At 66.4% G+C, this 56,344-nt stretch carries 52 protein-coding genes and 1 other RNA gene (2 of these 53 running past the window's edge); 25 read left to right on the top strand and 28 right to left on the bottom strand.

The genetic code is table 11. From position 1 onward, the window contains the following. Together QX041_RS14950 and QX041_RS14945 are read right to left on the bottom strand one after the other, a co-directional pair. Positions 1-1,721, bottom strand: partial view of a cache domain-containing protein gene (locus QX041_RS14950; RefSeq protein WP_316165782.1) — the 5' portion only. It extends 265 nt beyond the left edge of the window; only the first 1,721 of its 1,986 coding nucleotides appear in the window; its start codon is at positions 1,719-1,721; the stop codon falls past the left edge of the window. A 165-nt stretch (positions 1,722-1,886) separates the two neighbouring features. Further along, on the bottom strand, positions 1,887-3,743 hold the full coding sequence (locus QX041_RS14945; RefSeq protein ID WP_315713888.1) for a feruloyl-CoA synthase: 1,857 nt from the start codon (positions 3,741-3,743) through the stop codon (positions 1,887-1,889). Between the two features lie 288 nt (positions 3,744-4,031). Between QX041_RS14945 and QX041_RS14940 the strand changes: the two genes are divergently transcribed. Beyond that, positions 4,032-4,511, top strand: coding sequence for a MarR family winged helix-turn-helix transcriptional regulator (locus QX041_RS14940; RefSeq protein ID WP_315713889.1), 480 nt, complete (start codon positions 4,032-4,034; stop codon positions 4,509-4,511). 163 nt (positions 4,512-4,674) lie between these two features. Here QX041_RS14940 and QX041_RS14935 read toward each other — a convergent pair whose 3' ends face one another. Beyond that, positions 4,675-7,554, bottom strand: a complete 2,880-nt coding sequence (locus QX041_RS14935) for an EAL domain-containing protein (protein WP_315713890.1) — start codon at positions 7,552-7,554, stop codon at positions 4,675-4,677. 169 nt (positions 7,555-7,723) lie between these two features. Beyond that, on the bottom strand, positions 7,724-8,722 hold the full coding sequence (locus tag QX041_RS14930) for an NAD(P)H-quinone oxidoreductase (RefSeq protein ID WP_316165780.1): 999 nt from the start codon (positions 8,720-8,722) through the stop codon (positions 7,724-7,726). A gap of 87 nt (positions 8,723-8,809) precedes the next feature. On the opposite strand from QX041_RS14930, the gene QX041_RS14925 reads away from it, so the two are divergent. Beyond that, positions 8,810-9,001: a DUF1192 domain-containing protein gene (locus tag QX041_RS14925; RefSeq protein ID WP_315713892.1), complete on the top strand. Its 192-nt coding sequence runs from the start codon at positions 8,810-8,812 to the stop codon at positions 8,999-9,001. Positions 9,002-9,614: 613 nt separating this feature from the next. Next, positions 9,615-10,127 carry a DUF1465 family protein gene (locus tag QX041_RS14920; RefSeq protein WP_315713893.1) on the top strand — a complete coding sequence of 171 codons (513 nt, stop codon included), beginning with the start codon at positions 9,615-9,617 and terminating at the stop codon, positions 10,125-10,127. Positions 10,128-10,286: 159 nt separating this feature from the next. Here QX041_RS14920 and rpmE read toward each other — a convergent pair whose 3' ends face one another. Next, complete coding sequence (rpmE, locus tag QX041_RS14915; RefSeq protein WP_012046762.1) at positions 10,287-10,514, bottom strand: 50S ribosomal protein L31; 228 nt, start codon at positions 10,512-10,514, stop codon at positions 10,287-10,289. Positions 10,515-10,737: 223 nt separating this feature from the next. Here rpmE and QX041_RS14910 point away from each other — a divergent pair, with 223 nt between their 5' ends. Together QX041_RS14910 and QX041_RS14905 are read left to right on the top strand one after the other, a co-directional pair. After that, complete coding sequence (locus QX041_RS14910) at positions 10,738-12,594, top strand: ABC transporter ATP-binding protein/permease (protein ID WP_315713894.1); 1,857 nt, start codon at positions 10,738-10,740, stop codon at positions 12,592-12,594. 147 nt (positions 12,595-12,741) lie between these two features. Next, positions 12,742-12,942, top strand: a complete 201-nt coding sequence (locus tag QX041_RS14905) for a hypothetical protein (RefSeq protein WP_006614616.1) — start codon at positions 12,742-12,744, stop codon at positions 12,940-12,942. A 227-nt stretch (positions 12,943-13,169) separates the two neighbouring features. Here the strand turns inward: QX041_RS14905 and QX041_RS14900 are convergent, their stop codons facing one another. Genes QX041_RS14900 through QX041_RS14890 form a run of 3 tightly spaced genes read right to left on the bottom strand, consistent with a single transcriptional unit; the run spans position 13,170 to position 15,709 of the window. After that, positions 13,170-13,652, bottom strand: coding sequence for a GNAT family N-acetyltransferase (locus tag QX041_RS14900; protein ID WP_315713895.1), 483 nt, complete (start codon positions 13,650-13,652; stop codon positions 13,170-13,172). Then, a complete protein-coding gene (locus tag QX041_RS14895; protein ID WP_315734445.1) occupies positions 13,649-14,677 on the bottom strand; it encodes a peptidoglycan -binding protein in 1,029 nt (342 codons plus the stop codon). The genes QX041_RS14900 and QX041_RS14895 overlap by 4 nt, the downstream gene beginning before the upstream one ends. A gap of 42 nt (positions 14,678-14,719) precedes the next feature. Further along, positions 14,720-15,709 carry a flagellar motor protein MotA gene (locus tag QX041_RS14890; protein WP_315713897.1) on the bottom strand — a complete coding sequence of 330 codons (990 nt, stop codon included), beginning with the start codon at positions 15,707-15,709 and terminating at the stop codon, positions 14,720-14,722. Positions 15,710-15,889: 180 nt separating this feature from the next. Between QX041_RS14890 and QX041_RS14885 the strand changes: the two genes are divergently transcribed. From QX041_RS14885 to QX041_RS14865, 5 genes are all read left to right on the top strand, one after another. After that, on the top strand, positions 15,890-16,702 hold the full coding sequence (locus tag QX041_RS14885; RefSeq protein WP_316165779.1) for a DUF1295 domain-containing protein: 813 nt from the start codon (positions 15,890-15,892) through the stop codon (positions 16,700-16,702). 12 nt (positions 16,703-16,714) lie between these two features. Beyond that, positions 16,715-17,743: a cyclopropane-fatty-acyl-phospholipid synthase family protein gene (locus QX041_RS14880; RefSeq protein WP_316165777.1), complete on the top strand. Its 1,029-nt coding sequence runs from the start codon at positions 16,715-16,717 to the stop codon at positions 17,741-17,743. Between the two features lie 284 nt (positions 17,744-18,027). Continuing rightward, entirely contained in the window at positions 18,028-19,224 is a 1,197-nt protein-coding gene (locus QX041_RS14875) for an efflux RND transporter periplasmic adaptor subunit (protein ID WP_315713900.1), read from the top strand. 6 nt (positions 19,225-19,230) lie between these two features. Further along, complete coding sequence (locus QX041_RS14870) at positions 19,231-22,386, top strand: multidrug efflux RND transporter permease subunit (protein WP_316165775.1); 3,156 nt, start codon at positions 19,231-19,233, stop codon at positions 22,384-22,386. Positions 22,387-22,754: 368 nt separating this feature from the next. After that, a complete protein-coding gene (locus QX041_RS14865) occupies positions 22,755-23,345 on the top strand; it encodes a hypothetical protein (protein ID WP_316165774.1) in 591 nt (196 codons plus the stop codon). 250 nt (positions 23,346-23,595) lie between these two features. Here the strand turns inward: QX041_RS14865 and QX041_RS14860 are convergent, their stop codons facing one another. The 10 genes from QX041_RS14860 to tkt all read right to left on the bottom strand — a co-directional run bounded on the left by QX041_RS14860 (position 23,596) and on the right by tkt (position 33,915). Further along, on the bottom strand, positions 23,596-24,387 hold the full coding sequence (locus tag QX041_RS14860) for an inositol monophosphatase family protein (RefSeq protein ID WP_315713903.1): 792 nt from the start codon (positions 24,385-24,387) through the stop codon (positions 23,596-23,598). A 129-nt stretch (positions 24,388-24,516) separates the two neighbouring features. After that, a complete protein-coding gene (locus QX041_RS14855; protein ID WP_316165772.1) occupies positions 24,517-25,599 on the bottom strand; it encodes a tetratricopeptide repeat protein in 1,083 nt (360 codons plus the stop codon). A 10-nt stretch (positions 25,600-25,609) separates the two neighbouring features. Then, a complete protein-coding gene (locus QX041_RS14850; RefSeq protein WP_316165770.1) occupies positions 25,610-26,287 on the bottom strand; it encodes a thiamine phosphate synthase in 678 nt (225 codons plus the stop codon). Next, positions 26,287-27,309 carry a class I fructose-bisphosphate aldolase gene (locus tag QX041_RS14845; RefSeq protein ID WP_315826025.1) on the bottom strand — a complete coding sequence of 341 codons (1,023 nt, stop codon included), beginning with the start codon at positions 27,307-27,309 and terminating at the stop codon, positions 26,287-26,289. Before QX041_RS14845 ends, QX041_RS14850 begins: the two co-directional genes overlap by 1 nt. Before the next feature lie 372 nt (positions 27,310-27,681). Beyond that, complete coding sequence (gene fba / locus QX041_RS14840) at positions 27,682-28,749, bottom strand: class II fructose-bisphosphate aldolase (protein ID WP_316165769.1); 1,068 nt, start codon at positions 28,747-28,749, stop codon at positions 27,682-27,684. 196 nt (positions 28,750-28,945) lie between these two features. Next, positions 28,946-29,197, bottom strand: a complete 252-nt coding sequence (locus QX041_RS14835) for a hypothetical protein (protein ID WP_315713908.1) — start codon at positions 29,195-29,197, stop codon at positions 28,946-28,948. A gap of 46 nt (positions 29,198-29,243) precedes the next feature. Further along, on the bottom strand, positions 29,244-30,434 hold the full coding sequence (locus QX041_RS14830; protein ID WP_315713909.1) for a phosphoglycerate kinase: 1,191 nt from the start codon (positions 30,432-30,434) through the stop codon (positions 29,244-29,246). Positions 30,435-30,460: 26 nt separating this feature from the next. Then, positions 30,461-30,604, bottom strand: a complete 144-nt coding sequence (locus QX041_RS14825) for a hypothetical protein (RefSeq protein WP_315713910.1) — start codon at positions 30,602-30,604, stop codon at positions 30,461-30,463. Positions 30,605-30,708: 104 nt separating this feature from the next. After that, a complete protein-coding gene (gene gap / locus QX041_RS14820; protein WP_315713911.1) occupies positions 30,709-31,716 on the bottom strand; it encodes a type I glyceraldehyde-3-phosphate dehydrogenase in 1,008 nt (335 codons plus the stop codon). A gap of 213 nt (positions 31,717-31,929) precedes the next feature. Continuing rightward, positions 31,930-33,915: a transketolase gene (tkt, locus tag QX041_RS14815; protein WP_315713912.1), complete on the bottom strand. Its 1,986-nt coding sequence runs from the start codon at positions 33,913-33,915 to the stop codon at positions 31,930-31,932. A gap of 268 nt (positions 33,916-34,183) precedes the next feature. On the opposite strand from tkt, the gene QX041_RS14810 reads away from it, so the two are divergent. Then, positions 34,184-34,534 carry a DUF4164 domain-containing protein gene (locus QX041_RS14810; protein ID WP_315713913.1) on the top strand — a complete coding sequence of 117 codons (351 nt, stop codon included), beginning with the start codon at positions 34,184-34,186 and terminating at the stop codon, positions 34,532-34,534. After that, positions 34,531-34,914: a cell division protein ZapA gene (locus QX041_RS14805; protein ID WP_284423241.1), complete on the top strand. Its 384-nt coding sequence runs from the start codon at positions 34,531-34,533 to the stop codon at positions 34,912-34,914. The genes QX041_RS14810 and QX041_RS14805 overlap by 4 nt, the downstream gene beginning before the upstream one ends. Positions 34,915-35,052: 138 nt before the next feature. Here the strand turns inward: QX041_RS14805 and QX041_RS14800 are convergent, their stop codons facing one another. Both QX041_RS14800 and QX041_RS14795 read right to left on the bottom strand, forming a co-directional pair. Further along, positions 35,053-35,439 (bottom strand): ester cyclase, encoded by a 387-nt coding sequence (locus QX041_RS14800; protein WP_315713914.1) that lies wholly within the window; start codon positions 35,437-35,439, stop codon positions 35,053-35,055. A gap of 161 nt (positions 35,440-35,600) precedes the next feature. Beyond that, on the bottom strand, positions 35,601-35,804 hold the full coding sequence (locus QX041_RS14795; RefSeq protein WP_315713915.1) for a hypothetical protein: 204 nt from the start codon (positions 35,802-35,804) through the stop codon (positions 35,601-35,603). 211 nt (positions 35,805-36,015) lie between these two features. On the opposite strand from QX041_RS14795, the gene QX041_RS14790 reads away from it, so the two are divergent. Together QX041_RS14790 and QX041_RS14785 are read left to right on the top strand one after the other, a co-directional pair. Next, the gene (locus QX041_RS14790) at positions 36,016-37,284 is read left to right on the top strand and encodes a serine hydrolase domain-containing protein (RefSeq protein ID WP_316165766.1); all 1,269 of its coding nucleotides are present in this window, start codon (positions 36,016-36,018) and stop codon (positions 37,282-37,284) included. Between the two features lie 3 nt (positions 37,285-37,287). After that, the gene (locus tag QX041_RS14785) at positions 37,288-37,929 is read left to right on the top strand and encodes a glutathione S-transferase family protein (protein ID WP_315713917.1); all 642 of its coding nucleotides are present in this window, start codon (positions 37,288-37,290) and stop codon (positions 37,927-37,929) included. A gap of 318 nt (positions 37,930-38,247) precedes the next feature. Here QX041_RS14785 and QX041_RS14780 read toward each other — a convergent pair whose 3' ends face one another. Together QX041_RS14780 and QX041_RS14775 are read right to left on the bottom strand one after the other, a co-directional pair. Next, a complete protein-coding gene (locus tag QX041_RS14780; RefSeq protein WP_315713918.1) occupies positions 38,248-39,495 on the bottom strand; it encodes a TAXI family TRAP transporter solute-binding subunit in 1,248 nt (415 codons plus the stop codon). Between the two features lie 116 nt (positions 39,496-39,611). Then, positions 39,612-40,067 (bottom strand): DsrE family protein, encoded by a 456-nt coding sequence (locus tag QX041_RS14775; protein ID WP_315713919.1) that lies wholly within the window; start codon positions 40,065-40,067, stop codon positions 39,612-39,614. A 1,058-nt stretch (positions 40,068-41,125) separates the two neighbouring features. Here QX041_RS14775 and ssrS point away from each other — a divergent pair. From ssrS to QX041_RS14760, 3 genes are all read left to right on the top strand, one after another. After that, positions 41,126-41,287, top strand: a non-coding RNA gene (gene ssrS, locus QX041_RS14770) — 6S RNA. Positions 41,288-41,397: 110 nt separating this feature from the next. After that, on the top strand, positions 41,398-41,979 hold the full coding sequence (locus tag QX041_RS14765) for a 5-formyltetrahydrofolate cyclo-ligase (RefSeq protein ID WP_315714372.1): 582 nt from the start codon (positions 41,398-41,400) through the stop codon (positions 41,977-41,979). A 1-nt stretch (position 41,980) separates the two neighbouring features. Then, on the top strand, positions 41,981-42,805 hold the full coding sequence (locus tag QX041_RS14760; RefSeq protein WP_315713920.1) for a TIGR00282 family metallophosphoesterase: 825 nt from the start codon (positions 41,981-41,983) through the stop codon (positions 42,803-42,805). 9 nt (positions 42,806-42,814) lie between these two features. Here QX041_RS14760 and QX041_RS14755 read toward each other — a convergent pair whose 3' ends face one another. Further along, entirely contained in the window at positions 42,815-44,245 is a 1,431-nt protein-coding gene (locus tag QX041_RS14755; RefSeq protein WP_316165765.1) for a methyl-accepting chemotaxis protein, read from the bottom strand. Positions 44,246-44,290: 45 nt separating this feature from the next. Beyond that, positions 44,291-46,039 carry a methyl-accepting chemotaxis protein gene (locus QX041_RS14750; protein WP_315713922.1) on the bottom strand — a complete coding sequence of 583 codons (1,749 nt, stop codon included), beginning with the start codon at positions 46,037-46,039 and terminating at the stop codon, positions 44,291-44,293. 222 nt (positions 46,040-46,261) lie between these two features. On the opposite strand from QX041_RS14750, the gene QX041_RS14745 reads away from it, so the two are divergent. The 7 genes from QX041_RS14745 to ybgC all read left to right on the top strand — a co-directional run bounded on the left by QX041_RS14745 (position 46,262) and on the right by ybgC (position 51,270). Next, a complete protein-coding gene (locus QX041_RS14745) occupies positions 46,262-47,008 on the top strand; it encodes a YebC/PmpR family DNA-binding transcriptional regulator (protein WP_315713923.1) in 747 nt (248 codons plus the stop codon). Between the two features lie 73 nt (positions 47,009-47,081). After that, on the top strand, positions 47,082-47,609 hold the full coding sequence (ruvC, locus tag QX041_RS14740; protein WP_315713924.1) for a crossover junction endodeoxyribonuclease RuvC: 528 nt from the start codon (positions 47,082-47,084) through the stop codon (positions 47,607-47,609). Then, a complete protein-coding gene (gene ruvA, locus QX041_RS14735; protein WP_008961684.1) occupies positions 47,606-48,223 on the top strand; it encodes a Holliday junction branch migration protein RuvA in 618 nt (205 codons plus the stop codon). Before ruvC ends, ruvA begins: the two co-directional genes overlap by 4 nt. Positions 48,224-48,269: 46 nt before the next feature. After that, a complete protein-coding gene (locus tag QX041_RS14730; RefSeq protein ID WP_315713925.1) occupies positions 48,270-48,689 on the top strand; it encodes a cytidine deaminase in 420 nt (139 codons plus the stop codon). Then, positions 48,686-49,735 carry a Holliday junction branch migration DNA helicase RuvB gene (gene ruvB, locus QX041_RS14725; protein ID WP_316165764.1) on the top strand — a complete coding sequence of 350 codons (1,050 nt, stop codon included), beginning with the start codon at positions 48,686-48,688 and terminating at the stop codon, positions 49,733-49,735. The genes QX041_RS14730 and ruvB overlap by 4 nt, the downstream gene beginning before the upstream one ends. 84 nt (positions 49,736-49,819) lie before the next feature. Continuing rightward, positions 49,820-50,740 (top strand): metallophosphoesterase, encoded by a 921-nt coding sequence (locus QX041_RS14720; protein WP_315713927.1) that lies wholly within the window; start codon positions 49,820-49,822, stop codon positions 50,738-50,740. A gap of 80 nt (positions 50,741-50,820) precedes the next feature. Continuing rightward, positions 50,821-51,270: a tol-pal system-associated acyl-CoA thioesterase gene (ybgC, locus tag QX041_RS14715; protein WP_316165763.1), complete on the top strand. Its 450-nt coding sequence runs from the start codon at positions 50,821-50,823 to the stop codon at positions 51,268-51,270. 184 nt (positions 51,271-51,454) lie between these two features. On the opposite strand, the gene QX041_RS14710 is transcribed toward ybgC, so the two are convergent. The 4 genes from QX041_RS14710 to QX041_RS14695 all read right to left on the bottom strand — a co-directional run bounded on the left by QX041_RS14710 (position 51,455) and on the right by QX041_RS14695 (position 55,427). Further along, the gene (locus QX041_RS14710; RefSeq protein ID WP_315713929.1) at positions 51,455-53,329 is read right to left on the bottom strand and encodes a pyrroloquinoline quinone-dependent dehydrogenase; all 1,875 of its coding nucleotides are present in this window, start codon (positions 53,327-53,329) and stop codon (positions 51,455-51,457) included. Positions 53,330-53,586: 257 nt separating this feature from the next. Next, entirely contained in the window at positions 53,587-53,949 is a 363-nt protein-coding gene (locus tag QX041_RS14705; RefSeq protein ID WP_316165761.1) for a hypothetical protein, read from the bottom strand. 258 nt (positions 53,950-54,207) lie between these two features. Further along, the gene (locus QX041_RS14700) at positions 54,208-54,534 is read right to left on the bottom strand and encodes a DUF4396 domain-containing protein (protein WP_316165760.1); all 327 of its coding nucleotides are present in this window, start codon (positions 54,532-54,534) and stop codon (positions 54,208-54,210) included. Between the two features lie 365 nt (positions 54,535-54,899). Then, positions 54,900-55,427 carry a ParB N-terminal domain-containing protein gene (locus tag QX041_RS14695; protein ID WP_315752627.1) on the bottom strand — a complete coding sequence of 176 codons (528 nt, stop codon included), beginning with the start codon at positions 55,425-55,427 and terminating at the stop codon, positions 54,900-54,902. 284 nt (positions 55,428-55,711) lie between these two features. Between QX041_RS14695 and QX041_RS14690 the strand changes: the two genes are divergently transcribed. Further along, positions 55,712-56,344: the 5' portion of a catalase family peroxidase gene (locus QX041_RS14690; RefSeq protein ID WP_315713933.1), read on the top strand. The gene runs 348 nt beyond the window's last position; 633 of the gene's 981 nt are visible here — the first part of the coding sequence; it begins with the start codon at positions 55,712-55,714; its stop codon lies beyond the right edge, outside the window.

Raw genomic sequence — 56,344 nt, 5'->3', positions numbered from 1 at the left:
ATGTTGAGCCGCGTCGACAGCCGGCGATCGACGTCGGCAGTCGACGTCCGGATCACCCGCACCAGTTCGGTGCGCAGCCGCTGCACCTTGTCGGCGACAACAGTCGAGCCGTCGCGGATGTCGGTCGAGCGCCGGCCGGCCTCGCTGGCTTCGCGAGAGACCTCGGCGATCTGGCTGGCGACCTCGCGCGCGGCGGCGGACGTCTCCTCGACCGTGCGCGAAATCTCGATGGTCACGCTGTTCTGCGCCTGGATCGCATCGGCAATGCCGGAGGATACGGCTTCGACGTTGCGGATGACTTCGCCGATCGCCCCGATCGAGGTGACCGAGGCGCGGGTCGAGTCCTGAATCTCGGCAATCTGCTGCGCGATCTCGCTGGTCGCCTTGGCGGTCTGCTCGGCGAGCGATTTCACCTCGGAGGCGACGACCGCAAAGCCGCGGCCTGCATCGCCGGCCCGGGCGGCCTCGATGGTGGCGTTCAGCGCCAGCAGGTTGGTCTGGCCGGCAATCTCGCTGATCAGGCTGGTCACGGCGCCGACCTTGTCGGCGGCTTCCGACAGCTTCGCGATGGTGGCCTGGGCGTCGGACGAGGCGGCGACGGCCTTGCGCGTGAGCTCGCGCGACGAGCTGACCTGGCTGGAGATCTGCGAGATCGAGGCGGCGAGCTGGGCCGACGCCTTGGCGACCGTCTGGGTGGTGGCGAGGGCCTGCTCGGCCGCCGCCGCAACGCTGCTCGAGTTGCGCTCCAGCGTCAGCGCACTGTCGGTCATCGACTTGGCATTGTCGGCCATGTGGCCGGTTCCCTGCGCGACCTCGCCGACCGCGCTGCTGGCGGCCTGCTCGACGGCTTCGGCCATCTCCTGCAGCGCCTTGGTCTTGATGCGCTCTGCGACCTGGCGCTGCTCGTCTTCGAGCATCGCGGTCTGCCGCGCCTTCTCCTCGGTCTTCTGCCTGAACTGCTCGATCGAGCGCGCCATGTCGCCGAGCTCGTCGCTGCGGTTCTGGCCCGGCAGCTTGATGTCGAAGTTTCCATTGCCGAGCTCGGTCAGCGCGCCGCTCATCGCGGCCAGCGCCGACGACATCCGCCGTGCGATGATCAGCGTGATCGACCCGATGATCAGCATCACCAGCATGGCGGCAATGAACACGCTGCGCTTGCTCTCCCACATCTGGGCTTCGAGATCATCGACATAGACACCGGTGCCGATGATCCAGCCCCAGGGCTCGAAGCCGGCGACATAGGACATCTTCGGCTGTGGCGCATCCTTGCCGGGCTTCGGCCACATGTAGTCGACGACGCCGGCGCCCTGGCGCTTGACGACATCGACCATTTCGACGAACAGCCGCTTTCCGGTCGGGTCCTTGTTGTCAGCGAGGTTCTGACCATTCAGCTCCGGCTTGATCGGATGCATGACCATCTTCGGACCCATGTCGTTGATCCAGAAGTAGTCGCCGCTGCCGTAGCGCAGCTTGCCGATCCGCTCGGCCGCCTTCTTCTGCGCGACCTCGGGCGCCACCTTGTCGCGCGCGATCGCGTCATATTCCTCGCGGGCGATGCTGACTGCCGTCTGCGCCAGATGGCTCAGCTCGCTCTGCCGCTGATCCTTGAGAGCGGTCTCGAGGTTTTGGCTCTGCGTTGCGGCGAGCCCGACCAGTCCACAGAACGACAGGCCGATGATCGCGTAGATGCGGAAAGCGAGAGAGAAACGCGGCTGAGCCATGGGGCGGTCCGGGCAAATGAGGGAGCTAGATGCGAGTGATTTTAAGGATTCGCAGTTGATGCCCGGTTAAGTGTGGATGGTAACTAATTGCCGCACTCGTGAGGCGTTCCCGTAGTAGTACGGACGCCATCTTGTGAGTGAGTTGAGTAGTTGCGTAGTTCTGGGTCAGGACATATCGGGCCTGATCAGCTCGGTCGCGTTTTCATCCTTCAGTCGTGCGACCAGATCGGCGCGGCGGGTGAGCACCGCGCGCTGGTTGATATAGCCCTTGTCAGTGATCTCGCCGGCATCGAGCAAGGGCGGCTCCGCCATCAACAGCGCACGGGTCGCATAGCGGGAAGAGCCGACCGCCTCGGTGCGAAGCCTGGCCAATCCTCGCGCGATGGCGGTGCGCACCGATGGATGCGCCAGAACGTCGCCGGCCGGGACGGTCTCGGTCATCCCGGCAGCGCCGCGGCACGCTGCGATGTTGGGCACGATGAGAAAGTGCACCTCGTCGGTGCCGTGGCCGGCGATCACGATATCCTGCGCCAACGGCGCCAGCGCCGCGATGCCGGCGACGCGCAGCGCGCCCACGTTCACCCATGTCCCGGAGCTGAGCTTGAAATCCTCGGTGATGCGGCCGTCGAAGAACAGGCCGCGCTCCGGATGCTCGGGATCTGCAAGCTTCACGGCGTCGCCGATCTTGTAGAAGCCCTCCTCGTCGAAAGCCGCGGCCGTGAGTTCGGGCGCCTTCCAATAGCCCGGCATCACGTTCGGCCCGCGCACGCGGACCTCGAGCTTCTCGCCGGTCGGCACCAGCTTGAGCTCTGTGCCGGGGATGGGCACGCCGATGTTGCCGGCGCGCTCGGCGAAGAAGTGGCAGTCGGTCGCGAGCGGCGATGTCTCGGTGGCGCCCCACGCCGACACCAGCGGTGCAGGGCGGCCGATCGTGGCCCGGCTCATCTCGTTGAGCGCATCCCACAGATTTTGCGGCAAGGCCGCGGCCGCATAGAGGATGCACCTGACGCCGGAGAAAAATCTGCGGCGCAGATCGTCGTCGGACCTGAGTGCCGCGACCAGCATGTCGAAGCCGCGCGGCACGTTGAAATAGATCGTCGGCACCAGGCTGCGCAGATTGGCGAGCGACGTCTCGAACAGGCCCGGCGCAGGCTTGCCGCCGTCGATGTAGATCGACCCGCCGTGGCTCAGCACCAGGTTGAAATTGTGGTTGGCGCCGAAGGTGTGGCTCCATGGCAGCCAGTCGACGATGACGGGGCCGCCCTCGACCTCGCGCAGGAACGTCCACAACTGCGCCTTGGCCTGCTGGCTCATGGTCAGCATCCGGTGCGTGTTGATCACCGCTTTCGGCTGCCCGGTCGAGCCGGAGGTGAACAGCAGCTTGGCCACCGTGTCCGGCGTGACCGCGGCGAAGGCGCGGTCGACCTCCGGCCCGGGCTTTGTCGCGAGCAGGGCCTGCAGCGACAGCGCGCTCGTTGCATCGCCGTCGCCGGCGATGACCGTCGCCCGATGCAGGCCGTCGACAGCGGCGAGCGCGCGCGCGAACGGCTCGCGCTGCGCGACGAAGATGGCGCCCGGATCGAGCAGACGGATCATCGCGCGCAGCTTCTCGTGATCCGTCGACATCAGCGAATAGGCCGGCGAGATCGCGCAGACGGGGATGCCGACATGCTGCGCTGCGAGCGCCAGCACGGCATGGGCGATGCTGTTGTCGGAGAGGATCGCCAGCGGACGCTCGGGACCGAGGCCCTGCGCGAGCATCCAGGCCGCGGCGGCGCGGACCTGCATCAATGTTTCGCCGTAGGTGAGCCAGGTCCAGTTGTCGCCACGACGTTCGGCCAGGAACGTGCGATCCGGGAAATGGCGGCCCCAATGCTCCAGCCATTCGCCGGTGCAGCGCGCGGCCGGCTGCAGCGGCATGCGCGAGCGCAGGATGATCGCGCCGTCGTCGCGCCTGACAGCCTCGATCGACGGCTTGGCGAACATCGCAGGCTCGGAGGCGCGGCGTTCTGCATCAGCCATGGCGTGTCTCCGGGCTGCGGGAGGTGATCGCTGAAGCTGCAGTGCGGGAGGAACACGCAGCGCGGCGGGCGCCGCGATCGGGTGCAATGCGCTGCCGCATTGCGGTTGCAGTGCAGGCAACCGTCGCCATCGATGACGGCATGCGTTTCCCTCCCATGTTGTATTCGTTGACCGCGAGACTAACAGAATGGTTGTACTTTGCAATTATTGTGGATGTGACCGATTGGAGCGGCTTGCCCCTGCGACGGCATCGGTCTAGGCAGGGATGCCTCATGTCAGCGAGCCAGCATGCCGAAGAGCGCGAGCACCGGAGCGCAGCGAGACGCAACCAGCCAGGATTCCGGGATCGGTCTCGGTGAGCTCGAGAACCATCTCGGCTATTTCGTCCGCCGCCTCCAGCACTGGATTTTCCGCGACGTCAACGCCGCGCTCGCGACGATCGACCTCGACGTCATCCTCTATTCGATCCTGGAGACGATCGCGGCCAATCCCGGCGCCGCGCAGATCGCGATCGCCGGCGCGCTGGGCATCGAGCGCGCGCGCATGGTCGCGCTGCTCGACGACCTGCAGCAGGCCGGCCTGATCGTGCGCGAGCGCTCCGAGCACGACCGCAGGGCCCATGCGCTCGGCCTGACGCCGCGTGGCCGCCTGATGCTCAAGAAGGCCAATGCACTGGTCGCCGCGCACGAGAAGCGGGTGGCACGCCGGCTCGGGGGCGACAATTATCGCCGCGCGCTCACGGCGCTGTCGCAGTTCGAGACGGACTAGGCTCGTCGCGAACGGGCCATGTCGCGAGCCTTCTGCCCCGCAAGCACGCATCGGTCATCACTCACACGGCACCCTTTACGCGGTACCGCAGTAAATCTACCTCAAACGAAGCAAAATGAAAGATGCATCCTGAGGCTGTTGCCGTCCTGGATGCATTGCAGCCTCAGCTCGCCGCTTCCAGCCGCTCTTCCGTGAGAAGCCGCATCGCGGCGTCGGCGTCCATCGGCTCGCCGAAGGCGTAGCCCTGGGCGTATTCGCAGCCGAGCTGATAGAGCTCGACGGCATCGGAGTCGGTCTCCGCGCCTTCCGCCACCACGTCCATGCCGAGGTCGTGCGCCAGCGCGATGATCGATTTGAGGATGACGGGACGGGTGCCGCGCGCGGTGGTGCGCACGAACGACTGGTCGATCTTCAAGGTGTCGAACGGGAAGCGCTGCAGATAGGCCAGCGAGGAATGGCCGGTGCCGAAATCGTCGATCGACAGGCCGACGCCGAGCTCGCGGATGCGCGCCAGCATCTGCGCGGCGTGCTCGGGGTTTTCCATCACTAGCGATTCCGTCAGCTCGATCTTGAGCGAGCCGCGCGCCACCGAAGAGCGCGCCAGCACCGAGCGGATGTCGTGGATCAGGTCGTGGCGCAGGAGCTGGCGGGAGGAGACGTTGACGCTGGCGAAGATCGGCTCGCGCAGCCGTGTCGCGCGCTGCCACACCGAGAGCTGCCGCGCCGTCTGGTCGAGCACGAAGGTGCCGAGATCGACGATCAGGCCGATCTCTTCCGCGATGGTGATGAACTCGATCGGCGACATCCGGCCGAGCTTCGGATGGTCCCAGCGTGCCAACGCCTCGAAGCCGGCGATCGAGCGATCCTCCAGCCGCACGATCGGCTGGTAAAGGATGGTGATCTCCTGGCGCTCGATCGAGCGGCGCAGCTCGCTCTCCAGGGTCAGGCGGTCGTTCTTGCGCGCGCGCATCGCCGGCTTGTAGACGTCGATGCGGTCGCCGCCGATGCGCTTGGAATGATACATCGCAAGCTCGGCATCCTTGATGATGTCCTCCGACAGCTGCGTCTGCGGATCGGACAAAGCGAGCCCGATCGAGGCGGTCAGGAAGATCTCGCGCTCGTTGAAGGCGATCGGCGCGCGGATGGTCTTGCGGATGGTCTCGGCGAAGGCGGTGATGCGGGCGGGGTCCTGCTCCGACAGCAGGATCAGGCCGAACTGATCGCCGGCCAGCCGCGCCAGCGTGTCCTGGGGTTTGAGGATGCGCGACAGCCGCCGCGCCAGGGTCAGCAGGATGGAATCGCCGACCGCGATGCCGACGGAGTCGTTGACCTGCTTGAAGCGGTCGAGATCGATCACCATCAGGGTCGGCCGCATGGCCGGCATCGACTTGGCGAAATTGGCGACGGCGGCAAGACGGTCGATGAACAGCTTGCGGTTGGGCAGGCCGGTCAGATTGTCGTGCACGCTGTCGTGGAGCAGGCGCTCCTCGGCATTCTTGAACTCGGTCACGTCCGTCAAGGTGCCGACCACGCGCGAGACCTCGCCGTCGGAGCCGACCACGGGGCGCGCCTTCAGCGCGAACCACATGAAATGACCGTCGGGCGTGCGCAGACGGAAGTCCTGCACCAGGCGACCGCGGCGCTGGTCGAGGACACTGTCGAGCGCGGCGCGGAAGCGGTCCTGATCGAGCGGATGCAGCACCTCGAGCCATTTCGCGGCCGGGCCTTCCAGCGTGCCGCGCTTCAGGCCGAGCAGGCTCTCGGTCTCCGGGCTGGTGAACACCTTGTCGGCGGAGACGTCCCAGTCCCAGATCAGGTCGCCGGAGCCAGCGAGCGCCAGTGCGCGGCGCTCGACGTCGGAGACGATGCCGGTGGTGGCGCCGCCGCCGGCGAAGGCGTGCTGCATCACGGTGAAGCCGATCAGCATCACGATCAGCACGAGGCCGCCGAGCAGCGCCGGGCCGACGATGTCGTTGGTGACCTGGCCCGCGACCGTCATGCCGGCGGCGGCGACCCACACCGTGAGCAGGAACCAGGTCGGGATCAGCAGCACCGCGCGGTCGAAGCCGTGGCTGGAGAGATAGACGATCAGCGCAAAGCCCAGCACGGCGATCAAGAGCAATGACATGCGCGCGATGCCCGAGGCCACCGCCGGGTCGAACAGCGCCACCGCGACCAGCGAGCCCAGGAAGAACAGCCAGCCCAGCGTGATGTGCGAGTAGCGAACGTGCCAGCGCGACAAATTGAGATAGGCGAACAGGAACACCAGCAGGGTCGCGGCGAGGATCGCCTCGCCCGCCGCGCGCCAGACGCGCTCGGCATTGTTCGACATGTCCAGGACCTTGCCCCAGAAGCCGAAATCGACGCCGATATAGACCAGCACCGCCCAGGCCAGCGCCGCGGCCGCCGGAAACATGATACTGCCCTTGACCACGAACAGGATCGTGAGAACGAGGGCGAGAAGACCGGAGATGCCGATCACGATGCCCTGGTACAGCGTGAACGAGTTGACCTTGTCCTTGTAGGCCTCGGGCTCCCACAGATAGAGCTGCGGCAGCTTGTCCGTGCGCAGCTCGGCCACGAAGGTGACGACCGAGCCCGGATCGAGGGTGACGCGGAAGACGTCGGCGGTCGGACTCTCCTGCCGCTCCGGCAGGTCGCCGACCGAGGGCGTGATGGTGGCGATGCGCGACAGGCCGAGATCGGGCCACAACACGCCGGAGCCGACCACGCGGTAGTGCGGTGCCACGATCAGGCGGTCGAGCTGGTCGTCGGTGTTGTTGGCCAGTGCGAACACGATCCAGTTCTGGCCGCCCTCGCGCGCCCGCACCTCGATGCGGCGGACGATGCCGTCGGTGCCGGGCGCGGTCGAGACCTGGATGCGGTCGTTCTCACTGCGCTGATGATCGAGGATGCCCGTGAGGTCGATCGCAGGCGCGTCGCTGCGAACGCTGACGGCGTCAACGGCCTGAGCGGGGGCAGCGGCACCACACATCACGAGGCCCAGCGCCGCCAACGACGCAAGGCACCTGATCAGACGCAATGTCAAATCTCCGCGTTCGACACCAATCCAAAGCGAAACAAGCCAAATCGAAAGAGGTCGTCGCCGGGCTAATTGGAGCCGTTCCAGGCACGGTTCAGCTGTGCGCGATCATTGGCACGAAAGCGAGGAGAATCAAAGAGTTTCCAAACACGCTGTGTTTAGACTGCGCCTAGATTTCCAACACAATTTTGCCAATATGTTGGCTCGTCTCCATGCGTGCATGCGCTTTGGCTGCATCTGCGAGGGGAAAGGTCGAGTCCATCAATGGCTTGATGCGGCCCTCGCGCAGGAACGGCATCACCTTGGCCTCGATCGCCGCCACCATCGTCGCCTTGTCGGCGTTGCTGCGCGGGCGCAGCGTGGATCCGGTATGGGTCAGGCGCTTCACCATCAGCTTGACGAAATTGACTGACGCCTTGGGGCTGGCGAGGAAGGCGATCTGGACGATGCGGCCATCGGTGGCCGCGGCGTCGTAGTTGCGCTCGATGTAGTCGCCGCCGACCATGTCGAGGATGACGTTGGCGCCCTTGCCGCCGGTCGCTTCCTTGACCACGGCGACGAAGTCCTCCGTCTTGTAGTTGATGGCGCGGTCGGCGCCGAGCTTCACGCAGGCGTCGGCCTTGTCCTGCGAGCCGACGGTGACCAGCACCTTGGCGCCGAATGCCTTGCCGAGCTGGATCGCCATGGTGCCGATGCCGGAGGAGCCGCCATGCACCAGCAGGGTCTCGCCCGCCTTCAGGCCGCCGCGCTCGAACACGTTGTGCCAGACCGTCATCAGGGTCTCGGGCAGGGCGCCGGCTTCCAGGAGGGACAGCGCCGGCGGCACCGCCATCGCCTGCGCGTCTTGTGCGATGCAATATTGCGCATAGCCGCCGCCGGCGACCAGGGACATCACGGTGTCGCCGAGCTTGTGCCGGACGGCGCCCTCGCCGAGCGCCACGACCTCCCCGGCCACTTCCAGCCCCGGCAGGTCGCTGGCGCCGGGCGGCGGCGGATAGCTGCCGGAGCGCTGGGCGACATCGGGACGGTTAACGCCGGCGGCCTTCACCTTGATCAGGATCTCGCCGGGGCCGGGCTTGGGCACGGGCCGGGTTTCCGGCTTGAGCACCTCGGGTCCGCCCGGCTGGCTGATGGCGACCACGGTCATTTGCGCGGGCAGCTGTTCCATGAGAAATCCTTCGGCGAGGGCTGAAAGCGGGTGCTGCCGCGTGCTTAAGCCAGCCGGGGCATGGCTGGCAACCGGGAGGAGGGTGAGATGGCGAACGAGGACGACGATCGGCCGCGCAAGGCCGTTTCGCACGAGATCGGGCAGGATCTGTCGATGCTGTCGGTCGAGGAGCTGACCAGCCGGGTGGCGCTGCTCCGGGCCGAGATCGAGCGCATCGAGCAGGCGGTGGCGAAAAAGCGCGCCTCGCGTGATGCCGCCGCCAGCATCTTCAAGTCGTGAACCTCGCGGCCGTAGAAACGCGGTCGGCCAGTGGCCGACATGGCTAACGAAGATTGAAAAATTTTCGCCATTTACGGTTGATTAAGCTTTCGCGTTTACAACCGGAACCGTCCTCGTTTGGACACCGAGTGGCTCCTGTCCACTCTGTTTGACGCCTCCCTGTTATCAACTTCAAAGCCGCCGGAAACGGCGGCTCTTTTTTTGCGCCCGCGCCGAGCCGGGCGAACCGGGCGGTCGCCCGTGGCGCGCTCCCCCATGCGCAGGCGGCGATCGTGGAACGAACGTCGTGCCGGCTCATTGCGCCCGTGCCGGTCTTCGGTCGCCAGCAGGTCAGGCGCGAAAATCCTGTGCGCCGCGGCAGGCGTGACGATCCTCGTTCGACGACTGCAAACTATTGCCGTGATCATGGTTGCTAGTTGAGCTGATCGTGCGACTCGGCCGCGATCGGCCGTGTTGCAGTCGCAAATGGTACGAGGGCACGGCATGGCCCACGCCGTGGAAACCATAAAAGGCGTTGCTGCTGGACTCTCGAAACCGGCCGCGCAATGATTTGTTCATCATACCGGCGACGTTGCCGGGTTGCGTAAACAGTCGCGTTTAAGAGGCGTTAACCATGTCGGACCGTTTGCTGGGCGATGGCGCTCTGGTTCAGTTCAACGAGCGGCTCACCAATTCTGCTGCATTCGGCGCGCTGTTCCGGGAAGGCATGGATCTGGTCGAGGAGACCGCCGCCTATCTCGATGGCGACGGCCGCAACGAGGCCAAGGCGCTCGACCGCGCCGTCAGCCTGACCTACGCGACCGAGAGCATGCGTCTCACCACCCGCCTGATGCAACTGGCGTCCTGGCTGCTCCTGCACCGCGCGGTGAAGGAGGGCGAGATGACCCTGAGCCAGGCCAACCGCGAGAAGACCAAGGTCAAGCTCACCGCCGCAGATCCCGGGCCGGATGATCTGCTGGAGAAGCTGCCGCAGCAGCTGCAGAGCCTGATCTCGCGCTCGATGAGCCTGCAGGTGCGGGTCCGCCGGCTCGACTCGACCATTCATTCCCCGCCGCCGGACCAGAGCGCGATCGGCAATCCGCTGGTGCCGCATCTCAACCGGCTGAAGGCCGCGTTCGAGCAGTAGGCCCCGGCATCGGGCGGCCCCCGCCGGGGCCGCTCCCCCAGCCGAAGGTCTCGTTGCGACCAGCTCAGAAACAAAAACGCCCCCGTTTCCGGGGGCGTTTTGCTGTGAGCTCTCGATCAGGCGCAGGCCAGGAAGGCCGGTGCCGAGGGCAAGAAGGCATCAATCCTTCTTGAGGAAGCCCTGGAACTTCTTCTGGAAGCGCGAGACACGGCCGCCGCGATCCATGATCTGCTGGGTGCCGCCGGTCCAGGCCGGGTGCGACTTGGGGTCGATGTCGAGGTTGAGCTTGTCGCCCTCTTTGCCCCAGGTCGAGCGGGTCTGGTACTCGGTGCCATCGGTCATCACGACCGTAATCGTATGATAATTCGGGTGAATGTCGGCTTTCATGGCTGATCCTACGGCACGATGCGAAGACATGATGCGACGCGGCCGCGCCTGATCCTGTCGTCACTGAAGGGGGACAATTGGCGCGCTCTATAGCCCAAGGTTCTGCCCAAAACAAGCCAAGGTCGCGGATGAACACCTTGGTACGTTTCCGGATTTGCCAAGCCCGGCCCGGCGGGCCTATCAGGACGGCAGATCGGTATTTGGAAGAATTCTCAGGTGGCCCATGAGCGCAGTGGAACGGCTTGACGAGCGGCAGGGCGCTGCCCCAGGGCAGGATCCGGTTGGAGATGCCGTTGCGGCCGTCGAGGCATTGGCCGAGCCGGCAAGCCCTGTGCGGCGCTCGAAGCTGCGCCCGCTGCTGGCGCTGTCTCCCTATGTCCTGCGCTATCGCGGCCGCGCCCTGCTGGCGCTGATCGCGCTCACGGTCGCGGCCCTGACCACGCTTCTGGTGCCGATCGCGGTCCGCCGCATGATCGATTTCGGCTTCACGCCGAAAGGGATCGAGCTGATCAACAGCTATTTCAGCGTCATGATCGCCGTCGTGGCGGTGCTCGCGCTGGCAAGCGCGGCCCGCTACTACCTCGTCATGACGATCGGCGAGCGCATCGTCGCCGATCTCCGGCGCGACGTGTTCGCGCATCTGATGTCGCTGTCGCCGTCCTTCTTCGATTCCGCGCGCTCCGGCGAGCTGGTGTCGCGGCTCACCGCCGACACCACCCAGATCAAATCGGCGGCGGGCGCCTCCGTGTCCATCGCGCTGCGCAATCTGCTGCTGTTCATCGGCGCCACCGCGATGATGGTGATCACGAGCCCGAAGCTGTCCGGCTTCGTGCTGCTGGCGATCCCGCTGATCGTGCTGCCGCTGGTGGCGTTCGGGCGCTGGGTCCGGCGGCTGTCGCGCAACGCCCAGGACACGCTCGCCGACGCCTCGGCCTATGCGTCCGAGCTGATCGGCTCGATCAGGACGGTGCAGGCCTATACCAGCGAGAGGCTCGCGGCGGCGCGTTTCGGCGGCGAGGTCGAGCAGGCCTACGAGGCGGCGCGGATCTCGACCCAGGCGCGCGGCGTGCTCACCGCGATCATCATCTTCATCGTGTTCTCCAGCGTCGTCGCGATCCTCTGGGTCGGCTCCCACGACGTGCTGACCGGTGCGATCAGCGCCGGACGGCTCGGTCAGTTCGTGCTCTACGCGGCCTTCGCGGCCGCCGGGCTCGGCCAGCTCTCGGAGGTCTGGGGCGAAGTGTCGGCGGCGTCCGGCGCCGCCGAGCGGCTGTTCGAGCTGTTGCACGTGCAGCCGGAAATCACGGCGCCGGCGCAGCCGCGCCCGATGCCGGAGCCGGCGCGTGGCGACCTCGGCTTCGAGCGGGTCAGCTTCGCCTATCCGGGTCGCCCCGATGTCCGCGTCCTCGATGACGTCTCGTTTGCGATCCGCGCCGGTGAGAAGGTCGCGATCGTCGGCCCCTCCGGCGCCGGCAAGAGCACGCTGTTCCATCTTCTGCTGCGCTTCTACGATCCCGCCTCCGGCTCGATCTCGTTCGACGGTGTGCCGGTGCGCGCGGCCGACCCGCGCAGGATGCGCGAGCGCATCGCGCTGGTGCCGCAGGAATCCGTGGTGTTCGCCGCCAGTGCGCGCGAGAACATCCGCTTCGGCCGGCCGGAGGCGACCGACGCCGAGGTCGAGCGCGCCGCCGATCTCGCTCATGCCAGCGAATTCATCCGCCGCTTGCCGGACGGCTTCGACACCTCGCTCGGCGAGCGCGGCGTCACGCTCTCGGGCGGCCAGCGCCAGCGAATCGCCATCGCGCGCGCCATCCTGCGCGATGCGCCGCTGCTGCTGCTCGACGAGGCGACCTCGGCGCTCGACGCCGAGAGCGAGACGCTGGTGCAGACCGCGCTCGAGGGGCTGATGAAGGACCGTACCACGCTGGTGATCGCGCATCGCCTCGCGACGGTGCTGTCCTGCGACCGCATCCTGGTCATGGATCGCGGCCGCATCGTCGAGCAGGGCACCCACACGTCGCTGGTTGCGGCCAACGGCCTCTATGCGCGGCTGGCCCGGCTGCAGTTCGAGGGCGTGTAGTTCCTGCAACACCGTGGACGGCCGGCAACACCCTCGGAATTCTCGTTCCCGACCCTGCAACCTTTCTCCCGCCTTGTACGTTCCCTGCCGGAACAGATGGCGCGCCGCTCGTAGCAGGCGTGCCGGGTCCCAACAGGAGCAACGGACATGCCTTATCGTCGTGGCAGTTTTGCCCTCACGCCGCCCTCGTTCGTCATCTTCGCAATTGCGCTGGTGCTCGCCCTCGTCGCGATGCTCGCGCACTACATGCACGCCTCGGTGCCGCTGCTGTCGGCCGCCCACGCCTTCGACGCGCTGGCGATCGCGTTCGTGGTGCTGACGATCGGTGTGCTGTTTCGCGGCGTTTGAGGACAATACGAAACGGGTCGAGCAGAGAAGTCGTTAGCTCCCTGCGCCAGCAATTGTGTGAATAGAAATCGCGGCGCGCTCGGTGCACCTCGCCCCGCGTGCGGGGAGAGGTCGGATTGCATCGTCAGATGCAATCCGGGTGAGGGGGGCTCTCCGCACGGTCGGTGCGCGTGGCTGCCCCTCACCCCAACACTCTCCCCGTAAGAACGGGGAGAGGGAGCGCAGCGTCATTGCGGCACCATCTCGGATTCAACAGATTGTGTTGGCATCCACACCATCCGCAGCACGGGACGGCCCGAGGTCGGGTTGACGTCCTCGCCGGCTTCAATGAAGCCGTTGCGCTTGTAGAAGCGGATCGCGCGCGCGTTGTCTTTGTTCACAAGCAGCGTGATGCCGTGAGGTGATCGCTCCTTCGCTGCATCGACCAACTGAGTAGCGAGCGGCGAGCCCCAATGCTCGGGCGAGACGACCAGCTGATCGAGATAGCCCGTCGCATCGATCGTGACGAACCCGGCGAGCACGCCCTCCGCCTCGGCCACGATCACATCGGCCTTCGGCACCAGCTCGCTGCGCCAGCGTTCGCGCCACCACGGAACGCGCGCGGCAAAATCGATGGCGGGATAGGCGAGCTGCCAGGTCTCCTGCCACAGCGCGATTGCCGCGTCCTCGTCGTCGGCGCGATAGGGGCGCAGGGTGGAGCTCGACGTCACCGCTCCGTCAGCTTCAGCTCGATACGCCGGTTGCGGCGGAAGGCGTCCTCTGTGTTCGCGGGGTCGAGCGGCTGGAATTCGGCGAAGCCCGCCGCGACCAGGCGCTGCGCAGGGACGCCGAGCGAGATCAGATACTGCACCACCGAGATGGCGCGCGCCGAGGACAACTCCCAGTTCGACTTGAACACCGGGCTGTTGATCGGACGAACGTCGGTGTGGCCGTCGACCCGCAGCACCCAGGAGATCTCAGCGGGGATCTGCTTGTCGAGATCGACCAGCGCCGTCGCCACCGAGTTCAGCTCCTGCTGGCCCTCGGGCAGCAGGGTGGCTTGCCCCGTGTCGAAGAACACCTCGGACTGGAACACGAAGCGGTCGCCGACGACGCGAATGTCGGGACGGTTGCCGAGGATGGCGCGCAGCCGGCCGAAGAACTCCGAGCGGTACCGGGTCAGCTCCTGGACCCGCTGCGCCAGCGCGACGTTGAGGCGCGAGCCGAGATCGGCGATGCGGCTCTGCGATTCCTTGTCGCGCTTCTCCGAGGCATCGAGCGCATCCTCGAGCGCGGCGAGCTGGCGGCGCAGTGCGCTGATCTGCTGGTTGAGCACCTCGATCTGGGCCAGCGCCCGCGCCGTGACCTGCTTCTCGGAGTCGAGTGCCCGGTTGAGTTCGTTGGCGCGGCCGGCGGCATTGCTGCCGGCATTGGCGAGCCCGTCATAGAGGCCCTTGACGCGGTCGCGCTCAGCTTCGGCGCTTGCGAGCCCGGCGCGCAGTTGCGCAACCTGGTCGTCCAGCGAGAGCTTGCCGAGCTTCTCCAGGGACAGCATCTCGTTGAGCTGCGCGATCTTGGCGTTGAGTTGCTCCAGCGCCTTGTCCTTGCCGGTGACCTCCTGCGACAGGAAGAACTGCACCACCAGGAACACGGTCAGCAGGAACACGATCGACAGCACCAGCGTCGACAGCGCATCGACGAAGCCCGGCCAGTAGTTGAGGCCGGAATCTCCACGGCGGGTACGGGCAAGCGCCATTCAGCGTCTCCTAGTTCGTCTTCGGCCGGCCGGCGGAGCAGCTCAACTCTTCTCGGTCTGCCGCGCCAGCCGCTCCAGCAGCCGCTTGATCTCGCGGTTCTGCTCGCCCTGGCCATCGGCCCATTCGCGGATCATCTGCTGCTCGGTGCGCATGTGCCCGACCAGGCCCTGGATCGCCTCGGCGAGGTTGGCCATCGCCGCGGTGGCGCCGCGGTTGGAGCCGTCCTCCAAGGCGGTGCGCAGCCGCTCGATGGCAACCGAGAGGTCGGCACCGGTGTCGCCGCTGCCGCCATATTCCCGCACGGTGCCAGCGAGCCAGTCCTCCAGATCGGTATAGAAGCGGTTCTGCGCCTGGCTCGATTGCAGGTCGAGGAAACCGAGGATCAGCGAGCCGGCGAGGCCGAACAGCGAGGACGAGAACGAGATGCCCATGCCGCCCAGCGGCGCGGCAAGGCCGCCCTTCAGCGTATCGAACAGCGCGCCGGCGTCGCCACCGACCTTGAGCCCCTCGATCACCTTGCCGACCGAGCCGACCGTTTCGATCAGGCCCCAGAACGTGCCGAGCAGGCCCAGGAACACCAGGAGGCCGGTCATGTAGCGCGAGATGTCGCGGGCCTCGTCGAGCCGGGTGGCGATCGAGTCGAGCAGGTGCCGCATGGTCTGCTGCGAGATCGACATTCGCCCCGAGCGCTCGCGGCCGAGGATCGCGGCCATCGGCGCCAGCAGGACCGGGTGGCGAGGCACCGCCAGGCCGGGATCGGCGATGCGGAAATTGTTGACCCAGGACACTTCCGGATAGAGCCGGACCACCTGGCGGAACGCCAGGATGACGCCGATCAACAGTACCGCCCCGATCAGCGCGTTCAGGCCGGGATTGGCGAAGAACGCCAGGATGATCTGCTTGTACAGCACGACACCGACCAGGGCGCACAGCACCAGGAAGACCAGCATCCGCACCAGGAAGATCCGGGGCGTGGACAGCTTGGTCGGTTCGAGATCCATCGCGGAGCGGGAAGGGGAGCCTTGAGGCATTGTCGATGACATCCGTTGCGGGGACCGGTCCCTGAAATCCACTATGGCACAGCAGCAGCGGGAAAAAAGCCGCGATCAGCGCAATCCCGTCCCTGCGCGGAACTATGGCTGAAACCGGCGGGCATCCGCGGCGTAGTTAGTCCCGTGGCTCATATCTAACGGGAACGCCCTGGCTTTGTCATGACCGTCGTTGAATATCTGCAGGCGCTGCTGGCGATGGCCGTGGCGATGTCGGTGCTGATGGGGCTCGCCTGGGTCGTGCAGCAGCGCACCGGCAACTCCGGCTGGGTCGACACGATCTGGACATTTTCCGTCGGGCTGGTCGGCGCCGCCGGCGCGATCTGGCCCGCCGGCGGCGCCGCCCCCAACGCGCCGCAGTGGCTGGTCGCGGTGCTGGTGGCGGTCTGGTCGCTGCGGCTCGGCGGCCATGTCGCAGCGCGCAGCCGCGGCATCTCCGACGATCCGCGCTACGCGGAGTTTGCCCGGCAATGGGGTGCGGCCGCACCGCGAAAGATGTTCCTGTTCCTGCAGCAGCAGGCCTGGGGCTCGATCCCGCTGGTGTTCGCGATGTTCGTCGCCGCCCATGCGCCGGCCGCCGAGCTTCGGCTGCAGGACTATCTCGGCATCCTCGTGCTGTTCGCAGGCATCGCCGGCGAGGGCGTCGCCGACGCTCAGCTCAAGGCGTTCCGCGCCGATCCTGCCAACAAGGGCAAGGTGTGCGACGTCGGCCTGTGGCGCTGGTCGCGCCATCCCAACTATTTCTTCGAGTGGGTGTGCTGGCTGTCCTATCCGGTCATCGCGCTGTCGTTCGACCATCCGTGGGGCCTCGCCAGCCTGCTCGCGCCATTGTTCATGTACTGGATCCTGGTCCACGTCACCGGCATCCCGCCGCTGGAACAGCAGATGCTGCGCTCGCGCGGCGATCGCTACCGGGCCTATCAGGCGCGCACCAGCGCGTTCTTTCCCCTGCCGCCAAATCCTTTTACGAAGTAACGGAGCCACCGCATGAGCTTCATCTCGACCATCATCGGCGCCGCCGAGCGCGTGCCGCTGCCCGATGCCGTCATCCGCTCCGCGATCTCCGAATTGTGCTCGCGCACGGCGGCGCGGCTCGGCGGGGCCGATGCGATGGGTGACCCAGAGTTCGCCCGCCTGCTGACGACGCGGCCGATCGCCGAGCATACCGACGCGGCGAACAGCCAGCACTATGAGGTGCCGGCGGCGTTCTTCGCCCGCGTGCTCGGGCCGAACCGCAAATACTCCTGCTGCTTCTACAAGGAGCCGGTCTCGACCCTGCGGGAGGCGGAGGAGGAGGCGCTGCGCCAGACCGTCGCCAATGCCGATCTCCAGGATGGCCAGACCATTCTGGAGCTCGGCTGCGGCTGGGGCTCGCTGTCGCTGTTCATGGCCCGGCAGTTCCCGCGTGCGAAGATCACGGCGGTCTCCAACTCGCACTCGCAGCGCCGCGCGATCGAGGAGATGGCGGCCGCGCGCGGCCTGCTCAACCTGCGGGTCGTCACCGCCGACATGAACGGGTTCGCTCCCGACGCGCGCTTTGATCGCATCGTCTCGGTCGAGATGTTCGAGCACATGATGAACTGGCGCGAGCTGCTGTCGCGGGTCAGATCATGGCTCGCGCCGGACGGCCGCCTGTTCATGCACATCTTCACCCACCGCACCGGATCCTACCTGTTCGACCGCAACGATCGCGAGGACTGGATCGCGCAGCACTTCTTCACCGGCGGCATCATGCCGAGCCACGGCCTGATCCGGCAGTACGCGGATCTGTTCGCGGTCGAGAAGGAATGGCGCTGGAGCGGCACGCATTATCAGCACACGGCACGGGACTGGCTCGCCAATTTCGATGCCGATTACAACCGCATCCTGCAGGTGCTGCAGCCGGTCTATGGCGACGACACGGCGCTGTGGATGCGCCGCTGGCGCTGGTTCTTCCTCGCCACCGCGGGTCTGTTCGGGCACGACGAAGGCCGTGAATGGGGCGTCAGTCACTACCGCCTGCGGCCGGCGAACTAATTTGTTCGCTGCGGCGGGATGCCGCAGTGCTGGAGGGGGATTCGCGTTTCGCTCCGCGGAACCTGCTGGGAACCTGCTGCCACAAAGCACTCACAATTAGGTGAGTCCCGAAAAAGCTTGATCTATCAGTTATGTAGTTCGTGTGACATCAAGCCGCCCGGGTTTCGCGTTGCGTCGCAGCAGCTCTTTTCTATGTTGCAGCAAGGCGAGCGCCAGAATGGCGCCATGACTGGGCCATCCGGTCGACTGTTTTCATCATCATCATCGAGGGGGCTCCTCCACGCATGTCACGTTTTCGCGCGTCGCTGGTCAGCAGTGCATTGATGCTCGCGGCCGCCGCGCCGCTGCTGGCCGGCTGTAACGACCCCATCCAGGCTCAGGCCTCCGCCAATGAGCAGATCGTCATTCCGGACGTCGGCATCGTGACCGTCGAGCAGAAGGCGCGAGCGATCGTGCGCGAGCTGCCCGGCCGCATCGCGCCGACCCGCGTCTCCGACGTCCGTCCGCGCGTCTCGGGCATCATCGTCGAGCGGCTGTTCCGCCAGGGCAGCGAGGTCAAGGCGGGCGATCCGCTCTATCGCATCGATCCGAAGCCGTTCGAGGTGGAGATCCTGTCGAGCCGGGCGGCGCTGGCCAAGGCCGAGGCGGTGCATGAGCGCGCGGTGCAGCAGGCCCACCGCATCAGCCTGCTGTTCAAGGAGCGCGCAGCCCCGGCGGTCGAGAACGAGAAGGCGATCTCGACCGAGCGCGAGGCAGCGGCCGACATCGAGGCCCGCAAGGCCGATCTTGCGCGTGCCCAGCTCAATCTCGACTATGCGACCGTGCGCGCGCCGATCGACGGCATCGTCGGCGCGGCCCAGGTCAGCGAGGGCGCCATCGCGGTCCAGAACGAGACCTCGCTGGTCACGATCCAGCAGCTCGATCCGATCTATGCCGACTTCACCCAGTCGGTGAGCGAGCTCAACCGCCTGCGCCGGGCGTTCGAGTCCGGCGACCTCGACCAGATCGCGCCCGACGCGATCAAGGTCCGTCTCGTGCTCGACGACGGCACGCCGTATTCGATTCCGGGCAAGCTCCTGTTCTCCGACGCCAAGGTCGATGCCGCCACCGGTCAGGTCACCTTGCGCGGCGAGTTCGCCAATCCGAAGCGCGAGCTCCTGCCGGGCATGTATGTCCGCGTCCGCATCGAGCAGGGCATCGACAGCGACTCCGTCGGCGTGCCGCAGCAGGCGGTGCAGCGCAACGCGGCCGGCGGGTCCGAGGTCTACGTCATCCGCGACGACAACCGCGCGATCGCCAGGCCGGTGCGCACCGGCCCGACCCAGGATGGCCTGGTGCTGATCACCGACGGTCTGCGCGCCGGCGACAAGGTCGTGGTGGACGGCTTCCAGAAGTTCGCCGCCGGCGACAGGGTCGCGCCGCAGGTCTGGACCGAGGTCAGCGCCGCGACGCAGCTCGAATCGAAGTCGGCGACGCGGTAAGTCGCCATGCCGAGCTTCTTCATCGACAGGCCGATCTTCGCCTGGGTGGTCGCGCTGTTCATCTGCCTGATCGGCGCGATCGCGATTCCGCTGCTGGCGGTGGCGCAATATCCGATCATCGCGCCGCCCTCGATCTCGATCTCGACCAGCTACCCCGGCGCGTCGCCGGAGAATCTCTACAACAGCGTGACGCGGCTGATCGAGGAGGAGCTCAACGGCGCCTCCGGCATTCTCAACTTCGAATCCACCAGCGATTCGCTCGGCCAGGTCGAGATCACGGCGAACTTCGTGCCGGGCACGTCGACCAATGACGCCTCGGTCGAGGTGCAGAACCGCCTCAAGCGTGTCGAGGCGCGGCTGCCGCGCGCCGTCATCCAGCAGGGCATCCTGGTCGAGGAAGCCTCCGCCGCCGTGCTGCAGATCATCACGCTGCAGTCGACCGACGGCAGCCTCGACGAGGTCGGGCTCGGCGACTTCATGATCCGCAACGTGCTCGGCGAAATCCGGCGCATTCCCGGCGTCGGCCGCGCCACGCTGTATTCGACCGAGCGCTCGCTGCGCGTCTGGCTCGATCCCGCCAAGCTGATCGGCTACGGCCTCACTGCCGACGACGTCACCAAGGCGATCGGCGCGCAGAACGCGCAGGTCGCCTCGGGCAGCATCGGCGCCGAGCCCGCGACGACCTCGCAGCGCACCTCGGCGCTGGTGCTGGTCAAGGGCCAGCTCGATTCGCCCGACGAGTTCGGATCGATCATCCTGCGTGCCAATCCCGATGGCTCGACGGTGCGGCTGCGCGATGTCGCGCGCGTCGAAATCGGCGGCCTCAGCTATCAGTTCAACACCCGCCTCAACGGCAGGCCGACCGCGGGTCTCTCGGTGCTGCTGTCGCCGACCGGCAATGCGCTGGCGACCGCGAGCGCGGTCGAGGCCAAGATGAAGGAGCTGTCGCGCTTCTTCCCCTCCAACATCAGCTATGAGATCCCCTACGACATCACGCCGGTGGTGAAGGCGTCGATCAAGCGGGTGCTGATGACCCTGGTCGAAGCCGTGGTGCTGGTGTTCGTGGTGATGTTCCTGTTCCTGCAGAACATCCGCTACACCATCATTCCGACCATCGTGGTGCCCGTGGCGCTGCTCGGCACCTGCGCAACGCTGATGCTGGTCGGCTACTCCATCAACATGCTGACGATGTTCGGCATGGTGCTCGCGGTCGGCATCCTCGTCGACGACGCCATCGTCGTGGTCGAGAACGTCGAGCGCATCATGACCGAGGAGGGGCTGTCGCCGAAGGAGGCGACGCGCAAGGCGATGGGCCAGATCACCGGCGCCATCATCGGCATCACGCTGGTGCTGATGGCGGTGTTCGTGCCGATGGCGTTCTTCCCCGGCTCGGTCGGCATCATCTATCGGCAGTTCTCGGTCACCATGGTGGCGGCGATCGGCTTCTCGGCGCTGCTGGCGCTGTCGCTGACCCCGGCGTTGTGCGCGACGCTGCTGAAGCCGGTCACGGCCGGCCACGGCCACGCAAAGAAGGGTGTGTTCGGCTGGTTCAACCGCTTCATGGACAACAGCCGCAACCGCTACACCGGCGTGGTCGGCGGCGCGCTGAAGCGCACCGGACGGCTGATGCTGATCTATGCGATCTTCCTGGTCGGGCTGACCTTCGCCTTCATCCAACTGCCCGGCGGCTTCCTGCCGGTCGACGACCAGGGCTTCATCACCACCGACGTGCAGACGCCGGCGGATTCCTCCTACGCGCGGACGCAAGCCGCGGTGGAGGCAGTCGAGAAGTATCTGGCCAAGCGCGAGGGCATCGACGATGTCACCTTCCTCACCGGCTTCAGCTATGCCGGCCAGGGCGTCAACACCGCGCAGGCCTTCATTTCGCTGAAGGACTGGTCGGAGCGCGGCAAGCGTGACAGCGCCGCGGCGCTGGTCGCCGACATCAATCGCGATCTCGCCGGCTTGCGCGACGCCAAGATCACCGCGCTGCAGCCGCCGCCGATCGACAATCTCGGCAACTCCTCGGGCTTCAGCTTCCGCCTGCAGGATCGCGGCCAGAAGGGCTATGCTGCGCTGACCGCTGCCGCCGACCAGCTGATCGCGGAAGCCAATGCGAGCCCGGTGCTGCAGAAGGTCTATGTCGAGGGTCTTCCGCCGGGACCCCAGATCAATCTGATGATCGACCGCGAGAAGGCCGGCGCCTTCGGCGTCACCTTCGAGGACATCAACACCACGATCTCGACCAATCTCGGCTCTACTTACGTGAACGACTTCCCGAACCGTGGCCGCATGCAGCGCGTCGTCGTCCAGGCCGATCGCATCAGCCGCATGAACGCGGACGAGATCCTCAACTACAGCGTCAAGAACACCAAGGGCCAGCTGGTGCCGTTCTCGTCCTTTGCTACCATCCAGTGGGCGAAGGGGCCGACCCAGATCGCCGGCTTCAACTACTATCCGGCCATCCGCATCTCCGGCGAGGCCAAGCCGGGCTACACCTCGGGCGACGCGCTCAAGGAGATGGAGCGCCTCGCCGGCAAGCTGCCGCGTGGCTTCGGCTATGAATGGACCGGACAGTCGTTGCAGGAGAAGCTGTCGGGTTCGCAGGCGCCGCTGCTGCTCGGTCTCTCGGCGCTGGTCGTGTTCCTGTGTCTCGCTGCGCTCTACGAGAGCTGGACGATCCCGCTCGCGGTGCTCTTGACCGTGCCGCTCGGCATCCTCGGCGCCGTCGTCGCCGCCAATCTGCGCGGCCTGTCCAACGACGTGTACTTCACGGTGGCGCTGATCACCATCATCGGTCTCGCCGCCAAGGACGCGATCCTGATCATCGAGTTCGCCAAGGATCTGCGCGCCCACGGCAAGCCGCTGGTCGCGGCGACGATCGAGGCCTGCTCCTTGCGCTTCCGCCCGATCATCATGACCGGTCTCGCCTTCGTCTGCGGCGTGCTTCCGATGTCGATGGCGACGGGCGCCGGCGGTGCCAGCCAGCAGGCGCTCGGCACCAATGTGATGGGCGGCATGATCGCGGTGGTGATCCTGGCGCTGTTGATGGTCCCCGTGTTCTTCGTCTCGGTCCAGCGCGTGCTCGCGGGGGATCGGGAGAAGACGGAGCCAATGGCGGAGCGCGAGGTCTATGGGCCGCCGGCGCCGGCGAAGCCGTAGGCCATTGAACTATCTCGCTCGATCAAGCGAGCCGCAATCTCGCCACGCCGTCGGTCAGCTCCCCTCCCCCTTGCGGGGAGGGGTTGAGGGTGGGGGGTCCACGAGTCCCGCTCGAGGTGATGAGATCTACTCCCATCACACGACGCGGCTCAGGTGCTCTAGCGATAACACAGCCGCTCGCTCATTCGTGGGCGCACGAAGATGTGTGGCCTTATCGACGTTCGGAGTTCGCGGACCCCCACCCCCGACCCCTCCCCGCAAGGGGGAGGGGAGCGTACCGTCCGGGCGGCGACACCGGAGGCTCACCTCCTCGGCTGGAGTTCCCGAGACTCTACGTGTATTCTGCGACGACACGTGACGGGTGCGGCATGTCGATGGTCTCTCGCAAATCTGTTCTCGCGTTGGTGTTCGCTGGTCTCGGTGCCTCAGCCGCCCACGCCCAATCCGGTCCCGTCAAATATTGGCTGCCGGGCTGGCCGGTCGGCTTCAGCGACTCCGGCAGTCTCAATTCCTACGGCGACTTTCCAAGCTTCACGGGCAGCGGCAAGGACAGCGGCTTCTTCGCGCGGAGCTACAGCGCGACGAACAATTGGGCGGCGCTGTCGGGCGTCGGCCTGAGCTCGAACCTCGTCAACCGTTACGGCGGGCTCGGGTCGTACACGACCGAGGGCGCGCAATACGGCTACACCTTCAAGAGCGGCGTCAGCTTCTATGGCGGCTTCGAGACGCTGAAATACAATCCCGGCCTCGGTGGCCCGTTCGCGACGTTCGACGGGCGATCGACCTCGACGCCGGCCTACGCGATCAATGGCGGCGTCGAGTTCAAGCCGACATCCAATGTCAGCCTGTCGCTCGGCTTCAGCTATGCCGGCCAGTCGTCCGATCGCATCGACAGCGACATCAATTCCCCGGCATTGCCCGGCGCGACGCCGCAGGCGTTCACCAGCGGGCGCAGATAGCGTTCAGGCTGTAGATAGCTTTCCGGCGGTAGAGCTCGGCCGCCAACTCCATCCTCGGCGTCGTCCCGGAGAAGCGCGCGTATGCGCGCGCAGATCCGGGACCCATACCCCCAGGGAGATGTTTGAGGCGCGCAGGTCGCCCCATCTCGCTCCATCAGAACAGCCGGTGGTTATGGGTCCCGGCTCAAGGCCGGGACGACACCGTATGTGAAGCGAGCGGTGCGAACGGCGTGGCCGCGCAGAATCAAAGCTACGCCGCCGCCTTCAGCACCTTCACGAGCTCGCGGTGAATGACCTCGTTGCCGCACACGACGTGCCCGGTCGCCAGCGCGTCCTCCTTGCCGTCGATGCCCGACACGGTGCCGCCGGCCTCGCGCACCATGATCAGGCCGGCCGCGATGTCCCAGGGCTGCAGGTCGCGTTCCCAATAGGCGTCGAAGCGACCGGCGGCGACGAAGGCGAGGTCGAGCGAGGCGGCGCCGAAGCGGCGGAGCCCTGCGACCTTGACCTGCAGCGAGGTCATCTCGCGCAGGAACAGCTGGTGGTCGCCGCGGCCGATATGCGGCAGGCCGCAGGCGATGACGCATTCATGGAGCTGGCGCCGTGCGGCGACGCGCAGCCGCTGGTCGTTGAGGAACGCGCCCTTGCCGCGCTCGGCGATGTAGAGCTCGTCATTGGCGGGATTGTAGATCACGCCGGCGATCACGGTGTCCTCGCGCTGGAGCGCGATCGAGATCGCGAATTGCGGGATGCCGTGCAGGAAGTTGGTGGTGCCGTCGAGCGGATCGACGATCCAGGTGTGCGACTTGTCGCTGCCTTCCCGCTTGCCGCCTTCCTCGCCGAGAAAGCCGTAGCCGGGCCGGGCCTTCGAGAGGTCCTCGTACAGCATCTCCTCGGCCTTCTTGTCGGCGCGCGAGACGAAGTTCGCCGGGCCCTTCAGCGACACCTGCAGGTGCTCGATCTCGCCGAGATCGCGCTTGAGGTTGCGACCGGCGCGGCGCGCGGCCTTGACCATGACATTGATGAGGGCGGAATGGATCATGAGCTCGATGCGCTGGGCTGACCGCACCTCGCGGTGCGCGCCTTCCCCGGAAGCGGACGAAGGCGGGTGAAATGGCTGGCTGTGGGTGCCCTGCCGGGGCCGCCGCGTCAAGGCCGGATCAGCGGCCGATCACTTGATGGTGCCCAGCCAGCGCTTGGCGGCCTGTTCGCCCTTGGCGCGGTCTTCGGGGGGCATGTCGGCGAATTTCTCGTCGAGCTTGGGATCGCCCTTGCCGGCTGTCTTGGCCACCAGGTGCCATTTGTAGGCCTCGACCTTGTCCATCTGGGTGGCGATTCCATACAGCAGCACCCATGCCAGTCGGTTCTGGGCGACCGGGCTGTTCTGCCGCGCGGCCCTGCGCAGCAGCGCGATTGCCGCGGGCTGGTCCTTCGGCACGCCGGTGCCGTTGAACAGCGCGATCGCGTATTCGACCTCGGCGTCGATATTGTCGGCGACCGCGGCCGCCTTCAGCAATTGGGCGGCCTTCTCGAGGTCTTTCGGCACGCCGGTTCCTTCCTTGTAGAAGGTCGCTAGCGCGTATTGCGCCTCGGCGTTGCCGGCATCCGCAGCAAGGCGCAGCAGCTCGGCCGAGCGTCTGAGGTCCTGCGGAAAGGTCTGGCCGTCGAGATAGAGCAGCGCGAGATTGTAGGCCGCCTTGGGCTCGCCGAGCTTGGCGGCGGAGGCCAGCAGCTTGACCGCCTCGAGCTTGTCGACAGGGCCGCCGCGCCCGGCCAGCCGCATCATCGCCAGCGCGAACATCGCTTCGCGGTCGCCGGCCTCGGCGGCGCGTTTGTACCAGATCGCCGCCTTGTCGTAGTCGCGGCGGATGCCCATGGCGTTTTCGTAGAGCTGGCCGAGCATCGCCATGGCCTTGGGGTCGCCGGCCTGGGCGCGCGGCGACGCCAGATCGAACGCGGTCTTGTACTGGCCGCGCTGATAGGCGCCGTAGACCACGTCGACATTGGGATCATTGGCGGCGGGCTGTGGCGTCGCGGCCGGCGCCGGGGCGGCCGGCTTGGCCGACGGGGCAGGGGCTGGCTTCTTCGCAGCGGACGGTGCCGGCGGCTTGGGCCTCTCCGCCGGCCTTTCGACCGGCTTGGGCTTTTCCGTCGGCGGCTGCTGAGCAGGCGGCGTCAACGAGATCTGCGCGGCCGCGCCCGTCGTCGCCATGGCGAGCGCAGCAACAACACATGTCAGGCGCAGGATCGTCATCGGCGGCCGTTCAGCTCTGTCCCGGCGCGTCGGCCAGCACGGCCGTATGCGCGCTCCGGATCGCGGCGCTGATCTCGTCAAGAGCGGCGGCCGGACCGCGGGCGTCGTTCCAGACGAGGTCGTCGACCAGCACGAAATCGGCTCCCGCGGCGACGAAGTCCGCGGCTTCCTTGAGCGAGATCGCATAGCCGACGCAGGGCGGCTCGAACAGCTCGGCCCACCAGGCCAGGCGCTCGTTGACGGCATCCGGCGAGGGCCGCCGGCCCTGCGCGTCGCGCTCGCCGAACAGCACATAGTCGGCGCCAAGCTCGCCGGCACGCATCGAATCATGCCGTGTCGACAGGCCGCCGCAGCCGGCGATGCGGTCCGGCTTCAGGCCGGGCAGCGCCTCTTCCAGCGCGGCGACGCCGGTCAGATGCGCGCCATCGGCGCCGGCGCGGGCCACGATGTCGGGATGGCCGTCGATCAGCAGCGCCGCACCGGCGCCCTGGATCGCCGGCGCCAGCGTCTTGACCGTCGTGATCATGCTGCGCGGATCGCTCTCCTTCAGCCGCACCAGCACCGCCGCCACATCGGCGCTGGCGAGGATCGCCGGCAGGCCGGCGGCCAGCGCCGCCGCGTCGGTCACGACCGGCGTTGCTAGATACAGGCGCGGCGCGGGCCGCGCGGATGTCGTCTTGCCGGACACTAGGCGGCCTCTTTCTCGAGCGCGGCGGTCCACTGGCCGCGGCTGGCAAGCGCGTTCATGCGAGCGCGGTGGGTGAAGGCCCGCTGGCCGGTAGCGACGTTCGCCGCCTTGCCGGCCCATGCCTGTTGCGGCGCGGCCTGCAACGCACGGCCATAGGAGAAGGTCAGCCTCCAGGGCAGCGGACCGAGCCGGTTCATCGCGTCGAGATGCGCGGTCGCGCTCTCGTCGGATTGTCCGCCGGACAGGAAGGCGATGCCGGGCACCGCCGCAGGCACGCATTCCTTCAGCAGTTGGACGGTCCTTTCGGCGACCTCCTGCACCCCGGCCTGGTCCGGCGATTGCTTGCCCGGGACCGCCATGTTGGGCTTCAGGATCATGCCTTCCAACGCGACGCGCTGGATGCGCAATTCACGAAACACCTCGTTCAGGACGCGGCGCGTGACGTCGAAGCAGCGAGCGATATCATGATCGCCGTCCATCAGCACCTCCGGTTCGACGATCGGCACGATGTTCGCGGCCTGGCACAGGGCGGCATAGCGGCCGAGCGCATGCGCGTTGACATGGATCGCTGTCATCGAAGGGATATTGTCCTTGTCGATATCGATCACGGCCCGCCATTTGGCGAAGCGCGCACCCAGCGCGTAGTACGTCGCCAGCCGATCCGCAAGCCTGTCGAGCCCGGCCGTGACCCGCTCGCCGGGGCAGCCGGGCAGCGGTTGCGTTCCCTCGTCGACCTTGATGCCGGGAATGGCGCCGGCCGCTTCGATCAGCTTCACCAGCGGGGTGCCGTCGGCGGCGTTCTGCCGGATGGTTTCGTCATAGAGAATGACGCCGGAGATGAACGACATGCCTGCGCTGCGGAACAGCATCTCGCGATAGTCGCGGCGGTTCTGTTCGGTCGATTCGACCTTGATGGCATCGAAGCGCTTCTTGATCGTCCCGGTGGATTCATCGGCGGCGAGAATGCCCTTGCCCGGCGCGACCATGGCAAGGGCCGTGGTGTTCAGTGCGGAGAGGTTCATGCTTGGCTCCAGACGCACCTGCCCTGCCCATCAAAATAGACGGTTCTCGGGCGGTTGCCGAGCAAACATTGGCCGCAGGTGAGGCGGACTCTCGGAGAGGTGAAGGGAGGTTGCTGATGGGGCAACCTTGTCAACTCAGCGGCAGTCGGCTCCCCTCCCCGCACGAGCAGGGCGATCGCATTTGACGAATTCGGCAATCGCGGCACGAACTGCTGCCAACGAGTTACTCCCTCATGGCCGGGACAAGCCCGGCCATGACGAAGTGGAAAAAGGCGGGCGCAAGACGTAAAGCGCCAGATGCGATAGCCCTACCCGCAAGGGGGAGGGGAGCACACCGAGTTCAGGGCGAAGGTCGAACTACACGACGAACGCTCACGCGACCTTCGGGGCGAGCTCACCCTTGGCGTAGCGCTTGGCCATCTCGGCCGTCGTCAGCACGCGCTTGATCTTCGAGGCCTGGCCGGCGGTGTTGAACTCCTGCAGGCGCTGCTTGCACAGCTTGGCCATCGCCTCCATCGCCGGCTTCAGGTACTTGCGCGGATCGAATTCCTCCGGGTGCTCCGACAGCACCTTGCGGATCTGGCCGGTCATCGCCATGCGGTTGTCGGTGTCGATGTTGATCTTGCGGACGCCGTTCTTGATGCCGCGCTGGATCTCGCTGACCGGCACGCCCCAGGTCGGCTTCATCTTGCCGCCATAGGCGTTGATGATCTCCTGCAGATCCTGCGGCACCGACGACGAGCCGTGCATCACGAGATGCGTGTTCGGCAGCTTGCGGTGGATCTCCTCGATCACGTTCATGGCGAGGATGTCGCCGTCGGGCTTGCGCGTGAACTTGTAGGCACCGTGCGACGTTCCCATCGCGATCGCGAGCGCGTCGACCTGGGTCTCGCGCACGAACTTCACGGCCTCGTCCGGATTGGTCAGCAGCTGGTCGTGGGACAGCTTGCCCTCGGCGCCGTGGCCGTCCTCCTTGTCGCCCATTCCGGTCTCGAGCGAGCCGAGCACGCCGAGCTCGCCCTCGACCGAGATGCCGCCGAGATGCGCCATGGTGGCGACCGTCTTGGTGACGCCGACATTGTAGTCCCAGTCAGCCGGGGTCTTGCCGTCGGCCTTCAGCGAGCCGTCCATCATCACCGAGGTGAAGCCGGACTGGATCGCGGTCATGCAGGTGTCGGGACCGTTGCCATGATCGAGATGCACGCACACCGGAATGTGCGGATAGATCTCGGTGACCGCGTCCATCATGTGCTTGAGCATGACGTCGTTGGCATAGGAGCGGGCGCCGCGCGAGGCCTGGATGATGACCGGCGCGTCGACCGCATTGGCCGCCTCCATGATCGCCAGCGCCTGCTCCATGTTGTTGATGTTGAACGCCGGGACGCCGTAGTCATTTTCCGCCGCGTGGTCGAGCAATTGACGCAACGTGATACGAGCCATGGCTGGAACTCCCTGAGATTAAGGATTGGACCGTGCGGCAGGATGCGCACGCGCCGAAACTGCTGCACCGTGCATAACGCGGTGGTGGGCGGATTCCAAGGGCAGTGGCGACGCAGCCTGGAGGAGGAGGCGGTCAGGATACGTCTAGGGTTAGCGCGTAGGGCTGGCGCGTTGCCGGTAGCTCAACGATGGGAGATCAGGTCTTCCTGGCTTCAAGAGCGGTGATGCGTTCCTCGACCTCGGTGACACGCACGTCTAAGTCACCGGCGGCCGCGCGCATCATCACCAGCATGCCGGCAGAGTCCCGACGCTGCCTGCGGATCAAGGCTTCCATGCGCTCGTGCTCGGCTCGATTATCCAGCCTGAACTGTCCGACCTCTGTCCGGAGCGCAGCAATGCTCTCCTGGATCTTGATCAGGATCGAATGGTCTGTCGGAGTCTCGACCATGGATGGAACATAACAGAAACATCCATGGCCGACAACGTTCGAGAAATCAGATCTTCAGCACCTCGACGCCCGGCAGCGGCTTGCCTTCCATCCACTCCAGGAAAGCGCCGCCGGCGGTCGAGACATAGGTGAAGTCCGAGGCAACTCCGGCCTGGTTGAGCGCGGCGACGGTATCGCCGCCGCCGGCCACCGAAACCAGCTTCTTGGCCTTGGTACGCTCGGCCGCGTGCTTGGCGGCGACCATCGTGCCGCGGTCGAACGGCGTCAGCTCGAAGGCGCCGAGCGGACCGTTCCACACCAGCGTCGCGGCGTCGTCGATCGCGGCATGGATGCGGGCGGTCGATTGCGGGCCGACGTCGAGGATCATGCTGTCCGGCGGGATGGCGTCGAGGCCATAGGCGAAGGACGGCGAGTTGGCCGCGAAGTGATACGAAACGGTGGCATCCACCGGCAGGATGATGGCGCAGTTCGAGGCCTCGGCCTTCTCCATGATCCTGAGCGCGGTGGCGGCGAGATCCTTCTCAGCCAGCGACTTGCCGATCTGCACGCCCTGTGCATGCAGGAAGGTGTTGGCCATGCCGCCGCCGATCACCAGCGCATCGACCTTGGTGACGAGGTTTTCCAGCAGGTCGATCTTGGTGGAGACCTTGGCGCCGCCGACGATCGCGATGACCGGCTTGGCCGGCCGGCCCAGCGCCTTGTCGAGCGCGTCGAGCTCGGCCTGCATGGTGCGGCCGGCATAGGCCGGCAGCTTGTGGCCGAGGCCTTCGGTCGAGGCGTGGGCGCGGTGCGCGGCGGAGAAGGCGTCGTTGACCCAGATGTCACCGAGCTTGGCGAGCTCGGCGACGAACGCCGGATCGTTCTTCTCTTCCTCCTTGTGGAAGCGCGTGTTCTCCAGGCACAGCACGTCGCCGTCCTTCATCGCGGCGATGGCGGTCGCCGCCGGCTCGCCGATGCAATCGTCGGCAAAGGCGACAGGACGCTTGATCACCTGCGAGAGCGCAGTGGCGACCGGCTTCAGCGAGTCCTTGGCATCGCGCCCCTTCGGCCGGCCGAAATGCGCGAGCAGGATGACCTTGCCGCCCTTGGTCGCGATCTCATTGATGGTCGGCGCGACGCGCTCCAGGCGCGTCGCATCGCTGACGTGGCCATTCTCCATGGGCACGTTCAGGTCGACGCGCAGCAGCACGCGTTTGCCTTTGACGTCGACGTCGTCGAGGGTGCGGAATTGTTTCATTGAAGCCACCGTTGAACGAGGGACTATCAGGGCTGATTGTAGCCGTTGGTGTTTTCCGGCGGATCGCCTTCCTGCTTCGTCGTCACCCGCATGCCTTGGCGGAAACCATAGGCAATCAGGCCGATCAGCAGCAGCGCGCCGGGGATTCCAAGCCAGTTGGGAAGGGTCATCGCGCTTCCTCAGCCGTCGTTCCGGGGCGGTCCGCAGGACCGCACCCGGATCTCGAGATTCCGGGGGCCTCTCTGCAAGGCGCCCCGGAATGACTGGGCGAGAGTTAGAGCAGCTTGCCCATCGCGACGGCGGTGTCGGCCATGCGGTTGGAGAAGCCCCACTCGTTGTCGTACCAGGACATCACGCGCACGAGGTTGCCGTTCATGACCTTGGTCTGGTCCATGTGGAACGTCGAGGAGTGCGGATCGTGGTTGAAGTCGATCGAGACGTTCGGCGACGTGGTGTAGCCGAGCACGCCCTTGAGCTCCTGCTCGGCGGCGCGCTTCATCGCCTCGTTGATCTCCTTCGGGTCGGTGTTGCGCTTGGCGACGATCTTGAGATCCACCACCGAGACGTTCGGCGTCGGCACGCGGATCGCGACGCCGTCGAGCTTGCCCTTCAGCTCGGGCAGCACCAGGCCGATCGCCTTGGCCGCGCCGGTCGAGGTCGGGATCATCGACATCGCCGCCGCGCGGCCGCGATAGAGATCCTTGTGCATGGTGTCGAGTGTCGGCTGGTCGCCGGTGTAGGCGTGGATCGTGGTCATGAAGCCGGTCTCGATGCCGACGGTGTCGTTCAGCACCTTGGCGATCGGCGCCAGACAGTTGGTGGTGCAGGAGCCGTTGGAGACGACGAGGTGATCCTTGGTCAGCGTCGTGTGATTGACGCCGTAGACGATGGTCGCGTCGGCGCCGTCGGCCGGGGCCGAGACCAGCACGCGCTTGGCGCCGGCGGTCAGATGCGCGGAGGCCTTGTCCTTGGAGGTGAAGATGCCGGTGCATTCCAGCGCGATGTCGACGCCGAGGTCCTTCCAGGGCAGCTTCGACGGATCACGCTCGGCGGTGACCTTGATCTTGCCGTTGCCGATATCGATCGTGTCACCGTCGACGGTCACGGTATGGGGGAAGCGGCCGTGCACGCTGTCGAAGCGCAGCAGGTGGGCGTTGGTCTCGACCGGGCCGAGATCGTTGATGCCGACCACCACGATGTCCTTGCGACCCGATTCCGCGATGGCGCGCAGAACGTTGCGGCCGATGCGGCCAAACCCGTTGATCCCGACCCGGACTGCCATTTTCGTCTCCTTCAATGACGTTTCTCGTCCCTCGCAGCCGGCCCCTGGCAAGGGCTCTACGAGGGTTTGGACCTGTTGACGCCCGGTTCTGCCGGGCGCGAGCGGACGATATGGCCCTTTCGTAGTCCTTTTTTTGCGCTCGCTCAACCGTCGCGAATCATGTTCGCGCGGCGCTCCTGATTTGGTGAACCGCCGCGCAGGATCGAGCGGGCTTTACGCCAGCCGCTGTACGGCCGCCGCGACAGCCGCCTCGGCGGTGATGCCGAAATGCTTGTAGAGCTCCTTGGCCGGGCCGCTCTCGCCGAACGAATGCATGCCGATGAAGATGCCGTCCTGGCCGATCACCGCGTCCCAGCCCCAGCGCACCGCGGCCTCGATGGCGATCTTGACCGGAGCGTTGCCGATGATCTTGGCCCTGGCCTCGGCCGGCTGCTCGAGCAGCAGCTCCAGCGACGGTACCGAGACGACGCGGGCTGGGATGCCACGCTCGGCGAGCTGCTTCTGCGCGGCCACGGCGATCTCGACCTCGGAGCCGGTCGCGAACAGCGACACCTTGGCCTCGCCCTGCGCGGCGACGAGCTCGTAGCCGCCCCGGCTGCACGGATTGTCCGCCGGCGCGGAGGTGCGCAGCTGCGGCAGGTTCTGCCGCGTCAGCGCCAGCACGGTCGGGCCGTTGGTGCGGTTCAGCGCCAGCTCCCAGCATTCGGCGGTCTCGACCGCGTCGCACGGCCGGAACACGCGCATGTTCGGGATCGCGCGCAGCGCCGCCAGATGCTCGACCGGCTGGTGCGTCGGGCCGTCCTCGCCGAGGCCGATCGAATCATGCGTCAGCACATAGACGACGCCCGCGCCCATCAGCGCCGACAGCCTGATAGCACCGCGCGCGTAGTCCGAGAACACTAGGAAGGTGGCGCCGTTCGGCGCGAAGCCGCCATGCAGGAAGATGCCGTTCATGCAGGCGGCCATGCCGTGCTCACGGATGCCGTAGTGGATGAAGCGGCCCTTCGGCGTCTTGGCCGAGAACGAGACGGCCGACTTCGCCTTGTTGTTGTTGGAGCCGGTGAGGTCGGCGGAGCCGGCCACGAACTCGAACGGCATGGCGGCTGCGATCACCTCGATCGCGGCCTCCGACGATTTGCGGGTGGCGACGTTGAGCGGGGTCTCCAGCAGCGCCTTCTTGTGGTCCTTCAGCGCCTTCGCCAGCGCGGCGGGCCGCTCGTGGCGCAGCCGCCGTTCGAACTCGGCGCGCTTGCGCGGGCCCATCTCGCCGAGCCGGGTCTCCCACTCCGCCCGTGCGGTTGCGCCGCGGCGGCCGGCCTCGCGCCAGGCGGCGAGCACGTCGTCGGGCACGGAGAACGGCTCCTGCGAAATGCCGAGCTTCTCCTTGGCGCCCTTCAATTCCTCCGCGCCGAGCGCCTCGCCATGCACCTTGGAGGTGCCGGCCTTGGTCGGCGCGCCGTAGCCGATGGTGGTCTTGCAGGCGATCAGCGACGGCTTCGACGACTTCTGCGCCCGCGCGATCGCGGCCGCAATCGCCTCGGGATCATGGCCGTCGATCAGCTCGGCGGCCCAGCCGCACGCCTTGAAGCGCTTCACCTGGTCCACCGAGTCGGCGATCGACAGCGGGCCGTCGATCGAGATCCCGTTGTCGTCCCACAGCACGATCAGCTTGTTGAGCTTCCAGTGCCCGGCCATCGCGATCGCTTCCTGGGAGATGCCCTCCATCAGGTCGCCGTCCGAGGCCAGCACATAGGTGTGGTGGTCGACGATCTTCTTGCCGTATTCCGCCTGCAGCATCTTCTCGGCCAGCGCCATGCCGACCGCGGTGGAGATGCCCTGGCCGAGCGGGCCGGTGGTGGTCTCGATGCCCTTGGTGCGGAAATTCTCCGGATGGCCGGGGGTGAGCGAACCGACCTGGCGGAAGCGCTTGATCTGGTCGAGCGTCATCTCCTCGTTGCCGGTCAGATACAGCAGCGCATAGAGCAGCATCGAGCCGTGGCCGGCCGACAGCACGAAGCGGTCGCGGTCCGGCCAGGCGGGCGCTGCGGCATCGTATTTCAGCACGCGGGTGAACAGCACTGTGGCGACGTCCGCCGCGCCCATCGGCAGGCCGGGATGGCCCGATTTGGCCTTCTCGACGGCGTCCATTGCGAGCCCGCGGATGGCGTTGGCCATGCGGGAATGATCGACCTGCGTCATGCTGGAATCCGTCCAAACGTGAAATGCTGATGACAGGAGCGCCGCCGGTATTGCTGGCGGGCCGGGATTTTGCGGGCTGATTAGCACCTCGGTTCCGGGAATCAAAGGTTCTGCAACGCCGGGAACCTCCCAAAAGTTGCTTAGTAGTGCATAGTTTCGGCCGAGCGTTGCGCTTGGCTCGCCCACCACGTAAGATTTTGCCCGTAACCGCTTGCCGGACAGCGCTTTTGTCGCATCCCGCTTGCTCCGAGGGCCTCGCATCCGTGCCATGAACGATCACCCTGCCAATCTTACCGGCCAGGTGGAACCCGGCGCCGCCGATCTCGAGGCGGCGACGCGGCGACTGATGACGGCCCTCGACGCGCTGGAGAGCGCGGTCGAGCGGCGGCGCGAGGCGGATCGTGACGAGGACGAGCTGGCGACGCGCATCCAGGCGCTCGGCGCCGACCGCTCGCGTCTCGCCGACGAGCTCGACGGCTCCCTGATGAAGACGCGCCGGCTCGAGCGCACCAACCGCGAGATCGCCGAACGCCTGGACACCGCGATCGGCACGATCCGCGCGGTGCTCGCTGGTGGCGACGGGCAGGACGCCGCGCATGATGATGAGGACGAGGAATGAGCCACATCAACGTCACCATCAACGGCCGTCAATATCGCATGGCCTGCGAGGAGGGCCAGGAGCTGCGGCTGCTGAAGCTCGCGGAGAGTCTCGAGACGCGCATCACCAATCTGCGCGGCAAGTTCGGCGAGATCGGCGACGCCCGACTCACCGTGATGGCGGCGCTCACCGTGTGCGATGAGCTGATCGATGCCAATCAGCGCGTCCAGGTGCTGGAGCAGGAGCTCGAAGGCCTGCGCAACGTCCGCAACCAGGCCAGCGACCGCGCCCGTGCCACGCAGGTCGCGGTGGCGAAGGCGCTGAACGCCGCCGCCGAGCGCATCGAGCGCACCACACAGGTGCTGAACCGCACCATCGGCGGTGGTGTGGCGATCGGGTGAGACGATTCAAGCCCTCGCGACAACGTATCATCGTGTTGTGGGTCTCTCCATCAGCGATTGTCTGACCTGCCGCCTCATCCAAGGTGTCGTCCCGGCCTTGAGCCCATTGGGGCGGCTGGTGCCGCCACGCGTTCGCATTCACAGCTGCGCCTCGATTGCGGCCTTGTCGATGACCGACCACACCTCCACGATCTTGCGCTCGCGGAATTCGTAGAACACGTTCTCGGTGAAGGCGACGCGCTGGCCGTCGATGGCGAGCCCGAGAAATTCGCCGGATGGCGTGCAGTCGAAGTACAGCCGGCTCGCGACGCGGGGCGGGTCTGATAGCAGCAGGCCGATGTTGAAACGGAGATCGGGAATGTCGGCGAAGTTTCCGATCAGCATGTCGCGATAGCCGGAGAGTCCGAGCTGCCGGCCGTTGTGAACGACGTGCTCGTGCACGAAATCGCCGAGCTGCGGCCAAGCCTGCGCATTCAGGCACACGATATAGCCGCGATAGTGATTGGCGAGCTCGGGTCCGGTCATGGCGCGGCTGTTTGGACGAACGCGTTGCATCGAACAACACGGGGCCGGCATGGCGGTTCCCAGCCCGTAGCCTCAATGAAGGTCAGCGATATCCGAGACCATCTCGGTGCCCGCGCTTTCCCGGGCGTCGCTTCGCTCATGCGGGCTACATGGCCCTCGCGTCAAAGACCCTCCAACAGCGTCGCGATCGTCTCCAGCGGGTAGGCCGCCGCCAGGCTACCGACGCCCAGGCCGATGACGCCGAGGACAATGGCGCCGATCCAGCCATGATAGTGAAAGCCGACGGCTGCGCCGACGAAGGCTCCGGTCGCAAGCGTACAAATGGCCCAGAGCGTGTGAAGGATGAGTCCGATCGTCCTCAGCATGCGTGATCTCGCGTGTCAGCGGTCTCGCCCGTCTCCCTCCGATTGGTCGCGCGGATACGCCGTTGTGCGGCAGCGAGGCCGATCACGTCATCGCGATGCGATCGTGTTGCGACCGCTTGTCGTTCCTCCCTGTGTCCTCTACTCATTGTCCAGGCGGAGCCATTGAATCCCGTGGCGACAAACGGGATCGTCCGCGCATCAGGGAGTGCCCATGAAGACGCTGCTCAAGGCGGCCGTAGCCACAGCCTTCACCATGATCATCACGCAGCTCTCGGCCGCGCCGCTGCCCGAAGCCAAGCCCGACGAGGTCGGCTTCTCGCCGGCGGGTCTCGCGCGCATGGATGATTTCTTCGCCCGCGAGATCGCCGCCAAGCGCGTGCCCGGCGCGGTCGTGGCGATCGCGCGCGACGGCAAGCTCGTGCATTACAAGGCCTACGGCCAGCTCGATCCGGTCAAGGGCACGCCGATGCCGCTCGACGCGATCTTCGCCCTGGCCTCGATGACCAAGCCGTTGACTGCGGTCGGCGGGCTGATGCTGATGGAGCAGGGGCGGCTGCCGCTGCAGGCCAGGCTCGCCGACTACTATCCGGCATTCGCCGACATGAAGGTCGGCGTCACCCAGGAAAACGGAGCGCTGCTGCTGGTGCCGCAGGCCCGCCCCATCCTGATCCATGATCTCTACCGCCACACCTCGGGCCTGATGTATGGCGGCCGGCCGGACAGCTCGAGCGCGGTGGCGCGGCTCTATCCCGACGGCACCGCGCCTGCGATCGAAGGCGACACCCAGGCGTTCATCGAGCGCATCACCAAGCTGCCGCTGGCGCATCAGCCCGGCACGCAGTTCGAATACGGCTTCTCCATCGACGTGCTCGGCGCCGTGATCGAGAAGGTCAGCGAGCAGCGGCTCGGCGAATATCTGTCGGCCAATCTCTGGAAGCCGCTCGGCATGGCCGATGCGACGTTCGCGCCGACCGACGCACAGCGCCCGCGGCTGGCGCATCCGTTTCCGAACAATCCGCTGACCGGCAAGCCGCAGGCGATCAAGCTGCTGGACACGCCGACCAAGTCGGACTGCGGCGGCGTCTGCTCGTTCGCCACCATCGGCGACTACGTCCGCTTCGGCCAGATGCTGCTCAATGGCGGCGAGCTCGACGGCGCGCGCATCCTGAGTCCGAAGACGGTGCACCACATGACCTCCAACCATCTCGGGCCCGAGATCAAGAACACCGTCGCCAATGTGGAGCCGCATCGCGCCGGCTTCAGCTTCGGGCTCGGCGTCGCCGTGCGCGTCAGCGAGGGCCTGTCGGCGGTGCCCGGCAATCCCGGTGAGTTCAGCTGGAACGGCGCCTATGGCACGCAGTTCTTCTGCGATCCCAGGGAGCGTCTCGTCGTCGTGGTCGGCACGGCGGCGCCCGGGGACTTGCGCAAATATTATCGCGAGCAGGTGCAGGACATCGTCTATGGCGCGATGGTGAAATAGCGCATGCTCACGGTTCATCACCTCGGCAAGTCGCAGTCCGAACGTATCGTCTGGCTCTGCGAGGAGCTGGAAATTCCGTACGAACTGAAATGCTACACGCGCGACGCCCGGACGATGCTGGCGCCGCCCGAGTACAAGGCGCTGCATCCGATCGGCGCGGCGCCCGTGATCACCGATGGCGATCTCGTGCTCGCCGAATCCGGCGCGATCGTCGACTACGTCACCGCGACCTACGGCCAAGACCGCTTGCGGCCTGGGCCTGATGATCCCAGCTTCGCGCCGTTCCTCTACTGGCTTCATTTCGCCAACGGTACGTTGCAGGCGGCGATGGGCCGACTGATGATCCTCAACCGGCTGCATCTGCCCGACGACAATCCGGTTCTCGGCGCCATCAGGGCGAGGCTCGACCGTGCCTTCGCGCTGGTCGAGGCGCGTTGCGGCGAGGCGGATTATCTCGCGGGAAACGCGCTCACCACCGCCGACATCATGACCGTCTTCTCGCTCACCACCATGCGCTACTTCCTGCCCTACGATCTCGGACCCTTCCCCAACATCCGCGCCTATCTCGCCCGCATCGCTGCGCGCCCGGCCTATCAGCGCGCGATGGCCAAGGGGGATCCGGGGATGGCGTTGTTGTTGAGCTGATCGTCGCGGGTCGGAAGATCGCTTTGGCGGCTTGCTCGGTGTACCTCGCCCCGCTTGCGGGGAGAGCTCGGATTGCATCGTGAGATGCAATCCGGGTGAGGGGGGACAGGTCTCACCACGTGCACTCCCCGTGCGTCGGCCCCTTATCCCAACCCTCTCCCCGTGAGAACGGGGAGAGGGAGCAGACTGTCCGAGCCGCCATGTCTCGTCCCACTATTTTTCAGCTTCTCGCAACACGCCAGCGTTAGGGCGAGAATGCAAATGAACTTATGGTCGACAGCCCACCACCTCGCCCGCTGTCATCAGCCCATCGCCTGCTCACTTCTGCCGCTTGCGGCTCCAGTCCAGGAAGGAGCGATACAGCTCCTCCTTCTCCGCCTTCGAGGTCGGCGCCTTGGCCTGCGATTCGAGAAAGGCATCGAAGCGCTCCTGCTGCGAGAGACTGCCGGCCGCGGCGGGCGGCAGGCCGACATTGGCCTCCTTCTTCATCCGCTCCAGCACGGCGTCGACATACGGATAGCGCTGCCAGCCCGGCACCTGGGCCTCGAGATTGAGATCCTTCCAGCCCGGATGGAACGGCGGCTGCTGCAGCCGCGCGAGGTTGGTGAACAGCGTGTCGACGAAGCGGTTGACGCGGTCGGCGCGGTCGCTGCCCGGCTTCCAGTTGTAGACGGCCAGCACCGACGGCACGGCGATGGTTTCCACGGCGGTGTCGGGTGCGACCAGCCCTGGATAGGTGTCGGCCTTGATGCTGGTCGGATAATAGAAGTCCGAGAATTGCTGCGTGTACGGCACCGGCACGAAGTGGAATCCAGGATCCGCCTTCTTGCCGCTGAACAGTTCGCCGGGCTTGGAGGCGACATACACCATCGCGGCGATCTCGCCCTTGTGCAGCTTCTCCAGTGCGACGGGGCCACCGACCGCGACCGGCTCGATGTCGATGCCGAGGCGCCGGAAGATCAGTGGGCCGGTGTGGGCGGCGGCCACGCCCGCCGTGCCCACCGCGACCTTCTGGCCCTTCAGGTCCTGCAGCGACTTGAACTCCTCGCGCGCATAGATGTGCACGTCGGAGATGAAGAAGCGCAGCACGTAGCGGATGCGGTCGTTGATATTGGAAAGGCCGGCCTGCCTGGCATAGAAGTCGAATGCATCGGCATAGGTGATCGCGACGTCGACACCGCGCAGATAGAGCAGGTCGGCGATGTTCGAGGTGGTGCCGCGCGTCACCATCGGGATCAGGCGCATGTTGTCGCCGTCGTCCATGGTCCGCGCCATCTCGCTGGCGAAGCGCACGAAGCCGCCGTCGGGCAGGCCCGCGGCCAGGCCGACGGTCCATTGGTTCATGCGCGTCTTGATGGCGGCTTCGTCCGAGGCGCTCCGTGGCTCGGGGGCGCGGGTCTCGGAGACCCGAGGCTCGACGGCCCGCCGTTCCGACGCGCGCGCAGGCTTGATCGAGAGCGGAGCGGCGGACTGCCCTTGCGCAAGCACCGCGCCGACGGGGGTGAGCAAGGCAGCCGAAAGCGTTGCCAGCGCCAGCAGCGCCGGCCGGGCGAGTACTCTGTGCATGTGACTAGTCCCCGATCGCGTCTGCTCGCCATCCCCCGAGCAGACTGATGACACAGCTCAATCCAAGGTCGTATCTCAATGAGCCCTAAAGCTGGCAGTTTTGGGGCAGAAACTACCTAAGGTTTCAGATAGCTCCAGCCGCTCTCCTGCAGTTCCATCAGCCTCACCGCGCCCGATGGCACCAGGCTCGCTTCGGCGACGATCGCAATCGGATGTCCTTCGCGTTTCTCCATGCCGCGCTTGGTGATGTTGCAGGCGGAGAACTTGATCTTGGCGGGAAAGCTGAGCTCGGCGATCTGCTTGAGCCGGTCCTTCACCGGCGAGGTATCCTCGCGCAGCATGTTCAGCCCGGGTCCATAGGTGACGAGTTCGATCTCGACCTCCTCGCCCTTCTCCTTGAACGTCTCCATGATGTTGGTGGCGTTGTTCAGCGCCAGATTCATGATTGCCGGATCGTTCTGATCGACCTGGATCGAGACGCGATGAATCTTGACGTCGGCGGCGAGGCTCGCAGCAGCCGACGCGATCAGTAGCGCGCAGGCGGCCGTGACGGTTTTGAGATCGAAGCGCATGCCAGGACTCCAATGTACGATACAGGGCATTGGGATGTAGGCATGATCTGCCACAACCTCAGCTCCAAGTCGATGAGCCTGAATCGTGGCAAGACTATGCGCTGCCGACGCGGCGCTGCCGCGGGAGCGCCGTCATCACCACGGCGTCATTGCGAGCGCAGTGGCGAGGCGAAGCAATCCAGGCTGCATCTGCGGAGAGATCCTGAATTGCCTCGGCGCAAGGGCGCGCGAGGCCGGGACGACGGCGGAATGTTGAGCTGGCGGCACGGGAGCAGATGCACGTCGTAAACTGCACGACGGGCAAACCGCGCATGTCGATCATGCGCAGACTGCCCGTCGCGTTACGATGTCGCAGGCCGCATGGCTTGCCGTGTCGGGCAAATCAGGCGGATGCTTCCGCTCGTCCTGCTGCCGCATGAGGGGCGTGTCGCGACCGTCACGAGGCGTTGGCAGTGGGATGCGATGGGCGTGGATTGCCGCAGCGTGAGTTGATCGCGCGGACGAACGGCGATGCACGTACGGTCAAGTCGCGTGGTCCTGACACCCCGATGCTGGTGTCCCGCGCAACGCGCGCAAGCGCGTTGTCGCGCATGGTGGCCAACAAGCCCGGCGCACCAGGGAGATCGCGAAGCAGCCGTTCAAACCGTCGCGCAGGGAAGGCCGGGTGTTTCCGGCTGCACCTGTGGTACCTGCCGCCTGCATTTTTTACGCAGGCGGGCCACGGGCGTCAGCCGACGCCCGGCCTTCCCTGTGCCCTCTGTGTCGAGAGGGCGAGCCAAATGAACAACTCGGACGCCGAGCGCCACGAGGACGCGATGCCATGCCTATTCTGATCTGCTCTGCCGTGTTCGGCCCGGCTCCTACCACCCGACAACTGTCATCGCCCGCGAAAAGCGGGCGATCCGGTACGCCGCGGCCTGTCGGCTCAACCACTGCTGCCTCGGCGTACGGGGGCGCCCGGTCAAGCCGGGCGACGACGCCGAGGTTGGACAACGGCAGCGCGCGTCAATCCGCTTCCACCGCTGGCAAAATCACCCCGCCATGGTTACATTGCGTCAGCGAGGCTGCGACGCGCGTCCGGAACCAACATATCCCCGGGGCCTTATCGATCCTTTAGGGAACTGTCCCTGGCCAGGTCCGTGGACCTGGACATATGGTGCCCACCTACTTTCGTAGGGAACTCCGGGATCGAGCGTTTCAACGGCGATTGCGGCTTCGCGCTTGTCTCTCTCCCTCTGTTCTGTCCCCTTGATTGCCGACCTGCTGCGTTTCTGAGAACGTTGGAGTGCCCGCGTCCGCGAGCTCTTGACGGAGATCCCGCCGCATGCCGATGAAGGCCGTCCAGCACACCAAGCAGCAGCTGCGAGCTGCAGCCCTCGCCGCGCGCGACGCGCTGAGCGACGAGGCGCGCAGCGCCGCCGCGCAGGCCATCGCGGCGCGCGGGCTCCCCTTCGCGCTGGAGCCGGGCCAGGTGGTCTCGGGCTATGCGCCGATTCGCAACGAGCTCGATCCGGTGCCGCTGATGCGCGTGCTGGCGGCGAAGGGTGCGCGGCTGGCACTGCCGGTCATCCTGGCGCGCGGCCATTCGCTCTCCTTCCGGGCGTGGTCGCCGGGTGATCGGCTGACATTGGGCTCGCTCGGTATCCCCGAGCCGTCGCCTGTTGCGGCCGAACTGGTGCCGGACGTGATGCTGGTCCCGCTCGCCGCCTTCGACCGCACCGGCCATCGCATCGGTTACGGTGGCGGCTACTACGACTACACCTTCTCGCACTTGCGTAAATCGCATCACCTCATCGGCGTCGGCCTCGGCTTTGCCGTGCAGGAAACCGAGGCGATCCCGGCCTTGGCCCACGACGCGGCGCTGGATTATGTGCTAACCGAGCGCGAGACCTTGGATTTCCGGAGCAATTGAGTTGCGAATTCTCTTCGTCGGCGACGTCGTCGGCCGGGCCGGCCGCAGCGCCGTCTCGGACCACCTGCCAGGCCTGATCCGCGATTGGGCGCTCGATCTCGTCATCGTCAATGGTGAGAACGCGGCCGGCGGATTCGGCATCACCGAGGCGATCTATCAGGAGCTGGTCGACGCCGGCGCCGACGCGGTCACGCTCGGCAACCACTCCTGGGACCAGCGCGAGGCGCTGGTGTTCATCGAGCGCGCACCGCGCCTGGTGCGCCCTGCGAATTATCCGGCGGGCACGCCCGGCCGTGGCGCGGCGCTGGTCGACGCCAAGAACGGCGCCCGCGCGCTGGTGGTCAACGTGCTCGGGCGCGTGTTCATGACGCCGTTCGACGACCCGTTCGCGGCTGTCGGCCGCGAGCTCGGCGCCTGCCCGCTGCGCGAGGCGGCGGATGCGATCGTGGTCGACGTGCATTGCGAGGCCTCCAGCGAGAAGCAGGGCCTGGGCTATTTCTGCGACGGCCGCGCCAGCCTCGTCGTCGGCACCCATACGCATGTGCCAACGGCCGATCACCAGATCCTGCCCGGCGGCACCGCCTACATGACCGATGCCGGCATGACCGGCGATTACGACTCCATCATCGGCATGCAGAAGGACGAGCCGCTGCGCCGCTTCCAGTCGGGCATCCCGTCGGCGCGCTTCGAGCCGGCCTCCGGCGAGGCGACGTTGAGCGGCGTGGCGGTCGAGACCGACAACGGCACCGGGCTTGCGATCAAGATCGCGCCGGTGCGCATCGGCGGCCGGCTGTCGCCGGCGAAGCCTTCGTTCTGGGGAGGATGAGAGCCTGGATCAGGCCTTGAGCCGAAAACCCATCCGGAACGCGCCCCAATGCCGGCCCTTGATGAAGATCGGCGCCGAGAGGTCCTTCATCAGCACGAACTGCCCGCCGCCCATGTCGCGGCGGTAGGTCTGCAGCAGAAACGGCTTGTTGCTGGCGGCGGCGACCTTCTTCACCGCGCGGTCCTCGAACAGCCGGCGGTTGCGGCAGTTGGCGTTGTTCCAGACCGGATCGGGCCCCTGCGGCTTGCGGTAGTTCGGATTGTGCGTCGGCAGGTAGCCGCCGCGCGCCCAGGCGACGCAGAACACGATGCGCGGATCGCTGCCCTGGATCGGGTCCTGGATCGCCGGCAGGACGCGGTCGGTGAATTCGACGTAGCGCGTCATGTACTGCTTGGGATTGGTGCCGGGGATCTCGCGATAGCTCTCGTCCATCAGGTCGGCGAGCGTGATCTCGCCGTGGTCGATCGCCGTTTCGAAGGTCGCTGAGATCTGCCGGGCGGTGTCGACGACGGTCTTGATCAGCGGCGCGTCCGCGGTCTGTACGCCGCTCTCGGCGATCAGCCCGATCAGCGCCTCGGAATGATCGAGCAGCTTGGCGATCCGGCTGTCGGCCTGTTTGAGCTCGACCGAGGACTGGTCGACGCCCTTGGCGAGCTCGTTGAGCTCGCTGATCACGGCGTCGCAATGCGCGAGGTTGGAGGTCGCGGCCTTCGCCACGCCGTCGATCTCCTGGCCGACGCTGGTGAAGCCGTCCTGGACGCGGACGATGATGCCGCCGATCTGCTGGGCGCCTTCACCCGCGGTCTTGGCGCGGGAGGAGGCCTGGCCGCTCTCGCCGAGCAGGCTCTTCACCTGCGAGTCGAGCCCGCGCAGGGTATCGCCGATCTCCTGGGTGGCCTGCCGCGTCGCCTCGGCGAGCGACTTCACCTCGCTTGCGACGACAGCGAAGCCCCGGCCGGCGCTGCCGGCACGGGCCGCCTCGATGGTTGCGTTCAGCGCCAGCAGGTTGGTCTGCTTGGCGATCGCCTCGATCGCGACCGAGACCTTGGCGACCTGCGACAGCGCATCGCCGACCGAGCCGAGCCGCTGCTCGATGCGCTCGACGGACTCGACCAATTCGGCGATGTGCCGCACCGCGGTGTCGACCACGTTGCGCGACTGGGCGATGTCGCCGACCGCGGCGGTCGTGGCCGATTGCACCGCCTGCGAGGCGGTGGCGATGTCGTGATTGGCCGCGACCATGGTCTTGGCGGTGGCCTGGAGATGCCCGAACCGCTGCGACTGGTAGCTGACGCGGTTGGCGACCTCCTGGACGTTGCCGGCGACATCGGCGAGCTCGACGCCGAGACCGCCGATGCGGTCGGCGATCTCGTCCATCAGCCGTTCGGCGCCGGTGCGCGCGTCGTGACTTTCCAGAATGGCGCGTTGCGCGACCGACATGTCCAGACTCCCGGGCTTGAAAGGATCAGAAAATCACGGCTTGGCTCACAATTTGTAGGCGGTGCGGAAGCCGCCCCAGTGCCGGCCGCGAACCCGGATCGGCACGTCGATTTCGCGCATCATGATGGTGTTGCCGTTGCCCATGTCGCGCGCGTAGCTCTGGATCAGATAGGGCCGCTGGTTGCGGCCTGCCGCGAGCCCGGCCGGATCGTTGAAGATGCGGCGGTTGCGGCTGTTGGCGGTGTTGAAGGCCGTATCGCCCGGCCGCTGCGGATGCGAATAGATCCGGTTGTGCACCGGCAGATAGCCGTTGCGGTCGATCGCGACGCAGAACGCCATGCGCTGGTCCTTGGCGAGGAAGGCCTCCTGGAACGACGGCAGCACGCGCTCGGCCCAGTCGAGGATCCGGCTGCGGTGCTGCTGCGGATTGGTGCCGGGGATCTCGACATAGTTGGTATCGAACATGTCCTCGAGCGTGATCTCGCCGCGCGCAACGGCGCTCTCGAACATCCGGTTCAGCTCGGTGCCGGCTTCCATGGCGCGGGTGACGAACTCGTTGTTCTCCTCATGCAGCGCCCAGAGCTTGTCCTCGATCTTCTCGCGCAGCTCGGCGCTTGGCGCATCGAACCGCGCCTGGGCGCCGGCCTTGACCTGCTCGGTGACGCGCAGGCGGCACGGACCGACGTCCTCCAGCACGGCGTCGAGACGCTCGTTCACGGGCAGGCGGCTCGCATCCGGGCCGGTGATCAGAAGGCCGTCGTTGGAAATCTCATAGACCGGCGCACCGATCGTGCGTGCGCCCGACTTGATCTCGAGCTTGAGGTGACAGGGCAGACGCTCGCTGCCGCTGCGCACGGGCCGATCGCCCTGCCGCAGCAGCACGGCGCAGCGCGCCTTCAGCTTCTGGGCGTACATGGTCACGGCGCGGCCGGCGTTCGTGACGCGCTCGCCATAGCTCTCGGCCTGCTGGGTGGCGTTGCTGATGTCTGCGGCGCTGTCGACCACCGAGGATATGAACTGCGAGGCCTGGGCCGCATTGTTCGACATCTCGCCGGTGGTCTGGTTCTGCTCGGCGACGGCGCCGTTGACGTTGGTGAAGACGGGGCGGATCGCCTCGATCGCCTGGGAGATGCGGTGGACGGCCTCGGCCGAGCCGGCGGCGTCCTTCTGCAGTGCCTCGATCTTGCGGGTGATCTCCTCGGTCGCGTTCTGGGTCTGGACGGCAAGCGCCTTGACCTCGGTGGCCACCACCGCGAAGCCGCGGCCGGCCTCGCCGGCGCGGGCGGCCTCGATGGTCGAGTTGAGCGCGAGCAAGGTGGTCTGGCGCGCGATCTGGGAGATCAGGTTGACGACGTTGCCGATCGCCGCCGAGGATTCGCGCAGGCGGTCGACGTTGGCCCGGGCTTCCGAGGCGGCGGCGCTGGCCTGGTCGGCGAGCTGGCCGGCGTCCTGGACCTGGGCACGGATACCGTGGGCGGACTGGGTCACCTTCTCTGCGGCGTGGGCGAACGTCGCCGCCGTTCCTTGCGCGGTGCTGCTGCGTCCGCTCAGCGCATCGGCGCGCTGGCGAATGTCCGTCAGCGTCCCCGCCGTCGCCTCGGCGCCGCTGGCGACCGCATCGGCGGCGCGCTCCAGCTGGCGAATCATGCCGCCGAGTTCCAGCTCCAGCAGGTCGAGGATGGCCTTGGCCGAATCGGCATCCGACGACGCCAGCGGCTCCGGCGCGGCCACCGGCTTCGGTTCGGCCACCGGCTCGGGCGCAGAGGCTCGTCTTGCAAAGAAACCAAACGCCATGGGGTAGGCCCCGGTGCGGGTGAAAAGGTGCAGAGGGGCGGCATCGTTGCACTTGACTGTGAAGCCATGGTTAACATTTGGCTTATGGTGCGGGGCAGCCAACTGGCTCTCCGAGGAGGGGGCAGCCACCCTGAAACTACCTCAAATCTTTGATTTTGACGATTCCCGGCCTATAAGGCCGCGCTTCCCCACCTGATCCCCTACGATTGCAAGAGACCTCGCATGGCCGGCCATTCCCAATTCAAGAACATCATGCATCGCAAGGGCCGGCAGGATGCGATGAAGTCCAAGCTGTTCGGCAAGCTGGCGCGCGAAATTACCGTCGCCGCCAAGCTCGGCACGCCCGATCCGGCGATGAACCCGCGGCTGCGCGCCGCCGTGGTCGCCGCCCGGGCCGAGAACATGCCCAAGGACAACATCGAGCGGGCCATCAAGAAGGCGCTCGGCGGCGAGGGCGACAACTATGCCGAGATCCGCTACGAGGGCTACGGCCCGGGCGGCGTCGCCGTCATCGTCGAGGCGCTGACCGACAACCGCAACCGCGCCGCGTCCGACATCCGCTCCTTCTTCACCAAATCAGGCGGCAACCTCGGCGAGACCGGCTCGGTCTCGTTCATGTTCGACCGCGTCGGCATCATCGAATTCGACCGCAGCGTCGCCTCCGACGATGCCGTGCTGGACGCCGCGATCGAGGCCGGCGCCGACGATGTGATCTCGGGCGAGGGCGGCCACGAGGTCTATGCCTCGCCGGACAGTTTCCATGAAGTCGCCAAGAACCTCGAAGCCAAGTTCGGCGAGCCGCGCAAGGCGGCGCTGACCTGGAAGCCGCAGAACACGGTGGCCGTCGACGACGAGACCGGCGAGAAGCTGCTGAAGCTGATGGACCTCCTGAACGAACACGACGACGTCCAGAACGTCTACGCCAATTTCGAAATCTCGGACGCCCTGATGGCGAAGATGAGCGGTTGACGGACGCTCAACCACGTCGTTCGTGCGTTCCGTTTATGTTTCCATCGGTGCGGCGCGAGGCTATCTCTAATCCATGAAAGCCCAGCCGATTCGCGCAGCAATCCGCATCATCGGGATCGATCCCGGCCTCCGCCGCACCGGCTGGGGCGTGATCGAGAGCGAGGGCAACCGGCTGATCTATGTCGGTTGCGGCTCGGTCGAGCCGCCCGATGATCTGCCGCTGGCGAGCCGGCTGCTGGCGATCCATGAGGGGCTATCGGCGGTGCTCGGCCGGTTCGCGCCGATGGAAGCCGCGGTCGAGCAGACCTTCGTCAACAAGGACGGCGTCGCCACCCTGAAGCTCGGCCAGGCCCGCGGCATCGCCATGCTGGCGCCGGCGATGTTCGGAATTTCGGTCGCCGAATACGCCCCCAACCAGGTCAAGAAGACCGTGGTCGGCGCCGGTCATGCCGACAAGGGCCAGATCGCGGTGATGCTGAAGATCCTGCTGCCGAAGGCCGAGCCGCCGTCGGCCGACGCGGCGGACGCGCTCGCCATCGCCATCACCCACGCCCATCACCGCCAGGGCCAGGCGCTGCGCATGAAGGTGGCCGGGCTATGATCGGCAAGCTGAAGGGGCTGATCGATTCCTACGCGGAGGATTTCGTCATCCTCGACGTCGGCGGCGTCGGCTACCAGGTGCACTGCTCGGCGCGGACGCTGCAGGCCTTGCCGTCGCCCGGTGAAGCCGCCACATTGTCGATCGAGACCTATGTGCGCGAGGACCAGATCAAGCTGTTCGGTTTTCGCTCGGATGTCGAACGGGAATGGTTTCGCCTTTTGCAGACGGTGCAGGGCGTCGGCGCCAAGGTCGCCCTCGCGGTCCTAGGCACTCTGCCGCCGGCGGACCTCGCCAATGCGATCGCGCTGCGCGACAAGGCCGCGGTGGCGCGCACGCCGGGCGTCGGCCCCAAGGTCGCCGAGCGCATCGTCACCGAGCTGAAGGACAAGGCGCCGGCGTTCGCCGATGTCGATCCCGGTGTCGTCAGGCTGTCCGGCGCCATCGAAGAATCCCGCGCGCCGCAGCCGATCGCGGACGCGATCTCCGCGCTCATCAATCTCGGCTATGGCCAGCCGCAGGCGGCTGCCGCCATTGCCGCCGCGTCACGCGCGGCCGGCGACAAGGCCGAGACCGCGCAACTCATTCGCCTCGGCCTCAAGGAGCTGGCGAAATAGGCTATCGTCGCCCGGCCGGGCGAGCAGAAGGACATCCGTTTCCCCCATGGTGAGCAAGAAGGACAAGGAGCTGATCGAGGCGGCCGCATCAGCGGTCAAGAGCCGCTATCGCAACGATTGGCAGGAGGTCGGCGCCGCCATGCGCACGCGCGACGGCCGCATCATCACTGGCGTCAACATCGATGCCTATCTCGGCCGCAACGCTGTCTGCGCCGAGGCCATCGCGATCGGCCGCGCCATCACCGAGTTTGGCGACCACGGCATCGAGACCATCGTTGCCGTGCGCCATCCCAAGCCCGGCGAGCCCGGCGAGGTCGCCGTGGTCTCGCCCTGCGGCACCTGCCGCGAGCTGATCCACGACTATGATGCCAAGGCGCGCGTCATCGTGCCGTCGAACGGCAAGGGGCCTGCGGCGGTGACCATCGGCGAATTGCTGCCGAACAAATACAGGCGCGGCAACGAATGAAGCCGCCGGCGCGCATGGTCAGTCCGGAGCGGCGCTCCGACGATGTCGGCGACACTGCGCTGCGTCCGCAGCAGCTGTCGGAGTTCGTCGGCCAGCAGCAGGCGCGCGCCAACCTCTCGATCTTCATCGAGGCGGCGCGCAAGCGCGGCGAGGCGCTCGACCATGTGCTGTTCGTCGGTCCGCCCGGACTTGGCAAGACGACGCTGGCGCAGATCGTGGCGCGTGAGCTCGGCGTCGGCTTCCGCGCCACCTCGGGCCCGGTCATCGCCAAGGCCGGCGATCTCGCCGCGCTGCTGACCAATCTCGAAGAGCGCGACGTGCTGTTCATCGACGAGATCCATCGTCTCAGCCCGGCGGTCGAGGAGGTCCTTTATCCGGCGATGGAGGATTTCCAGCTCGATCTCATCATCGGCGAAGGCCCCGCGGCCCGCTCGGTCAAGATCGACCTGTCGAAGTTCACGCTGGTCGGCGCGACGACGCGCGCAGGCCTGCTGACCAATCCGTTGCGTGACCGGTTCGGCATTCCGATCCGACTGAACTTCTACACGGTGGAGGAGCTCGAAGGCATCGTCACGCGCGGTGCCCGCGTGCTCGGGGTCGGCATGACCGCCGACGGCGCCAACGAGATCGCGCGGCGCGCCCGCGGCACGCCACGGATCGCCGGCCGCCTGCTGCGCCGCGTGCGCGACTTCGCGTCGGCCGCCAACGCCAGTGCGATCGATCGTGCCATCGCCGATCACGCGCTGAGCGCGCTCGAAGTGGATGCCGCCGGGCTGGACGCGATGGACCGGCGCTATCTCTCGACCATCGCGCTGAACTACGGCGGCGGGCCGGTCGGCGTCGAGACCATGGCGGCAGCGCTGTCGGAGCCGCGCGATGCGATCGAGGACATCATCGAGCCGTATCTGATCCAATGCGGCTATCTGCAGCGTACGCCGCGCGGCCGGCTGCTGACGTCGCACGCGTTCAGGCATCTCGGCATGGCCGAGCCCTCGAACCGCGATCCCGGCCAGTTCGGTCTGTTCGGCAGCGAGGACGATGATTAACGAAACTGCTGACAATCTGCACAGACGCACCCGAAATCGGTTGCAATGATCGGGGAGAAGGGAGCCGCTGCGAGGAGTTTATCGATGCTGTCACGCCGTCGCTTTCTGTCATTCTCAGGCGGTCTTGCCGCCACCGGTTTTTCGACCGCGACCTACGGCGTCGGCGTCGAGCCGCTCCGCTTGGGCGTCACCGACTATCACATCCATCCACGCAACTGGCCGGCTGGGCTAAGACTGAAGATCGCGGCCATCGCCGACATCCATGCCTGCGATCCCTGGATGTCGCTCGCTCATATCGACGGGATCGTCCAGCGAACCAACGCGCTGCAGCCGGATCTGATCGTTCTGCTCGGCGACTACGTCGCCGGTCATCGTCATCACATCGGACGCATCGACGCCGATGCCTGGGCGCCGGTGCTCGGCGGCCTGAAGGCGCCGTTGGGCGTGCACGCCATCCTGGGCAATCATGATTATTGGGATGATCGAACCGTGCAGCGCGACGGCCGCGGCGCGCCGTATGCCCAGAAGGCGCTCGAGGCCGCCGGCATTCCCGTCTACGAGAACGACGTCGTGCGTCTCACCAAGAATGGCCATGCCTTCTGGCTTGCCGGCCTCGGCGATCAGTTGGCCTACATGCCAGCGCGGCGCTTCCGGCCGATGCCGCGGATCGGCATCGATGATCTCGCAGCGACGCTGCGCAAGGTGACGGACAGCGCCCCGGTAATTCTGCTGGCGCACGAGCCTGACGTCGCGCTCCGGGTGCCGCCGCGCGTGGCGCTGCAGTTGTCGGGGCATACGCATGGCGGCCAGATCCGCGTGCTCGGCTGGTCGCCGGCCGTTCCCGCGCGCAATGGCGTCAATCTGGCCTATGGCCACATCCGCACCCAATGCGACGTGATCGTCTCCGGCGGCCTCGGCTGCAGCATCATGCCAGTCCGGATCGGCATGCCGCCGGAGATCGTGCTGGTCAACGTCGGCAGGGAACCCGTCGAGGTGACGTCCTAGCCGGCTCGTGCTGGCCTGCTCTTGCGTTGGCCGTTGAACTGGGCGAAACGATCGCCATTTCCGGCTATCGAGGGCTTCCCTTGACCCAACGACATCTCGACGGCGCGATCCGCGACGGCCGCCACCACATGCAGGTGCGGGTCTACTACGAGGACACGGATTTCTCCGGAATCGTCTATCACGCCAACTACCTCCGCTTCATGGAGCGCGGCCGCACCAATCATCTGCGGCTGATGGGCGCCGAGCAGCACGCGCTGTTCGCGGAGGCGGCAAGCGAGGCCCCGGGCTTCGCCTTCGTGGTGCGCTCGATGACGCTCGACTTCCTGCGGCCGGCCCGTATGGACGACGTGCTCGACGTCGTCACCTGGCCCGTGGCGGTGAAGGGCGCGTCGATCACGCTGGCGCAGGAGGTCAGGCGCGGCGAGGAGGTGCTCGTCAAGGCCGACGTGAGAGTTGCGTTCGTCAGCGGCGGCAGGGCGCAGCCCATACCGAAAGCGCTGCGCGACCTGATGAAGGCGGACCTCGCCTAAAGACGTCCTAACGGTGGGCGGGCGGAGGGATGAGGATGCGCCCGCCGGCGATCGCGACCTCGCCGCGGTCCAGTCGGCCGCGCCATTTGCGCAGCGAATGCGACGGCAGCTGTATCGCCGCGGCGTAGGCACGGAAGCCATTCCGCTCCGGTTCAGCGCAAGCCAGCTGGCGAGCACCGCCGCACTACGGTAGAGCGTAGACGGCGACCTGATCGCCGACCTGGTCCTTGAGGATCGTGTTGCCGCCCGCGATGAAGGCGACGTATTCGCGGCCCTTGTACTCATAGACGGCGGGATTGGCGACCGCGGGGGCCTGGACGATGTCGGACCAGAGCTCCTTGCCGTCGGCCAGCGCGTAGGCCCGCACCTTGGCGTCCATCGAGGCTCCGATGAAGATCACGCCTCCGGCCGTAACCGCCGGGCCGCCGATCGTCACCGATCCCATCGACTCCGGCATGTAGAAGCCCCACTTCTGGGAGGCGCCGATGGGACGGCGCCATTTGATGTCACCGGTGGTCATGTCGATGGCGGCGATCTCGCCGAATGGCGGCTTCCAGCAGGGCATGCCGAGCCAGTTCAGCGCGTTGTCGAGTGACATGCCGTATGGCGCACCCTCTTGAGGATAGAAGCCTTGCTCGTTGCCCGAGCCGGCTGCGCGCTGCTCATATTCTTTCCGGGGGTAGAGCTTGATGGATTGCACCACGTGCGAGAAGTTGACGATCGCGGTCTTGCCGCGCGGATCGAAGGCTACGCCGCCCCATTGCACGCCGCCGGCCGAGTCGGGATAGGCGAGCACGCCGCTGTCCTTGTGAGTCGGCGGCGAGTACATGCCGGCGTAATTGAGGCTCTTCCAGAGCCTCGAGCATTGGCCGAGCCCGAGGGCGTCGGCGACCCACCAGATGGGAGGCTTCTTCGACTGGTCGAGCAGCGGCGCCGGCCTGATCGGAAACGGCTGCGTCGGCGCGTAGATTTCGCCCTGGATCGAGCCGTCGCCACCAGGCACCTTGCGCTCCTCGATCGGCCAGACGTCCTTGCCAGTGCGTCGGTCGACGACGAAGAGGAACCCCATCTTGGTTGCCTGCATCAGCGCTGGGATCTGCTTCCCATCGACGGTGATGTCCATCAACGTCGGCGCGGAGTTGATGTCGTAGTCCCAGATGTCATGGTGCACCCACTGGCGAGACCAAACGACCTCGCCGGTTTCGAGGTTGAGGGCCGTTGTCGATGTGGCCAACGGGATCGGCTCGGTGCGGTTGCCGCCCCAGTAGTTCGGGGAGGGGCTGGAGACCGGGAGATAGACCAATCCAAGTCCCTCGTCGACCGACATGCCCGTCCACACATTGGCGGTGCCGGTGCGGGACGCGATCTTCGGCGGCAGCGTAGCGAAGGACCATTGTCGCTTGCCCGTTTGCGGATCGAGCGAGAATACGGTGCCGGGCGGTGCTTCAGCATAGGCCCAGTCCTTGCCGGCCCAGCCCAGGATCACGTGATTGCCCGCGACCGTCGGCGGCTGAAGCAACGAAAGCGGATATTTGTTGTTCACGTCGTTCCACTGATCGACGTTGAGGACGCCGCCGTTCGCGAAATCACGACAGAGCTTGCCAGTATCCGCGTCCATGGCAAAGAGCTGCGCGTCCATGGTGCCGAGATAGACGATCTTCTGGCACGGCTGGCCCGCGACGGGATTCGCTGCCTCCCAATAGGCGACCCCGCGGTTCTTCAGCGCCGGCTGGGTCAAGGCCTTGAGCGTCGATTTGGAGTCGAAGGTCCATTTGACCTTTCCGGTCGCGGGCTCCAGCGCAACAACGCGATAGAACGGCGTGCCGATGTAGAGCGTGTCATTGGCAAAGATCGGCGTGGCGGACCAGACGCTGGTCGGCAGCTTGCCCGACCCATCCGAAACGTCGCCGGTGTGATACTCCCACACCTTTACCAGCGATCGGACATTGTCGGCTGTGATCTGGGTCAGGGGAGAGTACTTCTGGGCATTGAGCTGACCGTGAAACGTATTCCAGACGGCATGGGTCGGGACGAGCGGGATCGGCTTCGGCGTGGGCAAGCTGCCGGACGGCAGCTGAGCGCCTGCGTCGGCAGCTCCCGATTGCTCGTTGCCCGGTGCTGACGATGCGCGACCGGCATTGCTGTGGGGCTGCTCCGAGCCAGTGCTCGAAGGCCCATGCTGCTCTGGGCCTGGAATGCTTCCGGGGGTGGCAGCCGGATGAGCAGTGTCGTTCTGTGCAATCGCCGGCGGCAGCGCGACCATGACCGCCAGCGTGAGCGCCGCAAATGGGGCGCTACGGCAGAATGAACGGATTCTCATGCCACGGCTCTTCTTGGCTGGGGTGGGGCGGCAAGCGTCACAATCAATCCGACGAGTGCGACGACCGTGGCCGCCGCCAGCCACCACGCATGCAGAAAGCAGGCGGCGGTTATTGTGCCGAGCGCGCCGAGCAGCCCGAGGGACCAGAACACCCAGAAGAGCCACCCGCTTCGACCAAACCACAGGACGAAGGCGTCGAAGACGAGTGCCAGACTGGATCCGATGACGAGCAACGCGCCCGGGGCGCCAGTGACCCCGGTCAAAGGAGCTAGGTAGTCGTAGAGGCCGAGCAGCGTGCCGGCGGCGGCTGCCACGAGGATGATGATCGGGCCGAGCGGCCTCTGCTCAAATGAGGTCAAGTCAACGCTCCAAGATTCATGGCCGACGAGCGCGGGGCAGCGGCGGTGATTCAACGGACGAGAAAAGAATGTCTCGTCGAAGCAGGGGTTCCACGCGCCGCATCCGTACCCGTTCGGGGCCGAGAAGGGCCCCCATCCGGTTTGCCAACCCAATTCCTCGGCGCATGGCGGACTATCTCTGGCACTGTCGGTATAGCGGGGGGCGTGAGACAATCCGCAGCTCCATACCAAACGGGCCTCGATCGGCCGCGGAGGTCGCTACTTCTTCTCCTTCGAGCCCCGAGTCAGAAGCCACCAGTTCGCCGGGTGGGAAGGAACCCAGGAGCACGGAACTCCGGGCTCCTGACCTTCACGAGCCGTAGACCTCCAGTCGCGTGCCGAGCACGTGTCGGAGGCCGTGGAAATGGCAAGTGTGACGCCGTGCATTCCGACCTGCCAAGACGCGATCGAAATCGTATCGGCCTTGGCGGCCGCGATAAGCCCCTGGCCGAGCGACAGACCTCGCATCGGCGCAATCGTGAAATACCGGAAACGGCGTCCGAACCCGTAAGCGCGCAAAAAGTCGATGATCCAGACGGCGAGCATCTTCTCCGAGAATAGGCTTTTTCAGCCGAAGGCGGCTGCGACGAGGGACGTGGGGGCCAACGTCGCAGCCTTTGGCATGCTCGCAGTGATTGCCGCGCTCCCTCGCGTCGCGCTGAGTCATATGGGCTTGATCCGAGTTGCCTAGCGATCCCGTCCCGCACCGTCCTCCGCGGAGCAACATGCGGGACGGACTCGCGGCGCCTACGGGCAGAACCAGGCCGGTCCGATCTGCATGCAGCCTGCCGTGATCCCGCTGCGCAAGGCGCATCGGAGAGGCCGCCGGGCGGATCACGCTGCGCTGACCCGCCAGACGGACTGCCGCTCAATCAGACCGTGGCCGGGGAGGAACTCGCGCGTTGAAACCGTCAGTATCGCCCGCCGCTGCGCTCTTGTTGCTTGATCCAATCCGACAAGGTCCGGGGCGACGATCCTTGTCCGGGGCGCGATGGTTTCGCGGTGGCAGGCCTGTTGCTCCGGTTCGTCGTCTCCGTCGGCGCGCGCGGGCGCGTCGCGGCATGGGCGCCAGAGACGCCCCTCGGCGCCGTTGTGAGCTTCTCCGCTTCCTCCTTCTCCAGCCGCAGCTTGCGCAGCCGCTCCATCTTCTCGCGCTCCGGATCGACGGGCGGCGGTGGCAGCTCGCGCTGGCGGGCTTCCTCGGCGGAGATCAGCAGACCCATGATGGCGCTTTCGCCGAGGGCCTTGCAGGCTTCGAGGCGGTGCAGACCTTCGACCAGGACAAAATGGTCCTTGTCGCGGCGGACGAGGATCGGCTCGCGCTGGCCGACCTCCAAAATGCTTTCGGCCAGCGCGTCGATCGCGTCCTGCTTCAGCGCCTTGCGCTTCTTGTCGGGGATGTGGATCTTGTCGATGGGGAAGCTTTCCGGTGCGGACACAGTCGAAACTCCGTCGTGGGCGCGCCGTCCGGCGTCGGGGTCGGAGGGGGCACGATCCCCGGATCCGCACCGCAGGGCGGAGGGAGGCAGACCGGGCACGTGTGGCTACAATAGAGACATTCGCCATCTCGCCGCAAGGAGCGGTGATGGGGCGTGATGGCTCCTGTCAGACCGCAAGGTGGATCATGCCGCTGTGATGGGCGCCCAATCGGCCGCGCTCGAAAATCGCTCACGCGTCAATTCATGCTGCTATGCTGCATCGCTCATACAGGAGGACGCCGCTCATGACGATACGCACACTCGTTGCCGCGCTGGCCGGGATTGCTCTCGCGTTGCCCGCCGCTGCCCTCGCGCAGGAACCGCCGGTCGAGGAGCAACTCGTCAATGCGATGAACAAGGTGTTCGGCGTGCACGCCGGCTTTCGCGCCAATCACGCCAAGGGCGTCGTGGTCGAGGGCAAGTTCAAGCCGTCGACCGAGGCGGCAACCTTGAGCAAGGCGTCGCTGTTCAGCGGCGGCGAGATTCCGGTGACGGTGCGGTTCTCGGACTCCACCGGCGTGCCGAACCTGCCGGACGGCTCCGGCGACGCCAATCCGCACGGCATGGCGGTGAAGTTTCATCTCGCCGATGGCAGCGACATGGACCTCGTGATCAATTCGCTGAAATTCTTCCCCGTCTCGACCGGTGCGGAGTTGCGCGATCTGTTCCTGGCGATCGCGGACTCTGGACCGAACGCGGTCAAGCCGACCAGGCTCGAGCAGTTCATCGCCAGCCATCCCTCGGTGCCGGCGGCGCTCGGCACCATCGCGACGCCGGACAGTCTTGCCGACGAGGCCTATTTCGGCGTCAACGCCTTCGTCCTCGTCAACAAGGCCGGCGAGAAGCAGGCGGTGCGCTGGCAGATGCTGCCGGAGAAG

The organism is Bradyrhizobium sp. SZCCHNRI2009, from assembly GCF_032485115.1.
In the GTDB taxonomy this organism is placed as follows: domain Bacteria; phylum Pseudomonadota; class Alphaproteobacteria; order Rhizobiales; family Xanthobacteraceae; genus Bradyrhizobium.
This window is presented reverse-complemented; position numbering and strand designations above follow the sequence as displayed.

Bases quoted from the DNA above. Each gene is read 5' to 3' on its own strand.
- QX041_RS14945 (WP_315713888.1), bottom strand. From the start codon at position 3,743: ATGGCTGATGCAGAACGCCGCGCCTCCGAGCCTGCGATGTTCGCCAAG.
- QX041_RS14940 (WP_315713889.1), top strand. From the start codon at position 4,032: ATGCCGAAGAGCGCGAGCACCGGAGCGCAGCGAGACGCAACCAGCCAG.
- QX041_RS14930 (WP_316165780.1), bottom strand. From the start codon at position 8,722: ATGGAACAGCTGCCCGCGCAAATGACCGTGGTCGCCATCAGCCAGCCG.
- QX041_RS14925 (WP_315713892.1), top strand. From the start codon at position 8,810: ATGGCGAACGAGGACGACGATCGGCCGCGCAAGGCCGTTTCGCACGAG.
- QX041_RS14920 (WP_315713893.1), top strand. From the start codon at position 9,615: ATGTCGGACCGTTTGCTGGGCGATGGCGCTCTGGTTCAGTTCAACGAG.
- rpmE (WP_012046762.1), bottom strand. From the start codon at position 10,514: ATGAAAGCCGACATTCACCCGAATTATCATACGATTACGGTCGTGATG.
- QX041_RS14910 (WP_315713894.1), top strand. From the start codon at position 10,738: ATGAGCGCAGTGGAACGGCTTGACGAGCGGCAGGGCGCTGCCCCAGGG.
- QX041_RS14905 (WP_006614616.1), top strand. From the start codon at position 12,742: ATGCCTTATCGTCGTGGCAGTTTTGCCCTCACGCCGCCCTCGTTCGTC.
- QX041_RS14895 (WP_315734445.1), bottom strand. From the start codon at position 14,677: ATGGCGCTTGCCCGTACCCGCCGTGGAGATTCCGGCCTCAACTACTGG.
- QX041_RS14890 (WP_315713897.1), bottom strand. From the start codon at position 15,709: ATGCCTCAAGGCTCCCCTTCCCGCTCCGCGATGGATCTCGAACCGACC.
- QX041_RS14885 (WP_316165779.1), top strand. From the start codon at position 15,890: ATGACCGTCGTTGAATATCTGCAGGCGCTGCTGGCGATGGCCGTGGCG.
- QX041_RS14880 (WP_316165777.1), top strand. From the start codon at position 16,715: ATGAGCTTCATCTCGACCATCATCGGCGCCGCCGAGCGCGTGCCGCTG.
- QX041_RS14875 (WP_315713900.1), top strand. From the start codon at position 18,028: ATGTCACGTTTTCGCGCGTCGCTGGTCAGCAGTGCATTGATGCTCGCG.
- QX041_RS14870 (WP_316165775.1), top strand. From the start codon at position 19,231: ATGCCGAGCTTCTTCATCGACAGGCCGATCTTCGCCTGGGTGGTCGCG.
- QX041_RS14865 (WP_316165774.1), top strand. From the start codon at position 22,755: ATGTCGATGGTCTCTCGCAAATCTGTTCTCGCGTTGGTGTTCGCTGGT.
- QX041_RS14860 (WP_315713903.1), bottom strand. From the start codon at position 24,387: ATGATCCATTCCGCCCTCATCAATGTCATGGTCAAGGCCGCGCGCCGC.
- QX041_RS14855 (WP_316165772.1), bottom strand. From the start codon at position 25,599: ATGACGATCCTGCGCCTGACATGTGTTGTTGCTGCGCTCGCCATGGCG.
- QX041_RS14845 (WP_315826025.1), bottom strand. From the start codon at position 27,309: ATGAACCTCTCCGCACTGAACACCACGGCCCTTGCCATGGTCGCGCCG.
- fba (WP_316165769.1), bottom strand. From the start codon at position 28,749: ATGGCTCGTATCACGTTGCGTCAATTGCTCGACCACGCGGCGGAAAAT.
- QX041_RS14835 (WP_315713908.1), bottom strand. From the start codon at position 29,197: ATGGTCGAGACTCCGACAGACCATTCGATCCTGATCAAGATCCAGGAG.
- QX041_RS14830 (WP_315713909.1), bottom strand. From the start codon at position 30,434: ATGAAACAATTCCGCACCCTCGACGACGTCGACGTCAAAGGCAAACGC.
- QX041_RS14825 (WP_315713910.1), bottom strand. From the start codon at position 30,604: ATGACCCTTCCCAACTGGCTTGGAATCCCCGGCGCGCTGCTGCTGATC.
- gap (WP_315713911.1), bottom strand. From the start codon at position 31,716: ATGGCAGTCCGGGTCGGGATCAACGGGTTTGGCCGCATCGGCCGCAAC.
- tkt (WP_315713912.1), bottom strand. From the start codon at position 33,915: ATGACGCAGGTCGATCATTCCCGCATGGCCAACGCCATCCGCGGGCTC.
- QX041_RS14810 (WP_315713913.1), top strand. From the start codon at position 34,184: ATGAACGATCACCCTGCCAATCTTACCGGCCAGGTGGAACCCGGCGCC.
- QX041_RS14805 (WP_284423241.1), top strand. From the start codon at position 34,531: ATGAGCCACATCAACGTCACCATCAACGGCCGTCAATATCGCATGGCC.
- QX041_RS14800 (WP_315713914.1), bottom strand. From the start codon at position 35,439: ATGACCGGACCCGAGCTCGCCAATCACTATCGCGGCTATATCGTGTGC.
- QX041_RS14795 (WP_315713915.1), bottom strand. From the start codon at position 35,804: ATGCTGAGGACGATCGGACTCATCCTTCACACGCTCTGGGCCATTTGT.
- QX041_RS14790 (WP_316165766.1), top strand. From the start codon at position 36,016: ATGAAGACGCTGCTCAAGGCGGCCGTAGCCACAGCCTTCACCATGATC.
- QX041_RS14785 (WP_315713917.1), top strand. From the start codon at position 37,288: ATGCTCACGGTTCATCACCTCGGCAAGTCGCAGTCCGAACGTATCGTC.
- QX041_RS14780 (WP_315713918.1), bottom strand. From the start codon at position 39,495: ATGCACAGAGTACTCGCCCGGCCGGCGCTGCTGGCGCTGGCAACGCTT.
- QX041_RS14775 (WP_315713919.1), bottom strand. From the start codon at position 40,067: ATGCGCTTCGATCTCAAAACCGTCACGGCCGCCTGCGCGCTACTGATC.
- QX041_RS14765 (WP_315714372.1), top strand. From the start codon at position 41,398: ATGAAGGCCGTCCAGCACACCAAGCAGCAGCTGCGAGCTGCAGCCCTC.
- QX041_RS14755 (WP_316165765.1), bottom strand. From the start codon at position 44,245: ATGTCGGTCGCGCAACGCGCCATTCTGGAAAGTCACGACGCGCGCACC.
- QX041_RS14750 (WP_315713922.1), bottom strand. From the start codon at position 46,039: ATGGCGTTTGGTTTCTTTGCAAGACGAGCCTCTGCGCCCGAGCCGGTG.
- QX041_RS14745 (WP_315713923.1), top strand. From the start codon at position 46,262: ATGGCCGGCCATTCCCAATTCAAGAACATCATGCATCGCAAGGGCCGG.
- ruvC (WP_315713924.1), top strand. From the start codon at position 47,082: ATGAAAGCCCAGCCGATTCGCGCAGCAATCCGCATCATCGGGATCGAT.
- ruvA (WP_008961684.1), top strand. From the start codon at position 47,606: ATGATCGGCAAGCTGAAGGGGCTGATCGATTCCTACGCGGAGGATTTC.
- QX041_RS14730 (WP_315713925.1), top strand. From the start codon at position 48,270: ATGGTGAGCAAGAAGGACAAGGAGCTGATCGAGGCGGCCGCATCAGCG.
- ruvB (WP_316165764.1), top strand. From the start codon at position 48,686: ATGAAGCCGCCGGCGCGCATGGTCAGTCCGGAGCGGCGCTCCGACGAT.
- QX041_RS14720 (WP_315713927.1), top strand. From the start codon at position 49,820: ATGCTGTCACGCCGTCGCTTTCTGTCATTCTCAGGCGGTCTTGCCGCC.
- QX041_RS14700 (WP_316165760.1), bottom strand. From the start codon at position 54,534: ATGCTCGCCGTCTGGATCATCGACTTTTTGCGCGCTTACGGGTTCGGA.